Consider the following 57,110-nt stretch of genomic DNA (forward strand, 5'->3'; position numbering starts at 1 on the left):
GCAGCCCTCACCTGCTACAAGAGACTCGCGAAGCTCACCACGTGAGACATCCTCTAAAGCGCAGCCCAACTATAGGGAAGGAATCCCAACCAAAGCCGCTCCGCCAGCCTCTCGCTACGAAGTTTCGGATTCGCCAAGGAGCGGCTTTTGTAGCGCTTTTTCAGCGCTCTGCATGAATAGATGATGCTCGTCTTGGAAGGCGGAAATCTCGATCTTAAGTTGAGTAAGATGCCTCTCCGGAAATTCTCTTGATGACGCTATTGAATCCATTATGTCGCGCGCTGCCAATAGGTGTAGCCAGGCATCTCCTGAATGTTTTGCGACAGAGCTGGGTCCCGCCAGGTCAACCCTGCTGACTGCTTGGAACATGGCATGCTGCACGTCCTGCGGCTCGCGAGATACTCGGGAGATAAGTTCCCAGTCGAATCCTTCTGAATCTGCGTTCGGGACATCCTGCAGGGATGTGCAATTTATCGGGTTAAATTGCATTAGAAGAAGCTCCAATTGTTCAGTAGTGGAAATGTATGAGAGGTAGGATTCACGTCGCTCCTCCCGTAGTCGAGTCGCATGTGATAGTGCAGCTCCATCCGTTATCTGCCTCCGGGAGGCCTGATATCCCAACCATGCAGATCCAAGCGTCCCTGAGACGCCAACTACCGCTCCGAGGAGTGCCGCGATTCCGCCATCCATAAGGCCATGCTGTCATGAGCCCTAACCTTTCTATGGCGCAATTTATAAATGGTCACCTGGTGCCCGTATGATCCAGCTTTAGCCAATCTGTCTAGCCGCATCAGCAGGAAGGTCGTAGAGCTGTCCTGCACGACAGCGGTGGTGCCCAGGGGCGCTCCGAGGCGCAAGCCGAACCGGTGGGAGTAAGAGGCCGCTCGCTGGATGGCCATGCGGCGTGGCGCACGATCAAGCCTGAGTCGTCCGCTTCGGGCCGTCGGCCATACAGCAGCGGAGTACAGCAACCGGCGTCAACCGATGGCGTCCGTTCAGGGCGATTGCCTAGCTGGTGTGACCGTCAATGACCAAGTCTGCATAGAGCTACGGATCAGAAGGTGGCCGTGCCCCAACCGTGCCCGATCGAGCGGGGAACCACGTGGAACAGCGGGCAGCCACAGCGCGCGGACCCGAGAACAGCCCCCGACCGAAGCATCCAGGGCAGGGGCTATTCTCGCTGCTCACAGTGCGGAGGCGGTGGAATTTGAACCCACGGTGACATCGCTGCCATGACGGTTTTCCGGCCAGTTTGGCCGACGTGGCGACGGCTACTGAGCGGCCGGCCGTCCGGGCGAGCCGCTAGGCCTCGGTGAGTCATGTCTACTGTGCCCTTGGAAATAGGCCTCACGAGGTGGCCGGTCAGGGAGCCAGGGCCACTCTGTCGACCGACGGCCGAGCGTCGCGTCCTTGAGCGTTGCGGAAACACCGAGTTCGACGCGCATGGCGTTCTTCAGCACCTCCACCAGGTCTTGGGCCTGGAACCAGGATGGGTAGTACTCCGTAAACGCACGTCGAGTCTCGACATAGCTAGTCAATTCCAGGAGCGCGCCCGACACCCTGCCCGCAAGATCTGCCACCCCCGGGGTTGCCAGCAGTTCCACCTCTCCCAACGCTGGCTGAAGAGCCTCGTCCCACTTCACAAGGTAGTCAGCCAACCCCTCGACGATCAACTCCTCGTTGTCGTCGGCGATCGGCTGCTCGCCGTCGTACGACAAGAAGGCCGCCACACTGTCGATCTCCTTCAACATCGACTCGGCAAGCCCAAGAAAGCTTGAGTAGCTCGCCCGCCGATCAGTCAGCCAGCGACGCTCGTCTTCTGCCGCCAGACGTCTCTCATCCGCGCGTCGAGCAAGGCTTCCGCTGATGAGCACGCCTCCGAAACTGCCCACAAGGGCAAATCCGCCAGCGAGAAGCGCCCCGGTCGTTTGAGGGTCCACTGTCAGCTCCCGTGTGGCTCGCGCCCGATGAGTTGATGCCTCTCGTGCAACCTCTTCGGATCGTCCCATGGTCGCCGATAGTGCTGGGCGGAGGCCGCCATTCGCCGTATCTGCTGCTCTTCAGCGCTTGATCGATCCGGAGGCTCGCTGTCGCAACCGCAGCGTCCGATACCCGTGCCACAACCGTGCCAGATCGTGCGAGGAACCACGGGGAACCGAGGGGACCAAGCCGGCGGTCAGGCAAGCCGCTTCGCCACTTCGCCACAGCTCAGTGCAGCAACTCCCGCCAGAACGGCCACTGCCTCGCACTTCACTCCCGGTCCCGTCCCCCTCAGGCTCACTGCCGAGAGTTGCACTCCCTCAGCGATCAATCGGGACCAAACACGAGCTTTCTGCTTATTGACGTAGCCAATCGGTCCGTTGCCCCGGTTGGGGTAGACCGCTACAGCGTAGGCGTCGTGGGGGTTGTCAGGCTCAGGCGCCAAGCGCAACGGCTGGCCTGGGCGTAGATCAGGCTGCTTTGCCGCCGCCTGGTAGTACGCAACACCACGTAGGTTCGTAACGTAGAGTCCGGCGCGCTGGAGTCGCCGGTCAGCTTAGGCCCTTCTGCTCTCCCGCCCCATCGCAACTCTCGGCCAAAGTCTCTCCGCACCGGCCGCGCGGTACCGTCTCTGTCCCGAGGGGATAGCGATGACCAGCGACGTTGTCCCTGGACCCAGCTCATGAGTACTGTCCACGGAAGAGCTCCTTCGACGCTGTCGGTCTACAAAACTCCGATGACTTAAAGTGCTAGCGGCTCGCGCCTCCTTGCTCCCTCACCCTGGCTTGTATTGCCTCTATCCCCGGATAAGGTCGGGCATGACTCAGCGCCTCATCATCGTATTCTTCGCGAGTAAATCGATTCACGAATACCCCATCTCCTATGCGATGAGGAAGTATGCCTTCCTCGAATCTATATAGCGGGTCAATTTCGGATCGAACTGCGGTGCAGACGTAGTTGGTGGCCTTCGTGAGTTCCAACGACAGTTCGTACAGAACGTCGGTACGCCAATGAAAGTCCTTTAGGGCGGCGTCATACTCCGGCTGGCTCATATATCGGTGCTTGTATTCCCGATAAATCTCCCACACGCCTTCCCTTCCAATAATGGGCTCCATGGAGGATCGGATGTGGTTGACAACGTCGCTCAGAGCGTAAGCATAGTTATCAAACGCCCGTTTAACTTCGGGGTGCTGACCGGGGAAATATCGAGTAGCAACCCACTCAGCCAGCTCTGTGAGACGATCAATCTCGGTCTCTGAAAGCCTGGGAACGGGAGTGTTCAGCCTCCAAGTGAGTCCCTGCCAATCGTTCAACCCTGCCTTTTGGGCCCAGGTTTCAGTCAGAGCAAGTACCCGAAGTTCGATCTCTTCTCGGTGATGCTCCTGGACATCCTTAAGCCCGTACTGTGCCGCCTCGTGGTCGGCTTTCATGCGTCTGAGAGTTTCGACCGAATAACCCATACCATCCCTCTTGTCGATGAGACGATGGTGAGTTGGGCATAGCAAAATGAGGTTCTCGTAGGAATCTATATTATCTGCAGGGTACGCGCTATCGAATCTGGGACCATCCTTGCTGCCTGAAATTATGTGAGCCTCTTCCCCGAGTGGGATTCCGGCAGCCTCCAACACTTGTGAACCGTCATCATGGAGATTGACCGTGAGTCGCTGATTGCACCCCGAAAATGCGCACAGGTCAGATGAGCGTGCCCATAGAACTTTGCGTGCCGTATTACCTATTGCCATTCACGCCCTCCACTTGATCCACCGCAGTGGCATGCCACGTTACCGAGCAGCTTCAGCCCAAGTCTCGAACCGCCGGCCTTTTAGTGCCGCTAGCGATAGATCGCTAGAATATCCATCGTGAAAGCTGGGCCGCGTAGCGTTGTCTCGTCCGAATTTGAAGTCGGCTCACTTTCGGCCCGCCGCCTTTGGCTGCGATTCATCAGTGAGGCGCCTGGCAGCGCAAGAAGGTAATGGCTTTCCCCAACTCGCCACCTTCTTGCGATCTTGCCCACTACGCAAACTTCGCCCTCAAGGGTTTCGCCCACGTAGTCCTTGCTCAACTTTCCAGCTACCTTTGGACCATCTTCTTCTTGATCGCCTACGATGACCACGTCAGATTGAATTACGCCTGTCATGTCTCGCATGGCGCGCACTTCTTCCTGGCCCGGAAGGTCGTCTGCGGAATGCCCCATCACTGGGGCAATTGACCTGAAGGCTCCTAGCATATCGAGCATCTGACTCAACTGCTCGGGCTGACTCAGTAGCTGAATTGTTGGAGGCACCTCGATCTCGACAGTGACGCTGATCAGTTGCCCTACGGACAACGAATCGAATGATGCGGACAGGTCCGCCACGTCCACGTAGTTCCATCTCTCGGGATCGGCATCAAGTGCACGAATCAGGCGCGTAAATTGATGACTCGGCGTCTCGCGCACGATCATCTCACGCTCTTCGTTTACTGATCTCTCTTCCGACAGATCCGGGCCAACTCCTCTTCGTTCCTCCGTCTGCGATCTCCTCGTTGTTGATTGATCGGAGATTCCTCCCTCAACAACGGATAGGTAGTTGCTGAGTGATTTTTCGTCGAGGTATAGAAAGCGAGGAAGAGCGGGAACAGGCATATGGACTCCTTGCATCTACGCAACGGTCATGAGCTATGAATAAACTTGGCGGCTCGATCCCGTTCTCGCCGCCTCGCCTTTAAACGCCTGACCGTAGTTTCCCGAATGCGGCCTCAAGAGAGTCGCGCTCTTCTTGTGCCACCTCACGGGAAGAGTTGTCGTATGTGATGTACGAATCCGGATACCGGATGTGAGGGATGCGGAGCGTGAAATCAATAAGAGTTTGCCATCCTTCTTTATGTCCAACCTTCACTTCGACCCGCGCCACGTAATCGCGGACTTCTGGAATGAAGGCTGGAAAATCTGCGCCGAACTCTATGAAAACCTGCTCGGCCGCACGGCCAGAAATTGCGAAGGAGGATTTCATGTTTCGATCCTCGCCCTGCTTTGGGCGAAGCTGAGTGCAAGCAGCCTGCCATTGCAATGTCCCGACAGATTGCCCTCCGTCAGGAAAGGTCACTCTCAAATCGAGGATTACGATGGGCTTTGCTCCCGTGTTGTACAACACGAGAGGAAGTCGCAAGCGTGCCAGACTGCTTGTAATGGCGGCAGAAAACGACTGCGGTTCCCAGGACTTGAGATTGCCTTGATAGGCGTTGAGTAGCCAGAAGGTTACGACGGTAAAAACCAGAGCGCATCCAGCAACGATTGCCGCCGGAGTCATCGCCGTTAAGCTGCTCTGTTGATCCGCAGAAATGATCAATGTGTGCACCTGGCGAGTATCTCACTCAGGGCCGACATCGCACTGGCCTTTGGCGCACCTGAACCGTTTGCTCCGTTTGTGTGATATCCCCTAATTGATCCTGGTGTACTTCAGGCTCGTATCGCAGCGATGTACAGCAAGCGTGGTGGCCGACCACGCCATCCGTGGCGTCTCGGAACCTCCGCCTGGCCCAGTTTGGCCTTCAATGTCCACCCTGGTTTGAGCTTGTAATCAGAGGTCATCCTGAGTCTGGGCATCACCCGCATGGACAGCGAACGGCAGGGAAGGCGCGATTCGAGCAGGGGGTGATGCGATGGAAGACGGCCAACGTGTAGCGGTCGCGGTCGCGTTGCTGCTGCTCATCGGCGTTGTCCTGGTGCTCCGTGAATGGCTCGGCTTCTGATTGGCATTCGCGATCACGGCAACCCTGGTCATCGCCACGTTCTACGCCGCCCCGATGCTTCGCCGCGAGATTGCCGTACGTCGCTTCGCCCGGCGCCTGCGCCAGCGCTGAGAAGATCCCACCCCGTGGTTCACCCGTGCGTGTGCTGCACTAGAAATCGAACACATGCTTGAATCTGAGGCGTGGCGCACATGTTCCCCGACGGCCTCGTGGCGGGCCAGCGTGCCTGGTACGCCGTCTACCGACAGCTTGCGGACCGCATCGACGGACCGAGTCAGACCACGGTGCTCCGGCGACGGTTGCAGCGGCTGAGCGTGCAGGTCTCCACCCACCCGTACTGGACCACGCACGCCGGCCGGGCACCCGCGGCCCGCATGGCGCTGCCGGAACTAGCCCGACCCGATAAGGGGAGCCGAGCATGACCGCAAGCCCAGTCCCGCCGACCGCACGGCGAGCACAGATCCTGAAGTTCATCCGGCAGTACACACAAGAGCACGACACACCGCCGACCTTGCGAGAGATCACCGACGCGGTCGGCATGCGGAGCACCTCCGGCGTGCACTACCACCTCAAGCAGATGCACATGCAGGAGCTGCTCCGGCGCAACCGGTCCACGTCGCGCCGATAGCCGGCTCGCTGGCTCGGGTCGCTGCCCGTTGTCCACTTCCTTGTCCACTACACCCCCGGTCACCGAGGTTCGCTGCCATCCAGGTGCGCCGTCTTACATGCATGTGGATACGGCCACGAACAACGGCGGACCACCGTACGGACAGTTGGAAAGCGTGTTGGGGGCGTTGCCGTCAACGGTAGAAGAGCGCGGTCAGCTGCGGCAGGCGCCGTCGCATCTCGTCAACATCGTCAAAATCGAAGTCTTTCCCCATGTCGATCTGCGATTCACTGCTGTCCTGGCGCGCGGAATGATACCGGTCCCACGCTAGGTAAAAGTCCTCTACATCGCCTGTCTGCCGTGCAAAGGCATCGCTGGCCACGTAGTTGATCGCTTCAAGGAACACAGCCTCGTCACTTCCGCTGGCCGCGGCTTCGATCACCGCGGGGTGATCGGCAAGGCTGTCGGGAGCGGCCGCGGCTCGCTCGTACCAGTCGCGCCCCAGTCCGATGAGGGTGTCGGCGACGATTACCCCCGAGCGCTGATTGCTTGCGCGCGCCGACTCAACCAACTCCCAGAACTCGTTCATGTCCATGATCAGGCGCTGTGCCATGAAGGTCTGACACGTCACATGTGCGCATGATGACTCGCGCGCGATTGCCGGGGAGCGGTCGACTGGTCGACTCCTTCGCTACCCCAAACTGCGCTGTGATGCTTCGACCCAATCTTCATCGAACTCCCTGGAACCCACCTCATCATGATCACGATCTCGCGGGACATGCACGGGATGACCATTACGGCTAGAGATCTCGACAAGCGTCCGAACTGCGAGTATGCCAAGAACCGAACCGGACTCCGGAGCCGTGTGTGCAGGTTCGAATCCTGCCGGGGGCACAGACGCCGGAACGGCGAGATCAAGCCGCTGACCAGCAGAAGTGCCACACACAAAGAGCCGGACCCAGTCCCACTGGGTCCGGCTCTTTGTCGTTTCCTGCCTCGGCTGCCGCCGGTCAATGACCCACCCCTCTGTAGGAGGATGAGAAGTAGGATAGGGGGCATGAGCGAGCCTACCGGTAAGTACTCGATCACCATGCCGCGCGATGTCGCGGAAGCTGCCCGGAGGCGCAGTGGGCCCTCCGGGCTCTCCGCCTATGTTGCCGCGGCCGTTGCCCGGCAGATCGAGCGTGACAACCTCAACGAACTCATCGGCGTTGCCGAGGCCGAGCACGGGCCCATCGCCGACGATGAGGTCCAGGCGCTGCGCGACCAGCTCCACCAGGCCCGGCGGGGGCAGTCCCCCGGCGAGGCGGACGCCGCGTGACGCGTTCCCCCGCCGCCCCTGGTGGCACCCTCGTCCTCGACAGCGAGGGACTGGCCAAGGCCGTGCTGCGCGACCGTACGGTCACCGGCTGGCTCGCGCTGGCCCGCGCCGACGACCTCCGCGTCGTCACCTCCGCCGCCACCCTCGTCGAGGTGGTCCACCCCCGCATCAACCGGCCGGCTCTGGAATGGACCCTGTCCCGCCTCGTCGTCGAACCGGTCACTGAACCGATCGCCCGCCACGCGGCCGCACTCCTGGCCGACGCGGGACTGCACGGCCACAAGTGCGCCATCGACGCCATCCTCGCCGCCACCGCCCTCGCCGCCCCCGGCCCCGTCACGCTCCTCACCTCCGACCCCGAGGACCTCGCCGCGCTGTGCGGCCCGCGCGCCACCGCCATCAAGGTCTGAGCCCGGCGCCCACGTTGAGGCGGTGCACGGCGGGTCCGGGGGTGTCGCGCCGTGTTTCGCTCGGGCACACTGCACGCAGCCGTATGCAGGGGGAGCGTATGAGTGAGCGCGATGTCGAGGCCCGGGTCGAGGAGTTGGCCCGGGGGTTGCGGCGGGTGGCCGCTGGGCTGTTGGAGGCGGCGGCGGAGCACCCGGATGCCGCGCGGGTACGGGAGCTGTCGACGGCGGCCCGGGTGCTGGCGAACGACGTGCTGGCGCGCTTGGACGGGGAAGCCGTCGAGGAGTTCCCGGCCCACCAGGTCGACTCCCGCGAAGCTCTGGCGGCGCACGTCCTCGCTCTGCGCGACGACCTGCTCGCGCGAGGTGCCGAGTGGGAGAACGCCACGATCGAGTCGTACCTGGAAGCACTGGCCGCATGGATCAAGGATTCGCCGGGGTGGTACCGCAACGTCGGGCTGGAGATGCCGACTTGCGGTGACTGGACGTTCGTCGCACGGGCTATGAGCGCAGCTGTCGGCTATGAGTGAGCCTCTTTCGTCCTGGACAGCCGCAGGTCGAGAAGAAGTGCGCTGCGTGGGCGGCGGCGCCGATGCGGGGGAACGGCGCCGCCGCCCTGGCAGGTGTGGTCGAGCGGGGAGAGCGCATCAAGGAGTCGCCAGGGCCTCCGTCGGGGAGAGGCGGGCGGCGCGGACCGCGGGGTAGAGGCCCGCCAGGGCGCCTATTGCCAGGGTGGTGGCGAGGCCGCCCGCCATTGCCCAGGGTGGGATGGTCGTGGGCCAGTTCTGGTAGAGCGTGTACGTGGTCGTCGCGCCGGCTCCCAGGAGTGCGCCTCCCAGGCCGCCGAGGGCTGAGAGCAGGAGGGATTCGGCCAGGAACTGGGTGCGGATCTGGCCACGGGTGGCGCCCAGGGAGCGGCGCAGGCCGATCTCCGCGCGGCGTTCGAGGACCGAGATGACCATGGTGTTGGCGACGCCGACGCCGCCGACCAGCAGTGCCACCGCGCCCAGGCCCAGGAGCAGGCCGGTGAAGGCCTTGCTCGCGGCCTGCTTCGCGGCGAGCGCGTCGGAGGGGCGGGAGACCTTGACCTCGCTGGGGCTCCGCGGGTTCGCGGTGGCGCCCAGGACGGACTGGACGTCCGTGACGTCGGCGTCGTCGCTGCGGGTGTAGATGGTGGTGGGGTGGCCGTCGAAGCCGAGTTCGGCCCGGGCGGCGGACCAGCCGACGAGGGCGGCGGTGTCCAGTTCGGGGGCGAGCGGGGCCGGGCGCAGGATGCCGATGACGGTGAAGTAGCGGCCGGCGATGAGGACTTGGGTGTCGGGGTCCAGATGGCCGATGCCCAGGCGGTCGGCGGCGTCGGCGCCGAGCACCACCGCCGGGTAGCGGCTGGTGGCGGTGTTGAGCCAGGTGCCGCTGCGCAGTACGGCGCCGGTGGTGGCACGCAGGTCGGTGCGGGCGGCGTAGGCGGCGAGGCCCCCGCTGTCGGTCCTGGGGATCCTCTCGCTGCGGTAGACGTCCGCGCCGCTGACCTTGCCGAGTGCGGAGGTGGAGGTGACCGGTTTGATCCGGGCGACCATCTCCTCGGCGGTGACGGGCAGTTTCGCGCTGTCGCCGGCCATCGTGCTGCCGGGGCTGACGGTGAGCAGGTTGGTGCCCAGGGAGGCCAGGGTGCGGTCGAGGTCGGCGCGGGAGGAGGTGGAGATGCCGATGACGGCGACCATGGCGGCGATGCCGATGGCGATGCCCAGCGCGGACAGAAAGGCCCGCAACGGCCGGGTGCGCAGGCCCACGGCGCCGATCCTGACCACGTCGGCGGGGTGCAGTCGCGCCGGACGCAGGATGGCGGCGGCCATCAGCGCACCCCCGCGGAGGAGGTCGCGGCGCCCCGGGCGGCGTCGGCGATGACACGTCCGTCGCGCATCCGCACCTGCCGGGGCAGGCCCGCGGCGATCTCCCGCTCGTGCGTGATGACCACGACGGTGGTGCCGGCGGAGTGCAGTTCACGCAGCAGCCGCATGACGCCGGCCCCGGAGGCGGAGTCCAGGGCTCCGGTGGGTTCGTCGGCCAGCAGCAGCGCGGGCCGGCCGGCGACGGCGCGGGCGATGGCCACGCGCTGGCGCTCGCCTCCGGACAGTTCGTGCGGTTCGTGCTCCAGGCGGTGGCCGAGGCCCACGCGGTGCAGGACGGCCGTTGCCCGGCGGCGGCGCTCGCCGGCGCGCAGTCCGGTGTAGACGAGCCCGTCGGCGACGTTGTCCAGCGCCGGGGTGTTGGCCGCCAGGTGGAAGTGCTGGAAGACGAAGCCGATGTGCCGGGCCCGCAGGGCGGAGAGTTCGGCGTCGGAGAGCGCCGCGGTGTCGTGGCCGTCGATGCGTACGGTGCCGGTGGTGGGACGGTCCAGGGTGCCGAGCAGGTGGAGCATGGTGGACTTGCCGGAGCCGGAGGGGCCGATGATGCCCACCAGTTCGCCGCGGCCGATGGACAGGGTCACGCCGGCCAGCGCGGTGACACCGCCGGGATAGGACTTGGTGGCATCCGTCAGGGTGATCACTTGGGTACCCCCACTCTGGTGCCCTCGGTGATGCCGTCGCCGGCTATCTCCACCCGGCCGCCCGCGAACAGGCCGGTGGTGACGGGTACGTACACGGCTTCGCGGCCCCGTACGACCTCCACGCCGAAGCCGCCCTCGGCGAGCGCGAGCAGGGCCGCCACCGGCACGGTGAGTACGTTCGCGCGCTCACCGGAGGTGAAGTCCACGTGCACGCCCGCCTGCCCGTAGGCGCCGGCGGCCTTGCGGGCCTTCGCGTCCGCCGGGGCGACGACCACGGCGAGGACGGTCTTCGCCTCCTGCCCCTGCTCGGCGGGCTTCAGGACGGTCGTGGCCTCGGTGACCCTCCCGTTGACGGTACTGCTGTCGGGGAGCCGGACGCCGACCTTGCGGCCCTTCGCGGCCAGGTGCTGGTCGTCGGTGCCCAGTTCCAGGGTGACGGCCTTGCCGGTGCTGGTGTAGGCCAGCACCTTCTGGCCGGGCGCCGCCTCGTCGCCCGCGGCGGCCTCGACGCCGTCGATACGGACGGCGCCGGCGGTGAAGACCACCCGGCCGAGTTCCACGGTGCCCGTCTCCGGCAGCCCCAGGTCCTCCTGCCAGCGTTCGACGGCCCGGGCGGTGTAGCCGCTGTACTCCTCGTCGACGGTGAACCCGGTGTAGCCGAGGGCGGCGAGGTTGGCCTCCAACTGCTTCACGTCCGGGCCCTCGACGCCCTCCCTCAGCAGGCGGTAGGCGGGCAGCGTGCCGTACATCAGCACCACCGGCCGGTTGTCCACCGTGTAGAGCGCCTGCCCGCGGGAGACCTCCGTACCGGCCTTCGGCAGCCTGGTGAACGTGCCGGGCAGCCGGCCCGACAGGGAGACGGCCGTTCCGTAGCCGAGCTTGCCGTCCTCGCTGCGGATGTCCTTGAGCGTCTGCCGCCGCACCTCGGCGGTGCGGGGCGGCAGGTCCCCAGCCCCCGGACCGTCGTCGCCGCCGCCCGGATCGAGGGTGGCGACGGCGGCCGTACCGGCTGCGACCAGGACGAACACGGTGATGGTGATCTTCCTGACGCGGCGCTCGCGCCGACGGCCGCGACGCTCGCCGGGCGGTGCCTGCGCGTCCTGCGCGTCCTGGACGTCCAGGACCTGCTCCCCGCTGCTCACTGTCCCACCGTGCTGCTCTTGGTGTCCCCGGTCCCGCCGCACTTCTTCTCGGCCGCCTTGAGGTCCGGGTCCTGTGCCTGCTCCGGTCCGAGGTCGACGCCCTCGCCCGGCTTGGGGTCCTTGAAGGACTCCACCCCGTTCTCGCGCATGCAGCGGGCGAACGTGAGCATCTGCTCGCGCTCCTTGGCGTTGTCCTCGTCCGAGGGCGCCGGGGGCTCGAAGGCGCGGCACGCCTCCATGGCCGTGTCGACCTTCGCCTGCCCGCCGCCGTCGACGGGCACTGCCAGCCCCTCGCCGGGCTTGGGGTCCTCGACATCCACCCCGTGTTCGCGCAGGCACTGCGCGAGCTTCACGAGCATCTCGTCCCGGCTCAGGCCGGGCGAGGCGGCGGCCTTGGGGTCCTTCCGGCCGTCGCCGGCCGAGGCGACCCCGTCGTCCCCGCCGCCGTCGGAGCCGCAGCCGGCCAGCGCCAGCGTGAGGGCCACGGGCAGTGCCGCCAGGGCGGCGCGCGTACGGATACGCATCACGTCATCTCCTCGTGTGCCGCCGGTCCGATGCCGGCGCCTGAGGAGGGATGCAACCGGCCCGCGTGTTAACCCACCGTTACCCGCCTCCTCCGGTCGTACGGAAGGAGGCGAACAGGCCCGGGAGTCCGGCTGATGCGTGACCATTAACGAAAAGGAACACGCGTGTCACCGATCATCGCCCCGGGCCCCTTCCGTCGTTTGGCCGGGGAGGGCCGTGCGGACGGAGGGGAGCACGGGAATGCGGGTGCTGGTGGTGGAGGACGAGCCGCTGCTCGCCGACACGATCGCGGAATGGCTGCGCGACGAGGCGCACGCGGTCGACGTCGCCTACGACGGGGCCGCCGCCCTGGAGCGGGCGTGGGTCAACTCCTACGACGTCGTCGTACTGGACCGCGACCTGCCCCTGGTGCACGGCGATGACGTCTGCCGCCGACTCGTCGAGGACGGATCGCCGGCCCGGGTGCTGATGCTCACCGCCGCCGCGGACCTCCGCGACCGGGTGGCCGGGCTCTCCCTGGGCGCCGACGACTACCTCACCAAGCCCTTCGCCCTCCCCGAGCTGGCCGCCCGGGTCCTCGCCCTGGGCCGTCGTACGCGGGCCAGCTCGTCGCCCGTCCTCAGCCGCGCCGGCATCACCCTCGACCCCACCCTGCGCGGGGTGACCCGCGACGGGCGGCCCGTCGGGCTGGCGAAGAAGGAGTTCGCGGTGCTGGCCGAGCTGCTGCAGGCGCAGGGCGCCCCCGTCTCCGCCGAGCACCTGCTGGAGAAGGCATGGGACGAGCACACCGACCCGTTCACCGGAGTGGTCCGGGTGACCGTCCTCAAACTGCGCCGCAAGCTCGGCGATCCGCCCGTCATCGAGACCGTCACCGGAGTGGGGTACCGCATCCCGTGACAGCCGCCGCCCCCCGGCGCCCGCGCGCCCTCCCGACCCGGCTGCGCCCGCGCCGCCTCACCCTGCGCCTTCGGCTCACCCTGGTCTACGGCGGCCTGTTCCTGGCCTCCGGCGTGGTGCTGCTCGGCGCCACCTACGCGTTGTTCAACCAGCAGCTCACCCGCGGGGACAGCGGCCTCAGCGTGCACGGCGAAGGCACCGGTACGCCGCCGCCGGCGCGCGACGGGCAGCGGCCCCCCGAGCAGTCGACGTTCGAGCAGTCGACGTTCGAGGAGCAGGAGCAGAACCGGATCAACGACGCCGCCCTCACCACCCTGCTCACCCAGGGCTTCATCGCGCTGGGCGTCGTCGGCGCCGCCGCGGGCGGCCTGGGCTGGCTCCTCGCCGGCCGGGTCCTGGCCCCGCTGCACCAGGTCACCGCCACCGCGCGCCGGATCGCCTCCGCCCCCAGCGCCGACCGCGGCCTGCACGAGCGCATCGCCCTCGGCGGGGCCGGCGCCGCCGACGACGAGGTCAAGGACCTCGCCACCAGCTTCGACACCATGCTCGAACGCCTCGACGCCTCCTTCGACGGCCAGCGCCGCTTCGTCGCCAACGCCTCCCACGAGCTGCGCACCCCGCTGACGCTCAACCGCTCCCTGGTCGAGATGGCCATGCACCGCAAGACCGCCTCCGACGACGTCAAACAGCTCGGCGAACACCTCCTGGAGATCAACTCCCGGCACGAGCGGCTCATCACCGGACTGCTGCTCCTCGCCAGTACGGAGAACCACGTCCCCGAGCTGACCCCCGTCGACCTCGCCGACGTCGTCACCCATGTGGTCGGCCAGACCGGCGCCGAGGCCCACCGGCGCGGAGTGACCGTGGACGGGGAGGCAGGCCATGCCCCCACCTCGGGGGATCCCCTGCTGCTTGAGCGGCTCGTCCACAACCTGGTGGAGAACGGCATCCGCCACAACACCGGCGAGGACGGCCGGGTCCGCGTGGTCAGCCGCGTCCGGGACCGCGGCCACGTCGAGATCGAGGTCACCAACACCGGCCCCGAGATCCCCCCGTACGAGATCCCCACGCTGTTCGAGCCCTTCCGCCGCCTGGGGACGGAACGGCTCGTCACCGCCAAGGGCGCGGGCCTGGGCCTGTCCATCGCCCGGGCCGTCGCCCGCGCCCACGGCGGCGACATCGCCGCCCGCCCCGGCGGGTCCGGCGGACTGACCGTCACCGTCACGCTGCCCCGCGGGCCGACGCGATCCGCCCACGAGCGCCCGCCCGGACCGGCCCTGCCATAGCCCGGCGCCTCAGACCCCCTCCAGCGCCCGCCGCGCCGCCGCCGCGCCCGCCGGATCCCAGCCGCGGTGGGGGACGGAGTCCAGGAGGAGGCGGGTGTAGGGGTGGGCGGGGGTGGTGAGGACCTGCGGGGTGGGGCCCTGCTCCACCGCCCGGCCCGACTTCAGGACCAGCAGGGCGTCCGTCGTGTGGCGGGCCACCGCCAGGTCGTGGGTGACGAAGAGGAAGCCGATGCCCTCGCGGGTGCGGATCGTGTTCAGCAGCTCCAGGACCTGGGCCTGGATGGAGACGTCCAGTGCCGCCACCGCCTCGTCCAGGATCAGGAAGCGCGGGCGGGCCGCCAACGCGCGGGCTATGGCCACCCGTTGGCGCTGGCCGCCCGAGAGGCGGGCCGGGAGGGCGGCGGCCTCGTGGTCGCCCAGGCCGACCTGGGCGAGCAGCTCGGTGACGCGGGCGCGGTGGTCGCTCAGGCGCGGGAAGTGCAGGCGCAGGACCTCCGCCACGCAGCGGCCCACCGGCACCCGGGGGTCCAGGGAGAGGTAGGGGTCCTGGAAGACCATCTGCACCTCGCGGGCCCGCGCCAGGCGCTCGGCCCGCCCCCGGGCCGGTGTCGAGCGGTCGCGCGCGCCGATACGGACCGTGCCGCCGTCGGGGCGCTCCAGGCCGGCCAGCATCCGTACCGTCGTCGTCTTGCCGCTGCCGGACTCCCCGACCAGGCCCAGCGAGGCGCCGGGCGCGACCGTGAACGACACGTCGTCCACGGCGGGATGACCGCCGTAGCGCTTGCTCAGCCCCTCGACCACGAGGCTCTCGGACCGCGTCGTCACAGCGTGATCCCTTCGTCCGCGCGGTGGCAGGCGACCAGTGCCCCGCCGTGCGCTTCCAGTACGGGGCTCTCCCGCGTGCAGCGCTCCTGGGCGTACGCGCAGCGCGCCGCGAAGGCGCAGCCGGGCGGCGCCTCGGAGAGCGGGACGGGGCGGCCCGGGATGGGGCGCGGGGGCGGGGCGCCGGCCTCGATACGCGGGGTGCTGGCCAGCAGGCCGGCCGTGTACGGGTGGCGCGGGGTGTCGAACAGCTCGCCGGTGGCCGCCGTCTCCACGATCCGGCCCGCGTACATCACGTACACCCGGTCGCAGATCGCCGCCGCCAGCTCCAGGTCGTGCGTGACGAAGAGCAGTCCCGTGCCGCGCTCGTCCTTCAGCCGGGTGAGGATCGCGATGACCTCCGCCTGGGTGGTGACGTCCAGCGCGGTGGTCGGCTCGTCCGCCACCAGCAGCTCGGGCTCGCCGGCCAGCGCGGCGGCGATGACGACGCGCTGGAGCATGCCGCCGGAGAACTGGTGCGGGTAGCGGCGCAGCGCCCCCTCGGGGTCGCGGATGCCGACCGACTCCAGGAGTTCCAGGGCGCGTTGGCGGGCCGCGGCGGCCGAGGCGCCGGTGGCGCGCAGCCCCTCGGTGAGGAAGTCGCCGACGCGGCGCAGCGGGTTCACCGAGGCGCGCGGGTCCTGGTAGACCATGGCGACCTGCCGGGCGCGGGTACGGGCCAACTCGGCGCGGTCCATGGCCAGTACGTCCCGGCCGCCCACCCGCACCTCGCCGGAGGCCGCCGCGCCGCCGGGCAGCAGCCCGAGCACGCTGCGGCACGCCACCGACTTGCCCGAGCCCGACTCGCCGACCAGCCCGACCGTCTCCCCGGCCGCGACCCGCAGCGAGACCCCGTCCAGGATGGGCCGCGCGGCCCGCCCCTCGGACAGGCGTACGTCCAGTCCCTCGATCTCCAGTACCGCAGTCGTCATCACCGCTCCCGCCTCGCGATCCGGTCGGCGAGGCCCTCGCCGACGATGCCGAAGGCCACGACCGCCAGCACGATGCACACCGAGGGCGCCAGCGCGGGCAGCATCGCGCCCTGCTGGAGCGCCGGTTGGCCCTCGTTGATCATGGCTCCCCAGTCGGCCGCGGGCGGCTGCGCCCCGAAGCCGAGGAAGGAGAGCGCGGCCAGGTCCATCAGCGCGTACCCGAAGTTCATCGCGGACTGCGCGAAGACCGTCGGGACGATGTTGGGCAGCAGGTGGCGCAGGCAGATCGTCCAGCCCGACCAGCCCTGCACCCGGTAGGACTCGATGTACGGGCGCGCCTTCTCCTGCCGGGCGATGCCCCGGACCAGCCGCCCGACGTACGGCGTGTAGGCCACCGCCATCGCGATGACCGGCGGGGTCAGGCCCGGACCCAGCACGGCGACCAGCATGATCGCCAGGAGCAGGCCGGGGATCGCGAAGGCCAGGTCCATCGAGCGCGAGAGCAGCGCGTCCGCCCAGCCGCCGCGCCAGGCGGCGACCGTGCCGATCAGGGTGCCGGCGAGGGTGGAGACGGCCACCACCAGCAGCGGTCCGAGCAGTCCGGTACGGGCGCCGTGGACCAGCCGGGAGAGCACGTCGCGGCCCGACTGGTCGGTGCCCAGCAGGTGTTCGCCGCTGCTGCCGGCCAGGCTGGCGGAGAGGTCTACCGCCTCCGGGTCGTACGGGGCCGCCAGCGGCGCGAGCACGGCGAGCAGGACGAGCACGCCCAGCACGCCGACGGCGACGGTGAACAGCGGCCCCTGGCCCAGGGCGCGCAGCCGGCCCAGTCCGGGGCGGCGGGAGAGCGCGGCCGGCACGGGGGCCGGGGTCGCGCCGGGGGGAAGGGCGGTGGTCATCGGGAAGCCTCCCCGTCGAGGGACAGCCGGGGGTCGATCAGCGGGACCAGGAGGTCCACGAGCAGGTTGACGAGGACGAACGCCGCCACGCTGAGCAGCGTGATCGCCTGGACGACGGCGAAGTCCTTGGCGGACACCGACTGCACCAGCAGGGAGCCGACCCCGGAGACGTTGAAGGCGGTCTCCACGATCGAGGTGCTGATCAGCAGGCCGGCGATCATGGTGCCGGCCACGGTGGCGATGGGGCCCAGGGAGTTGCGCAGCACATGGCGGCGCACCACCGCGCCGGGGGCGGCGCCGCGTGCCCGCGCCACCTCCACGTGCTCGCGGCCGAGTTGGTCGAGCATCGCCGAGCGGGTGACGCGGGCGAGCAGCCCGGCGAAGGCGACCGCCAGCGCGACGGCCGGCAGCGTGAGGTGGTAGAGCCGGTCGCCCAGCCCCTCGGCCGTACCGCCGGGGCCGGGGAACCAGCCCAGCTGCACGGAGAAGAGCGAGACCAGGGCGATGGCGCTGACGAACGGCGGCGTCGCCGTGGCCACGCCCGTGGCCACGAGGACCGCGCGGTCCACCCAGCCCGGCCGCAGCGCGGCGGCGATGCCCGCCGCCACGCCGAGGCCGGCGACCAGGAGGGCCGCGTATCCGACGAGCAGGCCGGTCCCGGGCAGCCGGGAGGCCAGCAGCGAGGTGACGCTCTGGTGGTACTGCGCCGAGACGCCGAAGTCCCCGTGCAGGACGGCGCCGAGCCACTTTCCGTACTGCACCGCCAGCGGGTCGTCCAGGTGGTACTGCTCGCGCAGCGCCGCCACCGTCTGCGGTGTCGCCGGGCGGCCGTGGAGGAGGAAGGTCACCGGGTCGCCGGGCGCGAGGTGCACCGTGGAGAAGACCACGAGGGAGGTGACGAGCAGCACCGCGGCCAGGCCCAGCAGCCTGCCTGCCAGATAGCGGGTCATTACTTCGCGGCCCCGATCGAGGCGGCCCACGGGTAGTAGAGCTGCGCGATGCCGGTGGGGGCGCCGGTGACGCCGCTGCCGAGGAACATCGGGTACGGGGCCTCGTACAGCGGGATGATCGGCAGCTCGCGCACCGCGATCTTCTGCAGCTGCGCGGTCAGTTCGGTGCGCTTGGCCGGGTCGGTCTCGGCGTTCGCCCGGTCGAAGACGGCGTCGTACTCGGCGTTCGACCAGCCGCCGTAGTTGCCGAAGTCGCCGGTGCGCAGGTACTGGTAGAACTCCAGCGGGTCGGGGGTGTTGTCGTACCCGTTGGTGATCACCAGGTCGAGTCCCTCGCGGGCCGAGGGGTCGACGAAGATGCTGCTGTACGCCTCGGGGGCGACCGGCTTGAGCGTGACGTCCAGGCCGATCTGGCGGCCCGCCGCCTGGACGGCGTTGGCGACGACGCTGATCTCCGGCGCCAGCGAGCTGGTGGCGACGGTGATCTTCCTGCCGGTGGCGCCGGCCTCGGTGACCAGCTTCTTCGCGGCGGCCGGGTCGTACGTCAGCTCGGGCAGCCCGTCGAAGACCGCATCGGTCCTCTCGGGCGTGAGCGCCCAGGCGCCCCGGGCGGTCGGGGCCTTCGCGGGGATGCCGATCCCGCCCGCGGCGGCCTTGACGATGCCCTTGCGGTCCAGGGCCATGGACAGGGCGCGGCGGACCGTGAGGTCGCCGAGGGCGCCCTTGAGGTTGAGGACGGAGAGGTCGGCGGCGGCGGTGTTGGGGCCGAAGTAGAGCGTGCCCTTGGGGGTGTCGCGCAGCTGGGGGAAGGAGGAGGACGGCAGCAGGTAGCCGCCGTCCGCGTCGCCGGACAGCAGGGCGTTGACGCGGGCCGCCGGGTCCTCGACGAAGGTGAAGACGACCCCGTCGTTCTTGGGGACGAGCGCCTTGTCCCAGTACCGCGGGTACGTCTTGAGGGTGACGCTCTCGCCCTGGGTCCACGTGTCCAGGGCGTACGGGCCGGTGCAGTTCACCGTGCCCTGGGGGGTGCCGTAGTCCTTGCCCTCGGCGGCCAGGGTGGCGGCGGACTCGATGGTGCCGGGGGAGGCGGCCATCAGCTCGTTGAGGAGGACGTCGGGCTTGGTGAGCCTGATCGTCACCTCCAGCGGGCCGGACGCGGTGATGGAGTCGACGTTCTTGAACGTCGTCCCCCAGGGCGAGCCGGTCTTCGGGTCCATCTGCCGCTTGAGGGAGGCGACCACGTCGTCGGCCGTCAGCGGGGAGCCGTCGTGGAAGGTGACGCCCGAACGCAGCGTGTACACCCACGTCCTGGGGTCCGGGTTGGTGAACTTCTCGGCGAGGCCCGGCTCGATCCTCAGGTCCGGGGTGACGCGCAGCAGCTGCTCGCAGACGTTGGCGAGGACCGTGTTGGGCGGGTAGTCGTAGGCCAGGGCGTAGTCGAGCGTGTAGGGCTCGGCGTACAGCGACCAGGTCACCGTGCCGGTCGGGCCCTTCGCCGCCGGGGAGCTCGGTGTGACCTCGTAGGCGGGGGCGGCGGTCCTGTCCTTCGGCTTGTCCGCGCCGGAGCAGCCGGCGGCTGCGACGGCGGTGGCGCAGAGGATCAGTGCGAGGACTCTGGGCGTACGCATGAAACCACCCCTTCACGGGATTCGGCAGGGAACTGTCGGGTGGTGCGGCGGTGCGGGACGGCGGTGGAGCGGTACGGGCCTGAGCGGCCGGAGTTCAGCCCCCGTACACGAGGGAGCCGCCGACGTAGGTGCGCAGCACCCGCGCCTCGGCGATCTCCTCCGCCGGGGCGGTGAGGATGTCGCGGTCCAGGACGACCAGGTCGGCCAGGTGGCCCGCGCGCAGGCTGCCGGTGTCGTCCCGGCCGCTGACGTGCGCGGAGCCCGCGGTGTAGGCGGCGAGGGCGGTGGTCAGGTCCAGGCGCTGCTCCGGCAGGAAGACGCGCTCGTCCCGGCTGCCGGGCTCGCGCCGGTTGACCGCCACGTGCAGGCCGGCGATCGGGTCGGGGCTGCTGACCGGCCAGTCGCTGCCGGCCGCCAGGGTCGCCCCGGCGCGCAGCAGCGAGCCGAAGGGGTACTGCCGCCGGGCGCGCTCGGGGCCCAGGAAGGGGATGGTCAGCTCGTCCATCTGCGGCTCGTGGGCGGCCCACAGCGGCTGGATGTTGGCGATGGCGCCCAGGTGCGCGAAGCGCGCCAGGTCGTCGGGGTGGACGACCTGGAGGTGGGCGAGATGGTGGCGGTTGCCGCGCCGACCGTTGGCCGCCACCGCCGCCTCCAGCGCGTCCAGCGCCTCGCGTACCGCGCGGTCGCCCAGGGCGTGGAAGTGCACCTGGAAGTCGGCCGCGTCGAGCTGGGTGACGTACGAGCGCAGGGCCACCGGGTCGACGAAGCTGAGGCCGGAGTTGCCGGTGGGGCAGCCGCAGGCGTCGAGGTAGGGCTCGGTGAGGGCGGCGGTGAAGTTCTCCGCCACACCGTCCTGCATGATTTTCACCGCGCGGGCCAGGAAGCGGCCGTGGCTGAGCGTCTCGCGCGCGGCGCGCAGCTCGTCGATCTGCTCGGCGCCGCGCTCGCGGTCCCACCACAGCGCGCCGGTGACGCGGGCGGTGAGCTGCCCGGAGCGGGCGGCGGCCAGGTAGGCGTCGGCCGGGTCGGGGCGGCCGGAGAAGGTGCCGATCAGGGCGTCCTGCCAGCCGGTGATGCCCAGGGAGTGCAGCAGCTCCTGGGCGCGCAGCAGGCCGGCCAGGCGCTCCTGGTGGGTGCTGGGCGGGAGGATCGCGGTGATCATCCCGATGGCGCCCTCCTGGAGGGTGCCGTTGGGGGTGCCGTCCGCCTCGCGCTCGATGCGGCCGTCGGCGGGGTCGGGGGTGGCGGCGGTGATGCCGGCCAGCTCCAGGGCGCGGGTGTTGACCCAGGCGCCGTGGTGGTCGCGGTTGGACAGGCACACCGGGCGGTCAGGGACCACCGCGTCCAGCAGCCGGCGGGTGGGTACGCCGCCCTCGAAGCTCTCCATGGACCAGCCGCCACCGGTGATCCACTCGCGCTCCGGGTGCGCGTCGGCGTACTCCCGTACGAGGCGCAGGTAGTCCTCGACGCCGACCGTCTCGGTCAGGTCGCACTCGGCCAGCTCCATGCCGCCGAAGACCGCGTGCACGTGCGAGTCCTGGAAGCCGGGGAGGAGCAGCCGGCCGGTCAGGTCCACGACCTCGGTGTCCGGGCCGATCAGCCCGCGCACCTCGTCGTGGCCGACGGCGGTGATCCGCTCCCCGGTCACGGCCAGGGTGGTGGCCCGGCTGCGGGCGGGGTCGCCGGTGTGGACGGGGCCGCGGGTGAAGACCAGATCGGCCTTGGTCATGTGGTGCTCCAGGACGTGAAGGAGAGGTGGCGAGGGGGGAACGCGCCGACGGCCGGACGGGGTGGGCGCTGGGCGGTCATGCAACTGCCCCGGGCCGGTGTATGTCAATGCTGTTGTCATAAGACGCGGGGCCTGGGATCGTGGCTTCCCGGGGGCGGGCGGACACAAGGAGGCGGAGCATGGCCGAGCGGGTGGTTCCGGAGGAGCGGCGGCGCAGGCACCGGCCGACCAAGCAGGGCGCGGTGCTCTCGCAGCGGCTGATCATCGACACGGCGCTGCGGCTGGTCGCCCAGCACGGCGCGCAGGCCCTGTCGGTACGGCGGCTGGGGGCGGCGCTGGGCTGCGACCCCAGTTCGCTCTACCGTTACTTCCGCAACGCCGACGACCTGCTGCTGGCGCTGGCCGACGAGCTGATCGGCCGGGCGCAGGAGGGCTGGGAGGCCACCGGGGACTGGCGGGCGGACCTGCGCGGGATCGGGCGGCGCATCCACGCCGCGTACCTGTCCAATCCGCAGGCCGCGCTGCTGTCCGCGCACCGGACGACCGGGCGGGCGCACGAGACGGTGGCGGTGGACCGCATCCTGGGCGTGCTGCGCGGGGCGGGCTTCCCGGACCGGGAGGCGGTGCGGATCTACCACGCCTTCGTCGACCAGGCGCTGGCCTTCTCCTCCCAGGACGCCGCCGCGGCAGCCCTGCCCGCGGACGCCCGCGCGGCCGACGAGGAGGTCTGGCAGGCGGCGTACGGCGAACTGCCGGCCGACACCCACCCGCACGTGGCCGCGACGCTGCCGCTGCTCGCGGCGGAGATGGAGGGGAGCGGCTATCCCTTCGCGCTGGAACTGCTGCTGGACGCGGTGGCGCTGCGGCTGCCGGGTGGGGCGGCGGGCCCAGGGGTTGGCTAGCCCCCCTTCCACCTCACCCGCGTACCGGTGCGGTGAACCCCCGCCCCGCACCCGGTAAGTGATCTCCCCGGGACCGCTCGGTAGGGTCCGGGGATGACGACGGACGGATACCGGGGCTGGGACTCGGAGAAGAGGTTCCAGCGCCTGCTCGATCAGTTGACGCCGCTCGACATGGGCGGCTGGCGCCTGCCGGAGGTGCGGGCCGCGCTCGACACCCTGGGCTGGCGCCTCCTCCCCGTCGCGCCGGGGGAGCACCCGCCGGACCTGGCCAGAGGGCGGCGCCCGGAGGTGGCGTGGACCGTGGCCGGCCATCCCGAGGGACCCCGCCAGGGCATCGGGGTGCTGACGGTGGCGCCCGAGGACCCCGAACAGGTGCTCGGCCTGGAGGTCAACCTCTCCTACGGCATCGCCTACGACGACGACCACAACGACGAGTGGCACTTCGCCCAGACCGCCCGCGAGGTCACCGCCCGCACCCTCGGCGCAGCGCCCACCCGGCTGTCGGGCCCGGGCCCCCGCGCGGTGTGGCACCGCCCCGGCAGCAGCGTGGCCGTCCTGCTGGACGAGGGCTGCGTCGTCCTCCAACTGCTCAGCACCGACGCGGGCGCCGGGTTCCGCCCCGGCCGGCCGGACCTGTGGCGCGGCCCGGTCACCACGCACCTGTGCGCACCCGGGCCCGAGCGGCCGGTGGCGGACTGGGCGGACGTACGGACGCGGCTGGGCGCCGTACTGGCCTCCCTCTGCGCCGGAGTGCCCCCCTTCCTCGGCAGGTTCATCCTGCACCTGTCCTGCGCCCGCGACCCGCTGCGCTTCGTCAGCGCCTGGAACGAGCAGGAGGACCTCCGGATCGAGGCGTTCACGAACTACGCGGAGCTGGCCGACCCCGAGCGGCTCACCGGCCTCGGCTGGCGCCCCCACGGCGGCCTCTGGCAGCGCCGCTTCCCCCGCGTGCCGCTCCGGCCCGAGCAGGCCGACGAGGCCGCGGCCCTGCTCGTGGACGCGCTCACCACCCTGGGAGCGGACGCCCGCGACCTGCTCTACTCCGGCGAACTGACCACCCCCGGCGGCCGCCGGCACCTGGAGCTGCCGCAGCTCGGCGTCCCCCGTGAGACGGACGGGGTGGAGGCGTAGGGGCCGTCCGGTGACTCCTTTCGGTACGCTCCCACGCGAGAGGAGTCACCGGACGTGAGCAGCTGGGCGATGCGGACGGGGAGCGCGATCGGGCGTTTCCTCTTCGTCGTCGTGCTCGCCGCCGGGATCGTGGCGATGCACAGCACCGGCCACCCCGACGGGACCTCCGCACACGCCGCGCCGCGGCACTCGGCCTCCTTCTCCCCGCCGCCGGTGATGGACCACGCGTCCGCAGACCACACGTCCGCAGACCACGCGTCCGCCACCGCCGCGTCCCCTTCCCCGGTCGCGCACGGCACCGGCTCCGGGATGGACATGACCTCCGTCTGCCTCGCCGTCCTGGGTACCTGGGCCTTCGCACGCCTGCTGCGGGCCGCGCGGGCCCGCAGCGGACTGCCCCCCGACCCGGCGGCGGCGCTGCGACTGCGGCACACCCGCCCGGACCCACCGCCGGACCCGCCCGACCTCACCCGCCTCTCCGTCCTACGGATATAGGCCGCCGCGCCCGCCGCGCCGCCGCTCCACGAGCAAGCGGTGCGGCCCGCCGCGCTTGCGTCCACCCCTTCCGTACGTACAACAGGCAAGAGGCCACCCAGAGATGAAGCACACCACCCGCACCGCCCTGCCCGCACTCGCGGTCGCCGCCGCCCTCCTCCTCGCCGGCTGCGGCGGCGGGGATTCCGAAACCTCCGGGCACGGCGCCTCCCACGGCGCGTCGAAGAGCTCCGCCGCCCCCGCCCGAACCGCCTTCAACGACGCCGACGTCGCCTTCGCGCAGGGCATGATCCCCCACCACCGGCAGGCGCTGGAGATGGCGGACCTGGTCGCGGGCCGCTCCTCCGACGCCGAGGTGAAGACCCTCGCCGAGCAGATCCGCCGGGCGCAGGACCCGGAGATCGCGACCCTGACCCGCTGGCTGGGGGAGTGGCAGCAGCCCGTACCGGGCGCTCACGTCGGCCACGGCGGCGGCGACGACGGCAACGGCGGCCACACGATGAGCGGCATGATGACCGAGGCCCAGCTGACGGACCTGAAGGCGGCGAAGGGCCCGGCCTTCGACAAGGCGTTCGCCGAGCTGATGATCGAGCACCACGAGGGCGCGCTCACCATGGCGAGGGACGTCCTGGCGAAGGGCGAGGCCCCCGGGGTACGCACGCTCGCCGAGGCCGTGGTCAAGGGCCAGTCCGCCGAGATCGCCCAGCTGCGCACGATCATCGCCCGCCTCTGACGCGCCCGGGGTGCCCCACCGGAGCTGTCCGGTGGGGCACCCCGCACACAGCCGGCCTCAGCAACCAGCCTCAGTCCGCCCCCACCGCACACACCGGCGCCCGCTCCCCCTCCCGATCCAGCCTCGGATACAGCCCCCGCACCGCCACCGCGCACCCCACGCCCAGCACCGCCAGCGCCACCCACGGCAGCCGGGCCCCGTACCCGGAACCGGCGAACGAGCGGGCCGCGTCCATCGCCGCACCGGTGGCCAGGGTGCCGAGGGTGATGCCCACCCCGCAGACGGTCTGGTAGAGCCCGTAGTACGTGGCCACCAGCCGCCCGCCCGCCAGCCGCACCACGGTGTCCATCTCGAACGGATACGCCGTCATCGTCCCCAGCGCCAGCAGCAGCGCGGCCGGCGCGGTGGCCGCGACGGCACTCACCCAGCCCGGCCAGCCCACCGGCCACGGCAGCATCGGCGGCGTGAAGGCCACCCCCATCAGCAGCAGCCCGGCACCCAACGCCCCCCGAGTGCCCAGCCGTTCCCGGCACCACGCCGTCACCCGCGTCTGGCAGACGATCGTCGCCAGCCCGGAGACCGCGAAGAGCCCCGCCACCGCCGCCTCCCCGGCCCGCCCGTCGCCCGCCAGGCGCCGTACCTCAAGCGGCAGGGCCAGATACACCTGGAAGGTCAGCACGTACGAGCCGGACATGGCCAGCGAGAAGAGCAGGAACGGCCGGTTGGACAGCACCGTCCGCCACTGGACGAGCAGCCCCGCCCGCGCCTCGCCCCGCCGCGCGGGCAGCGCCCGCACCTGCACCGCCGACAGCACCGCGAAGACCCCCGCGGCCACCGCGCAGGTCAGCCGGAAGTCCACGCCCGTCAGCGCCAGCCCGACCAGCGGACCCAGCAGGATGCCGGCCTGGTAGTAGACGTGGAACAGGGCGAACGCCTCCACCCGGCGCTCCTCCCCGGCGTCCGCCGCCAGGTAGGCCCGTACGGCGGGGTTGAAGAGCGCCCCCGCCAGCCCCGCGGCCACCGTGGCGGCCAGCAGCGCCGGCAGCGAGGTGGCGAAGGCGAGCAGCGCGAACCCGCCCGTACGCAGCAGGCAGCCGGCGACGATCAGCGGCTTGTACCCGAAGCGGTCGGCCAGCGCACCGCCCAGCAGGAAGAGCCCCTGCTGACTGAAGTTCCGCATGCCCAGCACCAGTCCGGTCAGCCAGGCGGCCAGCCCGAGCGTGCCCGACAGATGCTGGGCGAGATAGGGCATCAGCATGTAGAAGCCGAGGTTGATGAAGAACTGATTGACCATCAGCAGCCGCACGCTCTTCTCGTACGACCCCAGCGCGCGGATCGCCCCGCCCGCCCTCACGGCAGCACCGCCCCCGCCGGAGCGGCCACCGTGGTGCAGCGCGTCCACCTCCGCACCTCGCGCTCGTCCGGCCGCTCGATCTCCTGCGGCCCGACCGGCGCCCCGCCGAGCAGACCGTGAACCCCGCAGTAGCCGTCGTCGTAGACCGTCTCCAGATAGCGCTGCGGGCCGTCGGGGAAGACCGCGACGACGACGGCGTCCGCCGGCAGCCGCCCCGCCAGCCAGCCCGCGACCAGCGCCACCGCGCCGACGCTCCAACCGCCCGTCGCGTAGTGCGAGTCGGCGAGGCGGCGGCAGGCCCAGACGGCCTCGGCCGGGGCGATCCAGTGCACTTCGTCGAAGAGTTCGTGGGCGACGTTGCGCGGATGGATGCTGGAGCCCAGCCCGCGCATCAGCCGGGGACGCGCGGGCTGCCCGAAGATGGTGGAGCCGACGGCGTCGACGCCCGCGAGGAGCAGCCCCGGACACAGCTCGCGCAGCACGCGGGCGATGCCCGCCGAGTGCCCGCCGGTGCCGACGCTGCACACCAGGGCGTCGATCGGGCCCAGCTCACCGGCGAGTTCGCGGGCGAGGGGGGCGTAGGCGGCGACGTTGTCGGGGTTGTGGTACTGGTCCGGGCACCAGGCGCCGGGGTCGGCGTCGAGCAGCCGGCGCACCCGCTCGCGGCGGGCCTGCTGCCAGCCGCCGACCGCATGGGGTACGTCGACGGTCTCGACCACCGCGCCGTACGCGGCCAGCAGCCGCCCCATCGCCGGCTCCAGCCCCGGATCGGTGACCAGGGTGACGGGGTGCCCGTACACCTGCCCGGCCAGCGCGAGCCCGAGGCCGAGGGTGCCGCTGGTGGACTCCACGATGCGCCCGCCGGGCCGCAACGCACCGCGTGCACGCGCCCGTTCGACCATGTGCAGGGCGGCGCGGTCCTTGATGCCGCCGGGGTTGAAGCCTTCGAGCTTGGCCCAGAAACCGCGCCCCGCGGGCGCCAGCGGCGCGGAGATCCGCAGCAGCGGCGTACGCCCGACAAGCGAGGCGACGGAACGGACGTCACGGGGCTCGGAGGGCCGGACGAGGGATTCGATGTCGTACATGGAAAAGCGCTCTCGTTCGATGACGGACATACGGCAGGAGTCATCCCGCCGGCGACCGGAAGACCACCGGCGAACGGAAACGCTCAGATCCGCCAGACACAGGCAGCGGTACGAAGATCACGCCGCGCTATCGGCACCCCCGCAACGGGACCCACCCCACCCACACGCCCCTCGAACACCCGCATGACGACAGCGAATACGAGCAGCAGCAGCAGCGGCCCCCCGAAGGACCGCTCGACCAAAAGCCCCTCGACCACAGGACAGTCGCCCACCGGATGCGAGAAGGCCGAGGCCGCGTGCACATGCGCGGCGGGAGTCCCCGAATGTGAGGGCCCCACGTGCCAGACGGCGCACAACGCGAGAAGCACAACGGCGAAGCACAGAAACAGAAACGCGAACCCCCGCCCCCATGACGACCCGATCGCGCGCACCAAGCGATCGTAGCGTGACGAACCATGACCAAAAGGTCGATCCACCCCCCTCCCCACCCGCCCGGAAGTGCGCAAAAGCCAGACGTGACAGAACTTACGCACCTACGCTTTCGATGTGCCTGGCGTGTCGGGCCGGGTCCTTGTCGTGGACGACAACAAGGTGATCCGGCAGCTGATCAGGGTCAATCTCGAGCTGGAGGGCTTCGAGGTGGTGACCGCTGCCGACGGTGCCGAGTGCCTGGAGATCATCCACAGCGTCCGCCCCGACGTCGTCACCCTCGACCTGGTGATGCCACGCCTGGACGGCCTGCGCACAGCCGCCCTGCTCAGAGCGGACCCCCGCACCCGCACCCTCCCCATAGCCATGGTCAGCGCCTGCACACCGCAGGAAGTGGAACTGGCCCGCGCGGTACGCATAGACGCCTTCCTGGCCAAGCCCTTCGAACCCACAGCACTGGTCACCCTGGTCCACGGCCTGGCCCGCCGAGCAGCCCCCCAACCCCCCACCCGCCGCAAGAAGCACCCCCCGGCGGACGACGCGGAACCAGCCACGCTGACCCACCACTGACCCCGAGCGCACCAGGAACCCACCCGCCCGTGTGAGGGGCCCGGAGCGACGACTCCGAAAAGACGCACCGCAACGCAGGCCCCCGACAGAGCAGCAAATCGACCGATGGCAAGTAAATCCCTATGGCTTTTCGGAGTTGTCGCGGAGAGGCCCCGCCCCCAACGCGAAGAGCCCCCACCCGAGACATACGCTGACATCGTGACCCCCGCCCAGCTCACCCGCACCATCCTCCGCACGGTGCAGGAAGCCGTATCCGCCGGCGAGCTGAACGAAGCAGTCCTCCACAACCTCACCCCCGACAGCATCCCCCTGATCCGCCCCCGCAAAGGCAGCCAGGGCGACTGGTCCACCCCCACCCCCCTACGCCTCGCCACCCCCGCCGCCCTCGCCGCGCTGCAGATCGCCACCCTCCTAGCCCGCCGCCTGGCACGCGACCCGGCCCTGGCCGAGGTGACAGTGACCGGCCCCGGCTTCCTCAACCTCACCCTCACCCCCCAGGCCCGCCCCGACCCCGTACAGGAAGCCCTGGCGAACCCCGCCGACTACGGCCGAAGCGAAGCCCTCACCCCCCTGCGCTACCACCTCCCACCCCCCACCACCCCCCGGGCCGCCCGCTGGACCGCAGCCCTGGACCGCATCCTGCGCGCGACCGGCGCCCACCCCGACCCGGCGGGCGAGCAGTTCACCCCCCACCTGGCCCCCCTCCCCGCCCACGACCCGGCCGCCTACACCGAGGACGCCCTGACCTGGGCATCCCTGCGCCCAGCAGCCCAGGACCACCCGCGCCTGACCCCCGGACTCCTGGTCCAGCGCGAGGACAACCCCCTCTTCCTAGTCCGCTACGCCCACGCCCGCGCCACCGCCCTGCGCCGCGCCGCCCGCGTACTGGACATCCCCGTGGAGCCACCCCCGGATATCCCGGTGGAGCCACCGCCCGCAGTCCCGTACCGTTCGTCCCCGGAGGCCCACCCACCTCCCCCCGGCGATCCCACCGACCGCCTGGCGCAGCTCCCCGCCGTAGTGGAGTCCGCCGCCCGCCACCGCGCCCCCGACCGGGTAGCGCGCTACGCGGAGTCCCTGGCCGACGACCTGCTGGCGTACCTCACCCGTACGCCCTGCCTCCCGATCGGCGACGAGGACGTAGGCCCGCACCACAGCGAGCGCCTGCGTACGGCGGAAGCGGCCCGCATCACCCTGGCCAACGCCCTGCACCTGCTCGGCGTCACCACCCCCGAACACCTCTGACCCGCAGACCCGCCCCCGCAGACCCGCCCCCGCAGGCCCGCCCCCCGCAAACCCCCAGCCCGACCCCCGTCGGCCCCGCACCACGAGGAGAACGAGACCGTGAGCCGCTCCGCCCACCCCGCAGGCCCCCGACACGGCGAGGTGTTCCCCGAGGGCCACTACACGCCCCCGCCGAAGGACCTCAACGCCCTCGACCCGCGCGTGTGGGCCCGTACGGTCGGGCGTGGCGGCGACGGCGCGGCGACGGTCGCCGGCCTGGCGGTGACGGACCTCGCGGAGGAGTTCGGCACCCCCGCGTACATCCTCGACGAGGACGACTTCCGCGCCCGCTGCCGCGCCTGGTCCGACGCCTTCTCCGGCGCGGACGTCTTCTACGCGGGCAAGGCGTTCCTCTCCCGCGCCGTCGTGCGCTGGCTGCGCGAGGAGGGCCTCAACCTGGACGTCTGCTCCGGTACGGAACTCGCCGTCGCCCTGGACGCCGGGATGCCCGCCGAGCGGATCGCCTTCCATGGCAACAACAAGACGGCCGAGGAGATCGAACGGGCCGTCGAGGCCGGCGTCGGCAGGATCGTGCTGGACTCCTTCCAGGAGATCGCCCGCGTCGCACACGCCGCCCAGCGCGCCGGGGTGCGCCAGCGGGTGCAGATCCGGGTGACGGTCGGCGTCGAGGCGCACACCCACGAGTTCATCGCCACCGCGCACGAGGACCAGAAGTTCGGCCTCGCCCTCCAGGGCGGCCAGGCCGCCGAGGCCGTGCGCCGCGTCCTGAACCTCCCCAGCCTCGAACTGGCCGGAATCCACAGCCACATCGGCTCGCAGATCTTCGACATGGCCGGCTTCGAGGTCTCCGCCCGCCGCGTGGTGGGCCTGCTGCGCGACATCCGCGACGAGCACGGCGTGGAGCTGCCCGAGATCGACCTCGGCGGCGGCCTGGGCATCGCCTACACCTCCGAGGACGACCCCTGCGAGCCGCACGAGATCGCCAAGTCGCTGGCCGAGATCGTCACCCGCGAGTGCGCCGCCGCCGACCTCACCGTGCCGCGGCTCTCCGTCGAGCCGGGCCGCGCGATCGTCGGCCCGACCGCGTTCACGCTCTACACCGTGGGCACGGTCAAGGAGCTGCCGGGGCTGCGCACGTACGTCTCGGTGGACGGCGGCATGTCCGACAACATCCGCACCGCGCTCTACGACGCGGACTACTCCGTCGCCCTGGTCTCGCGCACCTCGAACGCCGAGCCGATGCTCACCCGCGTGGTCGGCAAGCACTGCGAGTCCGGCGACATCGTGGTGCGCGACGCGTACCTGCCCGCCGACCTGGCCCCCGGCGACCTGATCGCGGTCCCGGCGACCGGCGCGTACTGCCGCGCCATGGCCAGCAACTACAACCACGCCCTGCGCCCGCCGGTCGTCGCGGTCAGGGACGGCGAGGCCCGCGTCATCGTCCGCCGCGAGACGGAGGACGACCTGCTGCGACTGGACGTCGGTTAGCCACCACGGGCAGGGACGCGCCTGATCCCGCCCTCCCCGCCCGTGGTCTCATCATCCGGACAGGGGGGTCGATACGGGCCGTCCCTGCGTGAAACTAGAGCATCCCGCCGGTGGACCACCGAGGGGGACGTGTCGCCGAGAAACGAAGCGAGGGTCGTCATGGACACCGGGCGCAAGCTCAAAGTGGCGCTGCTGGGCTGCGGATCCGTCGGCTCCGAGGTCGCCCGCATGATGACGACGCACGCCGAGGACCTCGCCGCCCGCATCGGCGCCCCGGTCGAGCTGGTCGGCGTGGCGGTACGCCGGGCCGGCCGCCCCCGTCCGGGCATCCCCGAGGAGCTGCTCACCACGGACGCGACGGCCCTGGTCAAACGCGGCGACCTCGACATCGTCATCGAGCTCATCGGCGGCATCGAGCCCGCCCGCACCCTGATCACCACCGCCTTCGAGCACGGCGCCTCGGTCGTCACCGGCAACAAGGCCCTCCTCGCCGAGGACGGCCCCGGCCTCTACGCCGCCGCCGCGCAGCACGGCGCGGACCTCTACTACGAGGCCGCCGTCGCGGGCGCCATCCCGCTGGTGCGCCCGCTGCGCGAGTCCCTCGCCGGCGACCGCGTCGAGCGGGTGCTGGGCATCGTCAACGGCACCACCAACTTCATCCTCGACAAGATGGACACCTCCGGCGCCGGCTACGCGGACGCCCTGGACGAGGCCACCGCGCTGGGCTACGCCGAGGCCGACCCCACCGCCGACGTCGAGGGCTTCGACGCCGCCGCGAAGGCCGCGATCCTCGCCGGCCTCGCCTTCCACACCCGCGTGGGGCTCGACGACGTCCACCGCGAGGGCATCACCGAGGTCACCGCCGCCGACCTGGCCTCCGCCCAGCGCATGGGCTGCACGGTCAAACTCCTCGCCATCTGCGAGCGCTCCGCCGACGGCGCCTCGGTCACCGCCCGCGTCCACCCGGCGATGATCCCGCTCAGCCACCCGCTGGCCTCGGTGCGCGGCGCGTACAACGCGGTCTTCGTCAAGGCCGCCGCCGCCGGGCAGTTGATGTTCTACGGCGCCGGCGCCGGCGGCGCCCCCACGGCCAGCGCGGTCCTGGGCGACCTCGTCGCCGTCGCCCGCCACCGGCTCGGCGAGTCCAACGGGCCCGGCGAGTCGGCCTACGCGCGCCTGCGGGTGGCGCCGATGGGCGACGTCGTCACGCGCTACCACATCAGCCTGGACGTGGCCGACAAGCCCGGCGTACTGGCCCATGTGGCCACGGTCTTCGCCCGGCACGACGTGTCGATCGACACCGTGCGCCAGCAGGGCAAGGATGGGGAGGCGTCCCTCGTCGTGGTCACCCACCGCGCCCCCGACTCCGCCCTGCAGGCCGTCGTGGCCGAGCTGCGCGAGCTGGACACCGTGCGTGATGTCGCGAGCATCATGCGCGTCGAAGGTGAATGAGGGCCGTACCGGAGCGGGCCCGACCGTGCCCGACCGCGCCGGAGCAGGCCCGACTACGGGAGACCAGGGGAAGACCCCTGAGCCACAAGGGGAGTTGACGTCATGAACGCGATCACCGACGAGCCTCGGATGTCCGCCGTGCGCCAGTGGCGGGGCATCATCGAGGAGTACCGCGACCGGCTGCCGGTGAGCGCCACGACCGAGGTCGTCACGCTGGGCGAGGGCGGCACCCCGCTGGTGAAGGCCCTCACGCTCTCCGAGCGCACCGGCTGCGACGTCTACCTCAAGGTCGAGGGCGCGAACCCCACCGGCTCCTTCAAGGACCGCGGGATGACGATGGCCATCACCGCCGCCAAGGAGGCCGGCGCCCAGGCCGTCATCTGCGCCTCCACCGGCAACACCTCGGCCTCGGCGGCCGCTTACGCCGGACGCGCGGGCATGGTCAGCGCGGTACTCGTCCCCCGGGGCAAGATCGCGCTGGGCAAGATGGGGCAGGCGCTGGTGCACGGCGCGCGCATCCTGGAGGTCGACGGCAACTTCGACGACTGCCTCACCCTGGCCCGCGACCTCTCCGCCACCTACCCGGTGGCTCTGGTCAACTCCGTCAACCCGGTCCGTATCGAGGGCCAGAAGACCGCCGCCTTCGAGATCGTCGACGCCCTCGGCGACGCCCCCGACATCCACGTCCTGCCGGTCGGCAACGCCGGCAACATCACGGCGTACTGGAAGGGCTACGGGGAGTACGCCGCCGACGGACTCGCCACGCACACCCCGAGGATGTGGGGCTACCAGGCGGCCGGCGCCGCCCCGATCGTGCGCGGCGAGCCGGTGCCCCACCCCTCCACGCTGGCCACCGCGATCCGCATCGGCAACCCGGCGTCCTGGAAGCTCGCCGAGGCCGCCCGCGACGAGTCCGGCGGCCACATCGAGTCGGTGACGGACCGCCAGATCCTGCGCGCCTACAAGCTGCTCGCCGCCCGCGAGGGCGTCTTCGTCGAGCCGGCCTCCGCGGCCTCGGTGGCGGGCCTGCTGCAGGCGGCCGAGCAGGGCAGGGTGGCGGCCGGGCAGCGGATCGTCTGCACGGTCACGGGCAACGGCCTGAAGGACCCCGACTGGGCGGTCGCCGGCGCCCCGCAGCCGGTCACGGTCGCCATCGACGCCGACGCCGCGGCCGAGAAGCTCGGCCTCGCGTAAGGACGTTCGAACCAACGACGGCACCGGGCGCACGATCGGGCAACCGCCACCCACCGTGCGCCTCCCGTGCGCCCTGTGTCGCCGCAGAACCCTCCTTCGATAAACTGGTGTTGGACCACCCGTGAACCGCGCCCCGACGGCGCTGCCGGGTGGCCGCACGGGGGCCGCGCCCCCGCCGTACTCCCACCGCACCGCATCCCGGTCGCCGCACCGCCTGCTGTTCCGCCGTACGACGAGGAGAGTCACCCCACCGATGGCCGGTCCCGCCTTCCGCGTCGCCCCCGTCCGCGTCCGCGTCCCCGCGACCAGCGCCAACCTCGGCCCCGGCTTCGACGCCCTCGGCCTGGCCCTGGGCCTCTACGACGACGTGGTCGTCCGCGTCGCCGAGTCCGGACTGGCCGTCGACATCGCCGGCGAGGGCGCGCAGACGCTGCCCCGCGACGAGTCGCACCTGCTGGTACGGGCCATGCACGCGACCTTCGACCTGCTCGGCGGCCGCCCCCGCGGCCTCGAACTGGTCTGCGCCAACCGCATCCCGCACGGCCGCGGCCTGGGCTCCTCCTCCGCCGCCATCTGCGCCGGAATCCTGGCCGCCCGCGCGGTGACCACGGGCGGCACGGAGAAGCTCGACGACGAGGGTGTGCTGGACCTGGCAGCCGAGTTGGAGGGCCACCCGGACAACGTGGCGGCCTGCCTGCTCGGCGGTTTCACCATCGCCTGGACCGACGCCGGACGGGCCCGCGCCCTGCGGCTCGACCCGGACGAATCCCTCGTTCCGGTGGTCTTCGTCCCCGGCCGCCCGGTGCTCACCGAGGAGGCGCGCGGACTGCTCCCGCGGACCGTGCCGCACGGCGACGCCGCGGCCAACGCGGGCCGCGCCGCGCTGCTGGTCGAGGCGCTGACCCGGCGCCCCGACCTGCTGCTGGCGGCCACCGAGGACCGGCTGCACCAGGACTACCGCTCCCCGGCGATGCCTGAGAGCATCGCGCTGGTCAACAGGCTGCGCGCGGACGGAGTCGCGGCCGTCGTCTCCGGTGCGGGACCCACCGTGCTGGCCCTCGTCCGGGAGGACGGCGCGGAGAAGGCGGAGAAGGCCGCCGCGTCGGCGGGGGAGGGCTGGGCGGCCAACCGGCTGGCCCTCGACACCGGCGGCGCGGGCATCCTGCCGCTGGGGGGCTGACCGCCCCGATGCGGGCGCCGCGTCAGCGGACACAACAGCGGCCACAACAGCGGCCACAACAGCGGACACAACAGCGGACACAGCAGCGATACCGGGCGATAAACGGGCGATACACAGGGGTGCCAGGGGTGACGGACACGGGGAAAGGGGGAATGTTTGTTGGAGCCGATAGTGTTAACCTCAAGGCAGCACCAGCACGACCAGCCGGTTGCGGCGGCAGCGTAAAGCTCCGTCACGACAGCGCTGACCTGCTGTGTCGCGTGCCGTGGTCCCACGGGGGTGAGCCCCAGAGGGGACCGCCCCTCTTCCGGGAGCTTCCCTTACTGGTCTCACTGCCTGTGCAGCCTGCGCTGTGCAGTGATGCTCCCGATCGGCGCGGACGGCCTTCGCCAGACCGGCCGCCCCGCACGCCGAACCCCGCACAGACCTCGCCGCCATCCGGCGGAACACCGCCCCGGCCGATCCAGTGACAGCGCTGATCGCCGCCGGAGAAGCACAACCGGTCGCCGAGCCAGACAGGCCGACGCCCGCTCCAGGGAAGGACCCTTCGTGAGCGACACCACCGATCTGATGGGCGTGACTGCCGAGGGCGCAGCCAGCCCCGACTCCGCCTCCGCCGGAGACGCCCCCGCGCCTGCCAGGCGCCGGCGCGGCACGGGGCTTGAGGGCATGGTCCTCGCCGAGCTCCAGCAGGTCGCCTCCGGCCTCGGGATCAAGGGCACCGCACGGATGCGCAAGAGCCAGCTGATCGACGTCATCAAGGAGCGCCAGGCCGCCGGAGGCTCGTCTCCGAGCGCCGCGCCCGCCGCCGACTCCGGTGAGAGCAAGCCCAAGCGCCGCGCCGCCACCCGTGTCCGTACGGACGAGAGCGGCGCCGAGAGCGCCTCGAAGGGCGAGCAGGCCGCCGAGGGCTCCCAGCAGCTCGGCATTCCGGGCCAGCCGAAGGCCGAGGCCGGCGGCGAGGCGCAGAAGTCCGACGAGGGCCGGCAGGCCGCCGAGAGCGCCGCCGACACCGCCGAGGGCCGCACCGAGGGCCGGGGCCGCGAGCGTCAGCGCCGCGACCGGCGCGACCGCGAGCGCGGCAACCAGGGCGGTGGCAACCAGGGCGGCGGCGGCCAGAACCAGCGCGGCGCCAAGGACGAGGGCGGCCAGCAGACCCAGGGCGGCGGCGGACGCGACCGCGACCGGGACCGCGGCAACCAGGGCAGTGGCAACCAGGGCGGCGGCAACCGCGACAACCGCCGCGACGACAACCGCCGTGACGACGAGTTCGACGAGGACGGCCGGCGAGGCCGCCGGGGCCGCTACCGCGACCGCCGGGGACGGCGCGGCGGCCGCGAGGAGTTCGGCGGCACCGAGGTGCCCGTCTCCGACGACGACGTGCTGATCCCCGTCGCGGGCATCCTGGACATCCTCGACAACTACGCCTTCGTGCGCACCTCGGGCTACCTGCCCGGCCCCAACGACGTCTACGTCTCCCTCGCCCAGGTCCGCAAGAACGGCCTGCGCAAGGGCGACCACGTCACCGGCGCGGTGCGCCAGCCCAAGGACGGCGAGCGGCGCGAGAAGTTCAACGCGCTGGTGCGCCTGGACTCCGTCAACGGCCAGTCGCCCGAACAGGGCCGCGGCCGACCGGAGTTCGGCAAGCTGACGCCGCTGTACCCGCAGGAGCGCATGCGCCTGGAGAACGAGTCCAGCCAGCTCACCCCGCGGATCATCGACCTGGTCGCGCCCATCGGCAAGGGCCAGCGCGGGCTCATCGTCGCGCCGCCCAAGACCGGCAAGACGATGATCCTGCAGTCGATCGCCAACGCGATCACGCACAACAACCCCGAGTGCCACCTGATGGTCGTCCTGGTCGACGAGCGGCCCGAAGAGGTCACCGACATGCAGCGCTCGGTCAAGGGCGAGGTCATCTCCTCGACCTTCGACCGCCCGGCCGAGGACCACACCACGGTCGCGGAGCTGTCCATCGAGCGTGCCAAGCGCCTGGTGGAGCTGGGCCACGACGTCGTCGTGCTGCTCGACTCCATCACCCGCCTGGGCCGTGCCTACAACCTGGCCGCCCCCGCCTCGGGCCGCATCCTCTCCGGTGGTGTGGACTCCACCGCGCTCTACCCGCCGAAGAAGTTCTTCGGCGCCGCGCGCAACATCGAGGACGGCGGCTCGCTGACCATCCTGGCCACCGCGCTGGTCGAGACCGGCTCGCGGATGGACGAGGTGATCTTCGAGGAGTTCAAGGGCACCGGCAACATGGAGCTGCGCCTGGACCGCAAGCTCTCGGACAAGCGGATCTTCCCGGCGGTGGACGTGGACGCGTCCAGCACCCGCAAGGAGGAGATCCTCATGAACCCCGAGGAGCTGGCGATCGTCTGGAAGCTGCGCCGGGTGCTGCACGCGCTCGACTCGCAGCAGGCGGTGGAGCTGCTGCTGGACAAGCTCAAGCAGTCCAAGTCCAACGCCGAGTTCCTGATGCAGATCCAGAAGACGACCCCGACGCCCAGCGGCGACTGAGCACCGCACCGCACCGCTCACCACGCGATCCCCCGCCACCCCTACGGCGGGGGATCGCGTGCGTATAGGCTTTCGATCCTGCCGAAGGCGGGGGGCCTGTGCCGGATCCGAGAAGGCCGACCCCCGAGGGGCGCCACGGACTTCACCGCACGCCGCTCTCCTGTCCGAAGCACTCACGTCCTCGACCCAAGGAGACCCGGGTGCGATTCCCGATACGCGGCGCGCGCCACCGGCGGCGCCCCGGCCGCCGCATAGCCGTCGCCGCGACGGTGCTGGCCCTGCTCGGCGGCGGCACCATAGCCGCCACGTCCTTCGCCAACGAGGACCAGGGGCGGCCGAAGCTGGTACTGCCGGCCGGGACCACGATGGTGGACACGGAGGAGCCGACCGCCTCGACCTACCTGGTCGGCGGTTCGGACACCTCCATCTCCGAAGCGCCGTTCATGGTCCAGCTCTTCTTCGACTTCGACCACGCCGGCGAGACCTACAGCTTCACCTGCGGCGGCACCCTGGTGGCGCCCAACAAGGTGCTCACCGCCGCCCACTGCATGTACGACAACGGCGTACGCCAGGACTGGGCGGCCTACGGCGCCGTCCTGGCCGGCACGGACAAGCTCGCCGGCGGCCCGGACAACTCCGCGGGCCACTTCATCGACGTCGTCCGCTCCTATGTGCGCGGCGGATACGACGACGACAACATCCAGCACGACGCCGCCGTGCTGACCCTCGCCAAGCCGGTGCCCGGCGCCAGCACGCTGGCCATGGCCAACACCGAGGACAGCCGGCTCTACGCCACGGACACCCCCGCCGTCACGTACGGCTGGGGCCTGACCACCTCCGAGAAGGACGGCACCGCGCGGCTGGCCTCCACCCTGCAGAAGGTCAGCATGCCGCTGCACACCGACGCGGAGTGCGCGTCGGTCTTCGACCCGGTGCTGGGCGCGGGGATGTACAAGCCCGGCGACATGCTCTGCGCCGGACTGCCCGGTACGGGCGACGACGCCACCGGGGAGGCGACCTGCCCGGGTGACTCCGGCGGTCCGCTGGTGAAGTCCGGCCACGTCATCGGCATCACCTCCTGGGGCGTGAGCACCGGCTCGCAGTACTGCAACGTCGAGGGCACGGTGGACGCCTTCACCAAGGTCGCCACCCACGAGCGCTCCATCCGGCCGCGGGTGGACGACACCGACCTCAACCGCAACGGGCGCGCCGACCTCTACCTGCGGTACAAGGACGGCACGGGCTACCAGAAGCTCTCCACCGGCACCGGCTTCGCCGCGCGCACCAAGCTCGCCGGCTCCTGGAGCGCGTACAACATCACCCTGCAGACCGACCTGAATCGCGACGGCTACCAGGACTTCATCCTGCGCCGCAGCTCGGACGGCGCGGTCTACTGGCGCCACCGCACGGCCTCCAGCCCGACCTGGATCGACACCCGGGTGGCCACCGGCTGGGCGACGCGTAAGTTCGTCGCGGCGCCCGGCGACATCACCGGCGACCGCTACCCGGACCTGCTCTCGGTGGCCTCCGACGGCACGCTCTACGTCTACCCGGGCAAGGGCAACGGCACCTTCGCCGCCCGCGTCACCGCGGGCAGCGGCTACCAGGGCTACAACTCCTTCCGGGGCCACGGCGACCTCACCGTCGACGGCAAGGCGGACGTCCTCGCCCGCCGGTCGAGCGACGGCGCCATGGTGCTGCTGAGGGGTACGGGCAAGGCGGCGGCGCCCTTCGCGGCGCCGGTCAAGGTGCGCAGCTGGCCGACGTACACCGGCTTCGCGGCGCCGGGTGACGTGACGGGCGACGGCATCGCCGACTTCGTGACGCGCGGCGGCACGGGCAACCTGTACCTCTACGCCGGTACGGGCAAGGCGACGTCCGAGATCTTCGCCCCGGCGATCAAGATCGGCACGGGCTACCAGGATTACGGACAGCTCGGCTAAACCCCAGCTCAGAGGGTGTATGACAGCGAGCCCCCCGGTCTTCGGACCGGGGGGCTCTTTGCCGATTCAAACTGGTGCATGTAACCCTTTCGGGTAACTTCACCAGATTGCGAGCATATGACGCACACCTCCCGCCCGGACCCCACCGGGCCCGGCGCACCCGGCCGCGGCCCGGCCGGCAGGGGTGCCCCGGGCCGCCGCAAGCGCAGCCGCGCGCGCACCGCGCTGCTGGTGTGCGCCTGCGTGCTGGCGGTGGCGCTGCTCGCCGGGGGAGGGCTGGCCGCCTTCGCGTACATCAAGCTCAGCGGCAACCTCTCCAGCGTCGACCTCGACGCCAAGCTCGGCACCGACCGTCCCGCTGACGCCGACAACGGCTCGCTGGACATCCTGGTGCTGGGCTCCGACTCGCGCTCCGGCGCGAACGCGAAGTACGGCCGGGAAGGGGGAGCGCGCTCGGACACCGCGATGGTGGTCCACCTCTACCAGGACCGCACGAAGGCGTCCGTGGTCTCCATACCCCGCGACACCCTCGTCAGCCGCCCCTCCTGCGCGGGCGAGGACGGCACGGCGGTGCCCGCGGCGACCCGGGTGATGTTCAACTCCGCGTACGCCGTCGGCGGCCCCGCCTGCGCGGTCAAGACCGTCGAGGCGATGACGGGGCTGCGGATGGACCACTTCGTGGAGGTCGACTTCACCGGCTTCAAGAAGCTCGTCGACGGACTGGGCGGCGTGGAGGTCACCACCACCGAGGCGATCCACGACCGCGACTCCCACCTCGACCTCGCCGCGGGCACCCACACCCTGGACGGCGAGCAGGCGCTCGGCCTGGTCCGCACCCGCCACGGCATCGGCGACGGCAGCGACCTGGGCCGCATAGGACTCCAGCAGACCTTCGTCAAGGCGCTCCTGGACCAGGTCCGCGACCTCGGCCTCCTCTCCAGCCCCACGAAGCTCTACGGCCTCGCGGACACGGCCACCTCCGCCCTCACCACGGACAAGGGCCTGGCCTCGATCCCGGAGCTGATGGGCCTGGCGACCAGCCTGAAGTCCCTCTCCGCCGGCAACCTGGCCATGGTGACCCTCCCGGTCACCGCGGACCCCGCGGACCCCAACCGCGTCGTCCCCCTCCCGGCGGAGTCGGCGCAGGTCTGGAAAGCCCTGAAAACGGACGCCCCCCTCCCCGCCTCGGCCACGGATCCCCCGACGCCCGCCCGCTAGCCGGCCACCGCCCGCCGGGGAATATCCCCGCCCCCGCGCTCGTTTTTGCCCACGCGGCCAGTGATGGCACACTGGTACGTCGGCCCCGGTTCACGCCCCGGCACCCCGCCGCAGCGACCCGGAGCCCTCCATCCAACCCAGGAGAATCCCTTGAAGCGCGACATCCACCCGGAGTACGTCGAGACCCAGGTCAGCTGCACCTGCGGGGCCTCGTTCACCACCCGTAGCACTCTGCCCTCCGGCTCCATCCGGGCCGAGGTCTGCTCCGAGTGCCACCCGTTCTACACCGGCAAGCAGAAGATCCTCGACACCGGTGGCCGCGTGGCCCGCTTCGAGGCCCGCTTCGGCAAGAAGGCCGCCGCGAAGTAGCGAGCCCGCAGGCGCCGGCTCCGCGTCCCCGTCCCACGACGGGCTCGCGGACCGGCGCCTTTTCGGTCCCGCCCCGCTTCCCGCCCGCGCTGTACGCGGCCCCCGCCGCCCCTCTCCCTGGAGCCCGCAGATGTTCGAGGCCGTCGAAGAGCTGACCGCCGAACACGCCGATCTCGAGCGCCGCCTCGCCGACCCCGCGGTCCACGGCGACCAGCGCGAGGCGATGCGCCTGAACAAGCGCTACGCCGAGCTGACGCCGATCGTGGGCACGTACCGCCACTGGAAGCAGACCGGCGAGGACATCGACACCGCCAGGGAGCTGTCCGCCGACGATCCGGAGTTCGCCGCCGAGGTCAAGGTGCTGGAGAAGCAGCGCGAGGTGCTGACGGAGAAGCTGCGCATGCTGCTCGTCCCGCGCGACCCCAACGACGACAAGGACGTCCTGCTGGAGATCAAGGCGGGCGCGGGCGGCGACGAGTCGGCCCTCTTCGCCGGCGACCTGCTGCGGATGTACCTGCGCTACGCCGAGCGCGTGGGCTGGAAGACCGAGCTGATCGACGCCACCGAGTCCGAGCTGGGCGGCTACAAGGACGTCCAGGTCGCCGTGAAGACCAAGGGCGGCCAGGGCGCGCTGGAGCCCGGCCAGGGCGTCTGGGCGCGGCTGAAGTACGAGGGCGGCGTGCACCGCGTCCAGCGGGTGCCGGCCACCGAGTCCCAGGGCCGGATCCACACCTCCGCCGCCGGCGTGCTCGTCACGCCCGAGGCCGAGGAGATCGACGTGGAGATCAACCCCAACGACCTGCGCATCGACGTCTACCGCTCCTCCGGCCCCGGCGGCCAGTCGGTCAACACCACCGACTCCGCGGTGCGCATCACGCACCTGCCCACCGGCGTCGTGGCCTCCTGCCAGAACGAGAAGAGCCAGCTGCAGAACAAGGAGCAGGCGATGCGTATCCTTCGCTCCAGGCTGCTCGCCGCCGCGCAGGAGGCCGCGGAGCAGGAGGCGGCCGACGCCCGCCGCAGCCAGGTCCGCACGGTGGACCGCTCGGAGAAGATCCGGACGTACAACTACCCGGAGAACCGCATCTCCGACCACCGGGTCGGCTTCAAGGCGTACAACCTCGACCAGGTCCTCGACGGGGACCTGGACCCGATGATCCAGGCGTGCGTGGACGCGGACGCGGCGGCCAAGCTCGCCTCCGCCCAGTGACGCGTACGGTCAGGAACGACGGAGGGCTCGACAGTGCCGCTTGAGACCGGGGGCCGCCCCGCCGGGGCCCGCAGCGTGCTGCTCGCCGAGGTGGCGCAGGCCACCCAGCGGCTGGCCGACGCCGGAGTGCCCTCGCCGCGCCACGACGCGGAGGAGCTGGCCGCCTGGGTGCACGGGGTCAAGCGCGGCCAGCTGCACCAGGTGGCCGACAGCGAGTTCGACGCCCGCTACTGGGAGGCCGTCGCCCGGCGCGAGGCCCGCGAGCCGCTCCAGCACATCACGGGCCTGGCCTACTTCCGCTACCTGGAGCTGCACGTCGGCCCCGGCGTCTTCGTGCCCCGCCCCGAGACGGAGTCCGTGGTCGGCTGGGCGATAGACGCCGTGCGCGCCATGGACGTGGTCGAGCCGCTCATCGTCGACCTGTGCTCCGGCTCCGGCGCCATCGCCCTGGCCCTGGCCCAGGAGGTGCCGCGCTCGCGCGTGCACGCGGTCGAGCTGGACGAGGGCGCCCTGAAGTGGACCCGCAGGAACGTCGAGGGCAGCCGGGTGCGGCTGCACGCCGGCGACGCGCACACCGCGCTGCCCGAGCTCAACGGCCAGGTCGACCTGGTCGTCAGCAACCCGCCGTACATCCCGCTGACCGAATGGGAGTACGTCGCCCCCGAGGCCCGCGACCACGACCCGCAGCTCGCGCTCTTCTCCGGCGAGGACGGCCTGGACTGCATCCGCGGCATCGAGCGCACCGCCAACCGGCTGCTGCGCCCCGGCGGGGTCGTGGTGGTCGAGCACGCGGACACCCAGGGCGGCCAGGTCCCGTGGATCTTCACCGAGGAGCGCGGCTGGGCCGACGCGGCGGACCACCCGGACCTCAACAACAGACCCAGGTTCGCCACCGCCCGCCGCGTGGCACGCTGAGCGCACCCCCGCCGTCCCGCGCGGGCGGCGGCCGAAGCACCCGGTAGAACCCCGGCAGAACCCACCAGATACCCCAGCACACACGGGCAGCAAGAACCACAGCCCCCACCGCAACGCACCGCACGAGGAGGTTTTCGTCCATGGCACGGCGCTACGACTGCGGCGATCCCACCGACCGCAAGACCGGGCTGCGCGAGGCCGCGTCCGCCGTCCGCCGCGGCGAACTGGTCGTCCTGCCCACCGACACGGTGTACGGCATCGGCGCCGACGCCTTCAGCATCGAGGGCGTCGCCTCCCTGCTGGAGGCCAAGGGCCGCGGGCGGTCCATGCCCACGCCGGTGCTGGTCGGCTCCCCGAACACCCTGCACGGCCTGGTCACCGACCTCTCCGAGGCGGCCTGGGAGCTGGTCGACGCCTTCTGGCCCGGCCCGCTCACCATCGTCGCCAGGCACCAGCCGTCCCTCACCTGGGACCTGGGCGACACCCGCGGCACGGTCGCGATCCGGATGCCCCTGCACCCGGTGGCCATCGAACTGCTCACCGAGGTCGGCCCGATGGGCGTCTCCAGCGCCAACCTCACCGGCCACCCGGCGCCGCAGGACTGCGACGAGGCGCTCGACATGCTCGGCGACTCCGTCTCCGTCTACCTCGACGGCGGCCGCACCCCCCGCAACATCCCCTCCTCCATCGTGGACGTCACCGGCAGGACGCCCGTGCTGCTGCGCGCCGGAGCGCTCAGCGCCGAGCAGCTGCGCGAGGTCGTCCCCGATCTCGAGGTGGCCCCGTGACGAGCCCCCGCTGCCCCCGCCGCCCCCACCGCGCCCGTACTCCCGCCCACCCGTCCGCACCCGACACCGCCGCGCAAGGAACGACTCGTTGACCTCCCCCTACGGGCGTGGCGACGGCTCCTTCCGCATCCTCCACGTCAGCACGGGCAACGTCTGCCGCTCACCGATCACCGAGCGGCTGACCCGCCATGCCCTGGACGTGCGGCTGGGCGCCGCGGCAGCGGACCTCCTCGTGGAGTCCGCGGGGACCTGGGGCCACGAGGGCGCGCGGATGGAGGCCCACGCGGCGACCGTCCTGGCGGAGCTGGGCGCCGAGCCGGCCGGCTTCACCGGCCGTGAGCTGCGCGACGAGCACGTGATCGAGGCCGACCTCGTGCTCACCGCCACCCGCGACCACCGGGCCCAGGTGATCTCCATGGGCCACTCCGCCGGACTGCGCACCTTCACGCTGAAGGAGTTCGCCCGGCTGGTACGGGCGATAGACGCCGCCACCCTGCCCCCGCCGCAGGAGGGCGCCGTGGCCCGCGCCGCCGCCCTGGTACGGGCCGCCGCCGCGCTGCGCGGCTGGCTGCTGGCGCCGAGTGTGGAGGCGGACGAGGTGGGGGACCCGTACGGAGCGCCCCTCAGCTACTTCCGCGCCGTCGGCGAGGAGATCCACCTGGCCCTGGACCCGGTGGTGACGGCGCTGACCGGCGTCCCCGCGCACACCGTCGGCTAGCCGCGCGCCCGCGTGGGGGCGGCGTGTGCAACCAGGAGGCGCCCGCACGGGTCTTCACAGGTGGGGAACAGTCGCACCCCGGGCGGGAGAGCCCCCCGGGGCGAGCGGCTAAGGTGTGGGGCTGGATCGGCTATCGGAACCCGTGGGGCACCCTGTGCGTGAATTTCTGCTGACGCTGTTCATCGCGGCCGCCGTCACGTATCTCCTGACGGGCCCGGTGCGGAAGTTCGCCATCGCGGCCGGTGCCATGCCCGAGATCCGCGACCGCGACGTCCACCGCGAGCCCACCCCCCGCCTCGGCGGCATCGCGATGTTCGGCGGGATGTGCGCGGCGCTGCTGGTCGCCTCCAGGCTGGACGCCTTCAAGTTCGTCTTCGAGCTGAACGAGCCCCGCGCCCTGCTCTCCGGTGCCGCCATCATCTGGATCCTCGGCGTGCTGGACGACAAATGGGGCGTGGACGCCCTGGTCAAGCTGGGCGTGCAGATGGTCGCCGCCGGTGTGATGGTGCTGCAGGGCCTGACGGTCCTGTGGCTGCCGATCCCGACCGTGGGCAACGTCATCCTCACGCCCATGCAGGGCACGCTGCTGACCGTCGCCCTGGTCGTCATCTCGATCAACGCCGTGAACTTCGTCGACGGCCTCGACGGCCTCGCGGCCGGCATGATCGCCATCGCCGCCGCGGCCTTCTTCCTCTACGCCTACCGGATCTGGTACGGCTACGGCATCGAGGCCGCCGCCCCCGCCGCCCTGTTCTCCGCGATCCTGCTGGGCATGTGCCTGGGCTTCCTGCCGCACAACATGCACCCGGCCCGGATCTTCATGGGCGACTCCGGCTCGATGCTGCTGGGCCTCACCCTGGCCGCGGGCGCGATCTCCATCACGGGGCAGGTCGATCCGGACGCCATCGGGATCTTCTTCGACGGCAGCGAGAAGGAGACGGTCAAGGCCACGGTGCCGGTGTTCATCCCGCTGGTGCTCCCGCTGACGATCCTGATGGTCCCGATCGCGGACCTGGTGCTGGCCGTGGTCCGGCGGACCTGGAAGGGCCAGTCCCCGTTCGCCGCCGACCGGGGCCATCTGCACCACCGGCTGCTGGAGATGGGCCACTCCTACATGCGGGCCGTGCTGCTCATGTACTTCGGGGCGGCGCTGGTGGCCTTCGGCATGGTGGCCTTCTCCGTGCAGTTCGACCAGGTGTGGATCCTCTCGGTCGTCGTCGGGCTGAGCGCGGCCGGGATGCTGGTGCTGCTGCTGCCCAACTACCGCCCCCGCGTGCCCGCGTGGGCCCAGCGCTTCGTCCCGCCGAGGTACCGCCGCCCCGCCCCCCGCGCGACCCTCCGGCAGCCCGCCGTACGGGCCGAGGAGGGCGAGCGGGTGCTGGTCGGCGCCACCGCGGTGGGCGAGCGCGGCCGGTGGCGCCGGCCCGGGTCCTGACCCGCCCGCGCCCCGATAGCACGGTTTCGCGCCCATCACCCGCCTACGACACGCCTCTTACTGCGCCCGTGTGACGGCTACCACACTCATTGGGTAAAGCTAGGGTCAAAGACTTTGTGATACCGTTCACGAGAACCCGGTGATGAGCCGAAGGACCGTAGTGCGACGGTTCTCCGACGCTCTGGCCGCACACGCGGCGGCTACGCCCCGGGGATACGCTCGTCAACGACGACCAGTTACTCCCGACTCCCCGCCGGAGATTGCTACATGCAGGTCAACGACGCCCGGATGCTCCGCGGCGCCGCCATCCCGACCGCCCTCGCGGGCCTCGTCGCCGTGATCATCAGTTCACTGGCAGCGGGCGGCAAGGGCGCGATCGGCGCCGCGGCGGCCACGCTGGTGGTGCTGTTCTTCTTCGGGCTCGGCCTGTACGTACTCCAGCGCATCACGCGCAAGCACCCCGAGCTCATCATGGGCGTGGGCATGGTCACCTACGTGCTCCAGCTGCTCCTGCTCGGCGTCGTACTGGCCGTGTTCAAGGACACCGACCTCTTCGACACCAGGGCCTTCGGGCTCACCGTGCTCGGCACGTCCCTGGTGTGGATCGCGGCCATGGGCCGCGGCTACCTCAAGGCGAAGATCCTCTACGTCGAGCCGGAGAGCAGCACGCCCCCCCTCGCCGGCTCCGCCGACCCCTCCTCCGAGAGCCCCTCCGCGAAGGGCGCCGACCGGGGGAACAAGCAGACGGGAGCGCACTGATGAGGGCCGGTGCGAAGACCCGCCCCCGGGACTGCTATCGTCCCGATGCCACGCTGATGTTCGGAGAGGGCTTGAGAGCAGTCCCCAAGCCCGCCGGACGCGTCGCGCAGAGCGCGACCTCCGGTCAGCTGTCCAGTCAGCAGTTCAAGCCCAGTCCAGTGCCGACCCGCGGCCCCGCGCCGCGCCGACACCTTGAGGATGCCGTACAGATGCGCCAGACCGAAGGAGCTCGCCGGTGAGTGCCGACTCCACCACGCTCGCTTTTGACACGAGCTGCAAGATCTTCGTCGACGGCGGTTGCGGATTCCAGGCCCCGGGCCTGCACTCCTTCATCTTCAAGCCGATCTTCTCCGTCGGCGGCTTCGACTTCAACAAGCCGATGCTGCTGGCGATCATCACCACCCTGATCGTGTGCGGCTTCTTCTGGGCGGCGTTCGCCAAGCCGAAGATCGTCCCGGGCAAGGTCCAGATGATCGGCGAGGCCGGCTACGACTTCGTCCGCAAGGGCATCGTCTACGAGACGATGGGCAAGAAGGAGGGCCAGAAGTACGTCCCCTTCATGGTGGCGCTCTTCTTCTTCGTCTGGGTGATGAACCTCTGGTCGATCATCCCGCTCGCCCAGTTCCCGGTGACCTCGATCATCGCCTTCCCCGCCGGCCTCGCGCTCATGGTCTACGTGACCTGGATGAGCCTGACCTTCAAGCGCCACGGCTTCGTCGGCGGCCTGAAGAACCTCACGGGCTACAACAAGGAACTCGGCGCGGTCCTCCCGCTGGTCATGGTCATCGAGTTCTTCTCGAACGTCCTGGTGCGCCCCTTCACCCACGCGGTCCGGCTCTTCGCCAACATGTTCGCCGGCCACCTGCTGCTGGTCATGTTCACCGTGGCCACCTACTTCTTCCTGAACGGCCTGGGCTTCGTCTACGCGCCCGTCTCGTTCATCCTGGTCTGCGTGATGATCGCCTTCGAGCTGTTCATCCAGGCGGTCCAGGCCTACGTCTTCGTGGTGCTCTCCGCCACGTACATCTCCGGTGCCCTCGAAGAGTCGCACTGATCCCCTGAGCGCACAGCTCACCTCTGCCCCACACGCGTCCGGTGGCCAACCCCCACCGGTGAAGATGAAGAGAAGGAAGATCCCAATGGCTGCCATGGAGACCCTCGCCGCCGTCGAAGGCAACATCGGTGCGATCGGCTACGGCCTCGCCGCGATCGGCCCCGGCGTCGGCATCGGCTACATCTTCGGTAACGGCGTCCAGGCCATGGCCCGTCAGCCTGAGGCCGTCGGCCTGATCCGCACCAACATGATCCTGGGCTTCGCCTTCTGTGAGGCGCTCGCCCTTATCGGCATCGTGATGCCGTTCGTCTACTGATACTGCCTCTTCCGACGAAAGGCACAGACGTGCTGAACCTCCAGTACCTGGCGAGCGAGGAGAAGATGAACCCCCTCGTTCCGCCGATGCCGGAACTCGTCATTGGCCTGATCGCCTTCCTCATCGTCTTCGGCCTGCTGGCCAAGAAGCTGCTGCCGAACATCAACAAGGTGCTCGACGAGCGGCACGCCGCCATCGAAGGCGGGATGGAGAAGGCCGAGGCGGCCCAGATCGAGGCCGAGGAGACGCTGCGGCAGTACAAGGAGCAGCTCGCCGAGGCCCAGCGTGAGGCCAACCGGATCCGTGAGAAGGCGCGCGAGGAGGGCGAGCTCATCAAGACCGAGCTGCGCTCCGAGGGCGTCCGCCAGCGCGACGAGATCATCGCCGCCGGGCACACCCAGATCACGGCCGACCAGCGGGCCGCCTCCCTGGCCCTGCGCCAGGACGTGGGCCAGCTCGCGGTGACCCTGGCCGGCAAGCTGGTCGGGGAGTCCCTGGAGGACTACTCCCGCCAGTCCCGCGTCATCGACCGCTTCCTGGACGACCTTGAGGCGAAGGCCGTCGCCGGCGCCGAGAGCGAGACCGGGGCCGCGCGATGAACGGAGCGAGCCGCGAGGCACTGGCCGCCGCCCGGGAGCGACTCGACGCACTGACCGACAACACGTCGGTCGACGCGGCGAAGCTCGCCGACGAGCTGGCCGCCGTCACCGCGCTGCTCGACCGCGAGGTGTCGCTGCGACGGGTCCTCACCGACCCGGCGCAGCCCGGCGAGGCCAAGGCCGAGCTGGTCACCCGCGTGCTGGGCAGCCAGATCGGCGGCGAGGCACTCGACCTCGTCTCCGGCATGGTCCGCTCGCGCTGGTCCGCCTCGCGTGACCTCGTCGACGGGCTCGAAGAGCTCGCCGACACCGCTGACCTGACCGCCGCCCAGCGGGCGGGCAAGCTCGACGAGGTCGAGGACGAGCTGTTCCGGTTCGGCCGGATCGTCGCCGACAACAAGGGCCTGCGCGCCGCGCTGACCGACCGCGCCGGCTCCCCGGCGGCCAAGTCCCAGCTGATCAGGAAGCTGCTGGACGGCAAGGCCGACCCGGTGACCGAGCGGCTGATCGCCCGTCTGGTGAGCGCCCCGCGCGGCCGCGGCCTGGAGGCGGGCCTGGAGTCCCTCTCCAAGCTGGCCGCCGAGCGCCGCAACCGGATGGTCGCGGTCGTCGTCTCCGCGGTGCCGCTGAGCGACACCCAGAAGGAGCGCCTGAGCGCGCTGCTGACCCGGGTGTACGGACGCGGTATGCACCTCAACCTGGACGTGGACCCCGCTGTGATCGGCGGGATCGAGGTCCGGGTCGGTGACGAGGTCATCAACGGCTCCGTCGCCGAGCGCCTGGAAGACGCGGCACGGCGGATGGCCGGCTGACACCGGCCTCGGCCGGCGGTCGGGACGACCTGAAGACCAGAAGAAGAGGTACGGCCCTGGTGGGGCCGACTGCCTGAATTGGGGGGCGACCCCCAGCCCCCCAAAGACAGACTTACGGGCCCAACAAGGAGAGCAGGGAACCCAGATGGCGGAGCTCACGATCCGGCCGGAGGAGATCCGGGACGCGCTGGAGAGCCATGTCCAGGCGTACAAGCCGGACGCGGCCTCGCGCGAGGAGGTCGGCAAGGTCTCGCAGGCGATGGACGGCATCGCGAAGGTCGAGGGTCTTCCCTCGGTCATGGCCAACGAGCTGCTGAAGTTCGAGGACGGGACCCTCGGTCTCGCCCTGAACCTCGAGGAGCGCGAGATCGGTGCGGTCGTCCTCGGCGAGTTCAGCGGCATCGAGGAGGGCCAGCCGGTCACCCGCACCGGAGAGGTCCTCTCCGTGCCGGTCGGCGAGGGCTACCTGGGCCGGGTCGTCGACCCGCTCGGCACCCCGATCGACGGCCTCGGCGAGATCACCGGCATCGAGGGCCGCCGCGCCCTCGAACTGCAGGCCCCCACGGTCATGCAGCGCAAGTCGGTGCACGAGCCGATGGCCACCGGTTACAAGGCCGTCGACTCCATGACGCCGATCGGCCGCGGCCAGCGTCAGCTGATCATCGGCGACCGCCAGACGGGCAAGACCGCCCTGGCGATCGACACGATCATCAACCAGAAGGACAACTGGCGCTCCGGTGACCCGGAGAAGCAGGTCCGCTGCATCTACGTCGCGATCGGCCAGAAGGGCTCCACCATCGCCGGTGTGCGCCAGGCCCTCGCCGACAACGACGCGCTGGAGTACACGACCATCGTCGCCGCCCCGGCGTCGGACCCGGCGGGCTTCAAGTACCTGGCCCCGTACACCGGTTCCGCCATCGGCCAGCAGTGGATGTACCAGGGCAAGCACGTCCTGATCATCTTCGACGACCTGTCCAAGCAGGCCGAGGCCTACCGCTCCGTCTCCCTGCTGCTGCGCCGCCCGCCGGGGCGCGAGGCCTACCCGGGTGACGTCTTCTACCTGCACTCCCGCCTGCTGGAGCGCTGCGCGAAGCTCTCCGACGAGCTGGGCGGCGGCTCGATGACCGGTCTGCCGATCATCGAGACCAAGGCCAACGACGTCTCGGCGTACATCCCGACCAACGTCATCTCCATCACCGACGGCCAGTGCTTCCTGGAGTCCGACCTGTTCAACTCGGGCCAGCGCCCGGCGCTGAACGTCGGTATCTCGGTCTCCCGTGTCGGTGGCGCGGCCCAGCACCCGGCGATGAAGCAGGTCGCCGGCCCGCTGAAGCTGAACCTCGCGCAGTTCCGCGAGCTGGAGGCGTTCGCCGCCTTCGGCTCCGACCTCGACGCGGCCTCCAAGGCCCAGCTCGAGCGCGGTCAGCGCATGATGGAGCTGATGAAGCAGCCGCAGTACGACCCCTACCCGGTCGAGGACGAGGTCGTCTCCGTGTGGGCCGGCACGAACGGCAAGATGGACGACGTCCCCGTTGCCGACATCCGCCGCTTCGAGCGCGAGCTGCTGGACTACCTGCACCGCGACCACAAGGGCCTGATGACCACGATCGTCGAGGGCGGCAAGATGAAGCCCGAGACGCTCCAGGCCATGGAAGAGGCCGTGGACGCCTTCAAGCCCCAGTTCGAGACCTCGGACGGCAAGCTGCTGGGCGAGGGCTGAGCATGGGAGCCCAGCTTCGGGTCTACAAGCGGCGGATCCGCTCCGTCACTGCGACCAAGAAGATCACCAAGGCGATGGAGATGATCGCCGCCTCCCGCGTCATCAAGGCGCAGCGGCAGGTGGCGGCCTCCACCCCCTACGCGACCGAGCTCACCCACGCGGTGGCAGCGGTGGCTTCGGGCTCTGACACCAAGCACCCGCTGACCACCGAAGCCGACCAGCCCGTCCGCGCCGCGGTCCTGCTCATCACGAGCGACCGCGGCCTGGCCGGGGGGTACTCCTCCAACGCCATCAAGCAGGCGGAGCGCCTTTCCGCCAAGCTGACCGGCGAGGGCAAGGCCGTCGAGAACTACATCGTCGGCCGCAAGGGTGTCTCGTACTACAACTTCCGCGAGAAGCCGATCGCGCAGTCGTGGACGGGGTTCTCCGACAGCCCGACCTACGCGGACGCGAAGAAGATCGCCGCACCGCTGATCGAGGCCCTCTCCAAGGAGACCTCGGAGGGCGGCGTCGACGAGATCCACATCGTCTTCACCGAGTTCCACTCGATGATGACGCAGACCGCCGTGGACAAGCGCCTGCTGCCGCTCTCCCTCGACAAGAACGCCGAGGACGCGGAGGTCTTCGAGCAGGCCAAGGAGGGGCAGTACCACGCCCTCTACGACTTCGAGCCCTCCACGGAGGCGGTGCTCGACGCGCTGCTCCCGCGGTACGTCGAGAGCCGGATCTACAACGCGATGCTGCAGTCCGCCGCTTCCGAGCACGCGGCCCGCCGCCGGGCGATGAAGTCGGCGACCGACAACGCGGAGGACCTCATCAAGTCGCTCACGCGGCTTGCCAACGCGGCCCGCCAGGCCGAAATCACCCAGGAAATCAGCGAGATCGTCGGAGGCGCCAACGCCCTGGCCGACGCAACCGCGGGGAGTGACCGCTAATCATGACCACTGCCACGAAGCCCAAGCCCGCCGAGGCCGCCGCGGCGACCGGCCGGGTCGCGCGGGTCATCGGCCCGGTTGTCGACGTGGAGTTCCCCGTCGACGCGATGCCGGAGATCTACAACGCGCTCAAGACCGAGGTCGCCGACCCGACCGAGGACGGCAAGACCAAGACCCTGACGCTCGAGGTCGCACAGCACCTCGGTGAGGGTCTGGTCCGCGCCATCTCGATGCAGCCCACCGACGGTCTGGTCCGCCAGAACCCGGTGCGCGACACCGGCGAGGGCATCACCGTGCCCGTCGGCGACGTCACCAAGGGCCGGGTCTTCAACACCCTCGGCGAGATCCTCAACGACGACGTCGCGGACTCCGAGATCAAGGAGCGCTGGCCGATCCACCGCAAGGCTCCCGCGTTCAAGGACCTGGAGCCCCGGACCGAGATGTTCGAGACGGGCCTGAAGGTCGTCGACCTTCTCACCCCGTACGTCAAGGGCGGAAAGATCGGTCTGTTCGGTGGTGCCGGTGTCGGCAAGACCGTGCTGATCCAGGAAATGATCATGCGTGTGGCGAAGCTGCACGAGGGTGTGTCGGTCTTCGCCGGCGTCGGTGAGCGTACCCGTGAGGGCAACGACCTCATCGCGGAGATGACCGAGTCGGGCGTGCTGCCGCAGACCGCCCTGGTCTTCGGTCAGATGGACGAGCCGCCGGGCACCCGTCTGCGGGTCGCGCTGGCCGGTCTGACCATGGCGGAGTACTTCCGCGATGTGCAGAAGCAGGACGTGCTGTTCTTCATCGACAACATCTTCCGCTTCACCCAGGCCGGTTCCGAGGTCTCCACGCTGCTCGGCCGGATGCCCTCCGCGGTGGGCTACCAGCCCAACCTGGCCGACGAGATGGGTCTCCTCCAGGAGCGCATCACCTCGACCCGCGGTCACTCCATCACCTCGATGCAGGCGATCTACGTCCCCGCGGACGACCTGACCGACCCGGCTCCGGCGACCACCTTCGCGCACCTCGACGCGACGACGGTGCTCTCCCGGCCGATCTCGGAGAAGGGCATCTACCCCGCGGTGGACCCGCTGGACTCCACCTCGCGAGTCCTGGACCCGCGCTACATCTCGCAGGAGCACTACGACTGCGCGATCCGCGTCAAGGGGATCCTGCAGAAGTACAAGGACCTGCAGGACATCATCGCGATCCTGGGTATCGACGAGCTGTCCGAGGAGGACAAGCTGGTCGTCTCCCGCGCCCGCCGCATCGAGCGCTTCCTGTCGCAGAACACCCACGCTGCCAAGCAGTTCACGGGTGTCGACGGCTCGGACGTGCCGCTGGACGAGACCATCACGGCGTTCAACGCGATCGCCAACGGTGACTACGACCACTTCCCCGAGCAGGCGTTCTTCATGTGCGGTGGCCTGGACGACCTCAAGAAGAAGGCCAAGGAGCTGGGCGTCAGCTGACGCCCCGGCCCCTCCCGGCGGCGGCAGGCAGGAACCACAAGTCTGCCGCCACCGGGGACGCCAACCAGATATTCTCTGTGAAATCCCAGTTGAGGAGCCATCGTGGCTGAGCTGCACGTCGAGTTGGTCGCCGCGGACCGCAAGGTCTGGTCCGGTCAGGCCTCCTTGGTCGTCGCGCGCACCCCGTCCGGTGACATCGGCATCATGCCGGGGCACCAGCCGCTGCTCGGCGTGCTGGAGTCCGGCCCGGTGACGATCCGCACCACGGGCGAGAGCGGGTCGGGAACGGTCGTGGCCGCCGCGCACGGCGGCTTCGTCTCCTTCGCCGACAACAAGCTCTCGCTGCTGGCGGAGATCGCCGAGCTTTCCGACGAGGTCGACGTCGACCGCGCACAGCGGGCGCTGGAGCGGGCGAAGGCGGACGACGACGCGCACGCGCAGCGGCGCGCCGAGGTCCGGCTCGCCGCTGTGGCGGGTGACCGGTAGTCGCTGCGCGGTGCGGGGGCTCGCCCCTGTGACGCGGTAGCGGTAGAAGTACGGCCCTCAGCCGCGGGCCGCTCCTGCTCGACTTTCGTCGGTGGGAGCGGCCCGCGGCTGAGGCGATGCAAGGGCAGGTTCGGACAGCGGGCCCCGCTGTCCGTGTTCGTGTTCGTGTTCGCGGTGCGGGAGAGGCGAGGAGGTCGATGGACATGGTCCTCGCTCTGGTGCTGATCGGATGTCTGGTGGTGCTCGCGCTGGCCGGGCTGTTCGCCTTCGGGCTGCGGCGGCGGTTGATCCAGCGGGCGGGCGGCACGTTCGACTGCAGCCTGCGGGTCGCCCCCGAGCCTGCGGAGGGGGGCGAGTCGCGGGGGGCGGTCGTCAAGGAGGAGGACGGCAAGGGGTGGGCCTACGGGGTCGCCCGCTACTCCGGGGACGCGATCGAGTGGTTCCGGGTCTTCTCCTACTCGCCCCGGCCCCGGCGGGTGCTGGCGCGCGACGCGATCGAGGTGCTGGCGCGGCGGGCTCCCGAGGGGGAGGAGGAGCTTGCGCTCCTGTCCGACGCGGTGGTGCTGGTGTGTCGCTGCGGGGGGGAGCGGCTCGAACTGGCGATGTCGGAGGATGCGCTCACCGGGTTTCTGGCGTGGTTGGAGGCGGCACCTCCCGGCCAGCGGGTGAACGTGGCCTGATCGACCGGGGGTTGCTTTCCTCCACCGCGGGTCACCTCCCGCTCCGGGGGCTCCGCCCCCGACCCCCCGAATCGGCGCTCCGCGCCTCTGGCCTCAAACGCCGGCCGGGCTCCATCGGCGCTGCGCGCCTCGTGCTCAAACGCCGCACGGGCTTTGTCGGCGCTTCGCGCCTCGGCCTCAAACGCCGGCCGGGCTCTATCGGCGCTTCGCGCCTTGTGCTCAAACGCCGCACGGGCTTTGTCGGCGCTTCGCGCCTCGGCCTCAAACGCCGGCCGGGCTCTATCGGCGCTGCGCGCCTTGTGCTCAAACGCCGCACGGGCTTTGGTGGTGCTGCGTGGTTTGGCCTCGACGTCGGTTCGGGTGGGGGTGGGCTTGGGTCTACTCCAAGCCCGGCCGGCGTTTGAGGCCATGGCGCGTAGCGCCATTCCAGCCTGGCCGGCGTTTGAGGCCGAGGTGCGTAGCACCGATGACAGCCTGGCCGGCGTTTGAGGCCAGAGGCGCGGAGCGCCGATTCGGGGGGTCGGGGGCGGAGCCCCCGGAGCGGGGAGTGACCGGTGGTACGGGGGCCCGGCGCCGCGGGGGCGACGCCGGGGAGCCGGGCCCCCGTCAGGGCGTCAGCCCAGGCCCGCGCGGATCGCGGACGCGAGTTCGCCGCCAGGCGTGTCGCCGCTGAACTCCCAGAAGAACGCCCCGCCGAGCCCCTGCGAGCGGGCGTAGGACATCTTGCCCGCGATCGTGGCCGGGGTGTCGTAACTCCACCAGTTCGACCCGCACTTGGCGTACGCCGTCCCCGCCGCCGTGCCCGTCGCGGGACACGTGGACCGCAGGACCTTGTAGTCCTCGATGCCCTGCTCGTACGTCCCGGGCGCCGGCCCCGTCGCCGAGCCGCCGGGGGCGGACTGGGTGACGCCGGTCCAGCCGCGGCCGTAGAAGCCGATGCCCAGCAGGAGCTTGGCCGCGGGGACGCCCTTGCCCTTGAGCTTCTGGATCGCCGCGTCGGAGTGGAAGCCCGCGATCGGGATGCCCGGGTAGGAGGTCAGCGGGGAGTGGGGGGCGGTGGGGCCGGTGTTCGCCCAGGCGCCGAAGTAGTCGTACGTCATCACGTTGTACCAGTCCACGGACGCCGCCGCGCCGCCGTAGTCCGCTGCGTCGATCTTGCCGCCCGAGGTGCCGTCCGCCGTGATCGCCGCGGTGACGAGCTTGCCGGCGAACTTCGAACGCAGCGCCTGCATCAGCGACTTGAAGGAGGAGAAGCCGGAGCTGTCGCAGCTCAGACCGCAGGCGTTGGGGTACTCCCAGTCGATGTCGATGCCGTCGAACAGGCCCGCCCACTTGGGGTTGAAGACCACGTCGTGGCAGGACTGGGCGAAGGCCGCCGGGTTGGCCGCCGCCTGGCCGAAGCCGCCGGAGTAGGTCCAGCCGCCGAAGGAGTACAGGATCTTGATGTGCGGGTACGCCCGCTTCAGCTTCAGCAGCTGGTTGAAGTTGCCGCGCAGCGGCTGGTCCCAGGTGTCCGCGACGCCGTCCACGCTCTGGTCGGCGGTGTACGCCTTGTCGGTGGCGGCGTAGGCGTCGTCCAGCACGCACTGGCCGTTCTTCACGTTGCCGAAGGCGTAGTTGATGTGCGTGATCTTCGCCGCGGAGCCGGAGGTCACCAGGTTCTTGACGTGGTAGTTGCGCCCGTAGACGCCCCACTCGGTGAAGTAGCCCAGGCTGGTCTTGCCGGCCCCGCCGGGCGGCGGCTCCCCGCCGCCCCCGCCGGTGGTGGTCACCGAGCGCGCGCCGCTGGGCGGGCCGAGCTGGTCGGCGGTGTCGCGGGCGCGGACCGTGTAGCTGTAGGTGCTGCCGGCGCTCAGGCCGGTGCTGGTGTGGGAGGTGCCGGTGACGGTGGCGACAACGGCGCCGTCGCGGAGCACGTCGTAGTTCCGCACGCCGTGGTCGTCGGTGGCCGCCGTCCAGTTCAGCGTCACCGAGGTGTCGGTCACGTTCGAGGCGGCCGGGGTGCCGGGGGCGGTGGGCGGGTTGTCGCCGGGCTGGCCGCCGCCGCTGCCGTCGCAGGCCGCGCCGTTGACCGTACAGCCCGAAGGGGAGCCGGGGCCCGCGCCGTTGAAGCCGAAGCTGACCGAGGCGCCGGGGGACAGGGTGCCGTTCCAGGACTTGTTGCGGGCCGTCCAGGTGGTGCCCGAGCCGGTCACGTCCGCGTCCCAGGCGGAGGCCACCGAGGTGCCCGCGGGGAAGGTCCAGGACACGGTCCAGCTGCTGATGCCCGTGGTGCCGGTGTTCTTCACCGTCCACTTGCCCTCGAAGCCGGTGCCCCAGTCCTGGACCTTGGTGTAGGTCGCGGTGGCGCCGGCCGCCTGCGCGGCGGGCGCGAGGACGACCAGGGCCGTGAGGGGGAGCAGGAGGGCCGCGAGCAGGGCGCCGATACGGCCGCCGCGGAGGAAGGGGCGGAAGGGGCGGAAGGGGCGGAAGGGTCTCTTGGT

53 protein-coding genes and 1 pseudogene (1 of these 54 running past the window's edge) are annotated in these 57,110 nt (G+C 70.6%); 35 read left to right on the forward strand and 19 right to left on the reverse strand.

The window, feature by feature from the left end:
* Positions 1 to 1,271 precede the first annotated feature (1,271 nt).
* From ACFQLX_RS20465 to ACFQLX_RS20485, 5 genes and pseudogenes are all read right to left on the reverse strand, one after another.
* Positions 1,272 to 1,940, reverse strand: a complete 669-nt coding sequence (locus ACFQLX_RS20465; protein ID WP_386417235.1) for a hypothetical protein — start codon at positions 1,938 to 1,940, stop codon at positions 1,272 to 1,274.
* Between the two features lie 236 nt (positions 1,941 to 2,176).
* Positions 2,177 to 2,500: pseudogene (locus ACFQLX_RS20470) on the reverse strand (HIRAN domain-containing protein); the annotation flags it as partial.
* A 229-nt stretch (positions 2,501 to 2,729) separates the two neighbouring features.
* Entirely contained in the window at positions 2,730 to 3,722 is a 993-nt protein-coding gene (locus tag ACFQLX_RS20475) for an HNH endonuclease signature motif containing protein (protein WP_386417237.1), read from the reverse strand.
* An 89-nt stretch (positions 3,723 to 3,811) separates the two neighbouring features.
* Positions 3,812 to 4,603: a DUF6414 family protein gene (locus ACFQLX_RS20480; protein ID WP_386417238.1), complete on the reverse strand. Its 792-nt coding sequence runs from the start codon at positions 4,601 to 4,603 to the stop codon at positions 3,812 to 3,814.
* Positions 4,604 to 4,682: 79 nt separating this feature from the next.
* Entirely contained in the window at positions 4,683 to 5,315 is a 633-nt protein-coding gene (locus ACFQLX_RS20485) for a hypothetical protein (RefSeq protein WP_386417240.1), read from the reverse strand.
* A gap of 812 nt (positions 5,316 to 6,127) precedes the next feature.
* On the opposite strand from ACFQLX_RS20485, the gene ACFQLX_RS20490 reads away from it, so the two are divergent.
* Entirely contained in the window at positions 6,128 to 6,337 is a 210-nt protein-coding gene (locus ACFQLX_RS20490; protein WP_386417241.1) for a LexA family protein, read from the forward strand.
* Between the two features lie 172 nt (positions 6,338 to 6,509).
* Here the strand turns inward: ACFQLX_RS20490 and ACFQLX_RS20495 are convergent, their stop codons facing one another.
* Positions 6,510 to 6,947: a DUF4240 domain-containing protein gene (locus tag ACFQLX_RS20495; protein WP_386417242.1), complete on the reverse strand. Its 438-nt coding sequence runs from the start codon at positions 6,945 to 6,947 to the stop codon at positions 6,510 to 6,512.
* 426 nt (positions 6,948 to 7,373) lie between these two features.
* Here ACFQLX_RS20495 and ACFQLX_RS20500 point away from each other — a divergent pair, with 426 nt between their 5' ends.
* From ACFQLX_RS20500 to ACFQLX_RS20510, 3 genes are all read left to right on the forward strand, one after another.
* Entirely contained in the window at positions 7,374 to 7,637 is a 264-nt protein-coding gene (locus tag ACFQLX_RS20500; RefSeq protein WP_386417244.1) for a CopG family transcriptional regulator, read from the forward strand.
* A complete protein-coding gene (locus ACFQLX_RS20505; protein ID WP_386417246.1) occupies positions 7,634 to 8,047 on the forward strand; it encodes a PIN domain-containing protein in 414 nt (137 codons plus the stop codon). The genes ACFQLX_RS20500 and ACFQLX_RS20505 overlap by 4 nt, the downstream gene beginning before the upstream one ends.
* A gap of 98 nt (positions 8,048 to 8,145) precedes the next feature.
* Positions 8,146 to 8,574, forward strand: coding sequence for a DUF7660 family protein (locus tag ACFQLX_RS20510; RefSeq protein WP_386417247.1), 429 nt, complete (start codon positions 8,146 to 8,148; stop codon positions 8,572 to 8,574).
* A gap of 117 nt (positions 8,575 to 8,691) precedes the next feature.
* Here ACFQLX_RS20510 and ACFQLX_RS20515 read toward each other — a convergent pair whose 3' ends face one another.
* Genes ACFQLX_RS20515 through ACFQLX_RS20530 form a run of 4 tightly spaced genes read right to left on the reverse strand, consistent with a single transcriptional unit; the run spans position 8,692 to position 12,258 of the window.
* Positions 8,692 to 9,897, reverse strand: a complete 1,206-nt coding sequence (locus ACFQLX_RS20515; RefSeq protein WP_386417249.1) for an ABC transporter permease — start codon at positions 9,895 to 9,897, stop codon at positions 8,692 to 8,694.
* A complete protein-coding gene (locus ACFQLX_RS20520; protein ID WP_386417251.1) occupies positions 9,897 to 10,592 on the reverse strand; it encodes an ABC transporter ATP-binding protein in 696 nt (231 codons plus the stop codon). Before ACFQLX_RS20520 ends, ACFQLX_RS20515 begins: the two co-directional genes overlap by 1 nt.
* A complete protein-coding gene (locus ACFQLX_RS20525; protein ID WP_386417253.1) occupies positions 10,589 to 11,734 on the reverse strand; it encodes a peptidoglycan-binding protein in 1,146 nt (381 codons plus the stop codon). Before ACFQLX_RS20525 ends, ACFQLX_RS20520 begins: the two co-directional genes overlap by 4 nt.
* Positions 11,731 to 12,258 carry a hypothetical protein gene (locus tag ACFQLX_RS20530; protein ID WP_386417255.1) on the reverse strand — a complete coding sequence of 176 codons (528 nt, stop codon included), beginning with the start codon at positions 12,256 to 12,258 and terminating at the stop codon, positions 11,731 to 11,733. Before ACFQLX_RS20530 ends, ACFQLX_RS20525 begins: the two co-directional genes overlap by 4 nt.
* A gap of 241 nt (positions 12,259 to 12,499) precedes the next feature.
* Between ACFQLX_RS20530 and ACFQLX_RS20535 the strand changes: the two genes are divergently transcribed.
* Positions 12,500 to 13,156: a response regulator transcription factor gene (locus ACFQLX_RS20535; protein WP_386417257.1), complete on the forward strand. Its 657-nt coding sequence runs from the start codon at positions 12,500 to 12,502 to the stop codon at positions 13,154 to 13,156.
* Entirely contained in the window at positions 13,153 to 14,442 is a 1,290-nt protein-coding gene (locus ACFQLX_RS20540) for a sensor histidine kinase (protein ID WP_386417259.1), read from the forward strand. Before ACFQLX_RS20535 ends, ACFQLX_RS20540 begins: the two co-directional genes overlap by 4 nt.
* Before the next feature lie 9 nt (positions 14,443 to 14,451).
* Here ACFQLX_RS20540 and ACFQLX_RS20545 read toward each other — a convergent pair whose 3' ends face one another.
* The 6 genes from ACFQLX_RS20545 to ACFQLX_RS20570 form a co-directional block, all read right to left on the reverse strand.
* A complete protein-coding gene (locus ACFQLX_RS20545) occupies positions 14,452 to 15,267 on the reverse strand; it encodes an ABC transporter ATP-binding protein (protein WP_386417260.1) in 816 nt (271 codons plus the stop codon).
* Positions 15,264 to 16,235: an ABC transporter ATP-binding protein gene (locus tag ACFQLX_RS20550; RefSeq protein WP_386417262.1), complete on the reverse strand. Its 972-nt coding sequence runs from the start codon at positions 16,233 to 16,235 to the stop codon at positions 15,264 to 15,266. Before ACFQLX_RS20550 ends, ACFQLX_RS20545 begins: the two co-directional genes overlap by 4 nt.
* A complete protein-coding gene (locus ACFQLX_RS20555; protein ID WP_386417264.1) occupies positions 16,235 to 17,131 on the reverse strand; it encodes an ABC transporter permease in 897 nt (298 codons plus the stop codon). Before ACFQLX_RS20555 ends, ACFQLX_RS20550 begins: the two co-directional genes overlap by 1 nt.
* Positions 17,128 to 18,081 (reverse strand): ABC transporter permease, encoded by a 954-nt coding sequence (locus ACFQLX_RS20560; protein ID WP_386417266.1) that lies wholly within the window; start codon positions 18,079 to 18,081, stop codon positions 17,128 to 17,130. Before ACFQLX_RS20560 ends, ACFQLX_RS20555 begins: the two co-directional genes overlap by 4 nt.
* Positions 18,081 to 19,709 carry an ABC transporter substrate-binding protein gene (locus tag ACFQLX_RS20565; protein WP_386417267.1) on the reverse strand — a complete coding sequence of 543 codons (1,629 nt, stop codon included), beginning with the start codon at positions 19,707 to 19,709 and terminating at the stop codon, positions 18,081 to 18,083. Before ACFQLX_RS20565 ends, ACFQLX_RS20560 begins: the two co-directional genes overlap by 1 nt.
* Before the next feature lie 94 nt (positions 19,710 to 19,803).
* Positions 19,804 to 21,438 carry an amidohydrolase gene (locus tag ACFQLX_RS20570; RefSeq protein WP_386417268.1) on the reverse strand — a complete coding sequence of 545 codons (1,635 nt, stop codon included), beginning with the start codon at positions 21,436 to 21,438 and terminating at the stop codon, positions 19,804 to 19,806.
* A gap of 179 nt (positions 21,439 to 21,617) precedes the next feature.
* Between ACFQLX_RS20570 and ACFQLX_RS20575 the strand changes: the two genes are divergently transcribed.
* The 4 genes from ACFQLX_RS20575 (at position 21,618) to ACFQLX_RS20590 (ending at position 24,699) form a co-directional block, all read left to right on the forward strand.
* Positions 21,618 to 22,340, forward strand: a complete 723-nt coding sequence (locus ACFQLX_RS20575) for a TetR/AcrR family transcriptional regulator (RefSeq protein WP_386417269.1) — start codon at positions 21,618 to 21,620, stop codon at positions 22,338 to 22,340.
* Between the two features lie 93 nt (positions 22,341 to 22,433).
* Complete coding sequence (locus tag ACFQLX_RS20580; RefSeq protein WP_386417271.1) at positions 22,434 to 23,471, forward strand: TY-Chap domain-containing protein; 1,038 nt, start codon at positions 22,434 to 22,436, stop codon at positions 23,469 to 23,471.
* A 54-nt stretch (positions 23,472 to 23,525) separates the two neighbouring features.
* Positions 23,526 to 23,966, forward strand: coding sequence for a DUF6153 family protein (locus tag ACFQLX_RS20585; protein ID WP_386417273.1), 441 nt, complete (start codon positions 23,526 to 23,528; stop codon positions 23,964 to 23,966).
* A gap of 103 nt (positions 23,967 to 24,069) precedes the next feature.
* Positions 24,070 to 24,699: a DUF305 domain-containing protein gene (locus ACFQLX_RS20590; RefSeq protein ID WP_386417275.1), complete on the forward strand. Its 630-nt coding sequence runs from the start codon at positions 24,070 to 24,072 to the stop codon at positions 24,697 to 24,699.
* Positions 24,700 to 24,769: 70 nt separating this feature from the next.
* Here ACFQLX_RS20590 and ACFQLX_RS20595 read toward each other — a convergent pair whose 3' ends face one another.
* Together ACFQLX_RS20595 and ACFQLX_RS20600 are read right to left on the reverse strand one after the other, a co-directional pair.
* Entirely contained in the window at positions 24,770 to 25,993 is a 1,224-nt protein-coding gene (locus ACFQLX_RS20595; RefSeq protein ID WP_386417320.1) for an MFS transporter, read from the reverse strand.
* Between the two features lie 56 nt (positions 25,994 to 26,049).
* Positions 26,050 to 27,138 (reverse strand): PLP-dependent cysteine synthase family protein, encoded by a 1,089-nt coding sequence (locus ACFQLX_RS20600; protein ID WP_386417277.1) that lies wholly within the window; start codon positions 27,136 to 27,138, stop codon positions 26,050 to 26,052.
* Between the two features lie 546 nt (positions 27,139 to 27,684).
* Between ACFQLX_RS20600 and ACFQLX_RS20605 the strand changes: the two genes are divergently transcribed.
* From ACFQLX_RS20605 to ACFQLX_RS20725, 25 genes are all read left to right on the forward strand, one after another.
* Complete coding sequence (locus ACFQLX_RS20605; protein ID WP_386417279.1) at positions 27,685 to 28,137, forward strand: response regulator; 453 nt, start codon at positions 27,685 to 27,687, stop codon at positions 28,135 to 28,137.
* A 198-nt stretch (positions 28,138 to 28,335) separates the two neighbouring features.
* Positions 28,336 to 29,382, forward strand: a complete 1,047-nt coding sequence (locus tag ACFQLX_RS20610; RefSeq protein WP_386417280.1) for a DALR anticodon-binding domain-containing protein — start codon at positions 28,336 to 28,338, stop codon at positions 29,380 to 29,382.
* A 99-nt stretch (positions 29,383 to 29,481) separates the two neighbouring features.
* The gene (lysA, locus tag ACFQLX_RS20615; protein WP_386417281.1) at positions 29,482 to 30,870 is read left to right on the forward strand and encodes a diaminopimelate decarboxylase; all 1,389 of its coding nucleotides are present in this window, start codon (positions 29,482 to 29,484) and stop codon (positions 30,868 to 30,870) included.
* Positions 30,871 to 31,029: 159 nt separating this feature from the next.
* Entirely contained in the window at positions 31,030 to 32,322 is a 1,293-nt protein-coding gene (locus ACFQLX_RS20620) for a homoserine dehydrogenase (RefSeq protein WP_386417283.1), read from the forward strand.
* 129 nt (positions 32,323 to 32,451) lie between these two features.
* Positions 32,452 to 33,516 (forward strand): threonine synthase, encoded by a 1,065-nt coding sequence (thrC, locus tag ACFQLX_RS20625; protein WP_386417321.1) that lies wholly within the window; start codon positions 32,452 to 32,454, stop codon positions 33,514 to 33,516.
* Between the two features lie 253 nt (positions 33,517 to 33,769).
* The gene (gene thrB / locus ACFQLX_RS20630; protein WP_386417285.1) at positions 33,770 to 34,696 is read left to right on the forward strand and encodes a homoserine kinase; all 927 of its coding nucleotides are present in this window, start codon (positions 33,770 to 33,772) and stop codon (positions 34,694 to 34,696) included.
* A gap of 549 nt (positions 34,697 to 35,245) precedes the next feature.
* On the forward strand, positions 35,246 to 37,210 hold the full coding sequence (rho, locus tag ACFQLX_RS20635) for a transcription termination factor Rho (RefSeq protein WP_386417286.1): 1,965 nt from the start codon (positions 35,246 to 35,248) through the stop codon (positions 37,208 to 37,210).
* Between the two features lie 200 nt (positions 37,211 to 37,410).
* Entirely contained in the window at positions 37,411 to 39,153 is a 1,743-nt protein-coding gene (locus ACFQLX_RS20640; RefSeq protein ID WP_386417288.1) for a trypsin-like serine protease, read from the forward strand.
* Positions 39,154 to 39,270: 117 nt separating this feature from the next.
* On the forward strand, positions 39,271 to 40,371 hold the full coding sequence (locus tag ACFQLX_RS20645; RefSeq protein ID WP_386417289.1) for an LCP family protein: 1,101 nt from the start codon (positions 39,271 to 39,273) through the stop codon (positions 40,369 to 40,371).
* A gap of 150 nt (positions 40,372 to 40,521) precedes the next feature.
* Positions 40,522 to 40,740, forward strand: coding sequence for a 50S ribosomal protein L31 (gene rpmE, locus ACFQLX_RS20650; RefSeq protein WP_386417290.1), 219 nt, complete (start codon positions 40,522 to 40,524; stop codon positions 40,738 to 40,740).
* 130 nt (positions 40,741 to 40,870) lie between these two features.
* Entirely contained in the window at positions 40,871 to 41,950 is a 1,080-nt protein-coding gene (gene prfA, locus ACFQLX_RS20655) for a peptide chain release factor 1 (RefSeq protein ID WP_386417292.1), read from the forward strand.
* 33 nt (positions 41,951 to 41,983) lie between these two features.
* On the forward strand, positions 41,984 to 42,865 hold the full coding sequence (gene prmC / locus ACFQLX_RS20660; protein WP_386417294.1) for a peptide chain release factor N(5)-glutamine methyltransferase: 882 nt from the start codon (positions 41,984 to 41,986) through the stop codon (positions 42,863 to 42,865).
* Between the two features lie 140 nt (positions 42,866 to 43,005).
* On the forward strand, positions 43,006 to 43,653 hold the full coding sequence (locus ACFQLX_RS20665; protein WP_386417296.1) for an L-threonylcarbamoyladenylate synthase: 648 nt from the start codon (positions 43,006 to 43,008) through the stop codon (positions 43,651 to 43,653).
* Between the two features lie 88 nt (positions 43,654 to 43,741).
* Complete coding sequence (locus tag ACFQLX_RS20670) at positions 43,742 to 44,371, forward strand: arsenate reductase/protein-tyrosine-phosphatase family protein (protein WP_386417298.1); 630 nt, start codon at positions 43,742 to 43,744, stop codon at positions 44,369 to 44,371.
* 154 nt (positions 44,372 to 44,525) lie between these two features.
* On the forward strand, positions 44,526 to 45,806 hold the full coding sequence (locus ACFQLX_RS20675) for an MraY family glycosyltransferase (protein WP_386417300.1): 1,281 nt from the start codon (positions 44,526 to 44,528) through the stop codon (positions 45,804 to 45,806).
* A gap of 267 nt (positions 45,807 to 46,073) precedes the next feature.
* Positions 46,074 to 46,565, forward strand: coding sequence for a hypothetical protein (locus ACFQLX_RS20680; protein WP_386417302.1), 492 nt, complete (start codon positions 46,074 to 46,076; stop codon positions 46,563 to 46,565).
* A gap of 235 nt (positions 46,566 to 46,800) precedes the next feature.
* Complete coding sequence (atpB, locus tag ACFQLX_RS20685; RefSeq protein WP_386417304.1) at positions 46,801 to 47,619, forward strand: F0F1 ATP synthase subunit A; 819 nt, start codon at positions 46,801 to 46,803, stop codon at positions 47,617 to 47,619.
* A gap of 85 nt (positions 47,620 to 47,704) precedes the next feature.
* The gene (gene atpE / locus ACFQLX_RS20690; protein ID WP_386417306.1) at positions 47,705 to 47,935 is read left to right on the forward strand and encodes an ATP synthase F0 subunit C; all 231 of its coding nucleotides are present in this window, start codon (positions 47,705 to 47,707) and stop codon (positions 47,933 to 47,935) included.
* 32 nt (positions 47,936 to 47,967) lie between these two features.
* Positions 47,968 to 48,534, forward strand: a complete 567-nt coding sequence (locus ACFQLX_RS20695) for a F0F1 ATP synthase subunit B (protein ID WP_386417323.1) — start codon at positions 47,968 to 47,970, stop codon at positions 48,532 to 48,534.
* On the forward strand, positions 48,531 to 49,346 hold the full coding sequence (locus tag ACFQLX_RS20700) for a F0F1 ATP synthase subunit delta (protein WP_386417307.1): 816 nt from the start codon (positions 48,531 to 48,533) through the stop codon (positions 49,344 to 49,346). Before ACFQLX_RS20695 ends, ACFQLX_RS20700 begins: the two co-directional genes overlap by 4 nt.
* A gap of 145 nt (positions 49,347 to 49,491) precedes the next feature.
* A complete protein-coding gene (gene atpA / locus ACFQLX_RS20705) occupies positions 49,492 to 51,066 on the forward strand; it encodes a F0F1 ATP synthase subunit alpha (RefSeq protein ID WP_386417309.1) in 1,575 nt (524 codons plus the stop codon).
* Between the two features lie 2 nt (positions 51,067 to 51,068).
* Entirely contained in the window at positions 51,069 to 52,001 is a 933-nt protein-coding gene (locus ACFQLX_RS20710) for a F0F1 ATP synthase subunit gamma (protein WP_386417311.1), read from the forward strand.
* A gap of 2 nt (positions 52,002 to 52,003) precedes the next feature.
* A complete protein-coding gene (atpD, locus tag ACFQLX_RS20715) occupies positions 52,004 to 53,461 on the forward strand; it encodes a F0F1 ATP synthase subunit beta (RefSeq protein WP_386417312.1) in 1,458 nt (485 codons plus the stop codon).
* Between the two features lie 102 nt (positions 53,462 to 53,563).
* The gene (locus tag ACFQLX_RS20720) at positions 53,564 to 53,947 is read left to right on the forward strand and encodes a F0F1 ATP synthase subunit epsilon (protein WP_386417314.1); all 384 of its coding nucleotides are present in this window, start codon (positions 53,564 to 53,566) and stop codon (positions 53,945 to 53,947) included.
* 203 nt (positions 53,948 to 54,150) lie between these two features.
* Positions 54,151 to 54,627, forward strand: coding sequence for a DUF2550 domain-containing protein (locus ACFQLX_RS20725; protein WP_386417316.1), 477 nt, complete (start codon positions 54,151 to 54,153; stop codon positions 54,625 to 54,627).
* A gap of 614 nt (positions 54,628 to 55,241) precedes the next feature.
* On the opposite strand, the gene ACFQLX_RS20730 is transcribed toward ACFQLX_RS20725, so the two are convergent.
* Positions 55,242 to 57,110: the 3' portion of a glycoside hydrolase family 18 chitinase gene (locus ACFQLX_RS20730; RefSeq protein WP_386417325.1), read on the reverse strand. The gene runs 96 nt beyond the window's last position; the window shows 1,869 of its 1,965 coding nt (coding positions 97–1,965); the start codon falls outside the window, past its right edge; it ends in the stop codon at positions 55,242 to 55,244.

It is taken from the genome of Streptomyces polyrhachis (assembly GCF_042663125.1).
In the GTDB taxonomy this organism is placed as follows: domain Bacteria; phylum Actinomycetota; class Actinomycetes; order Streptomycetales; family Streptomycetaceae; genus Streptomyces; species Streptomyces polyrhachii.

Bases quoted from the DNA above. Each gene is read 5' to 3' on its own strand.
- ACFQLX_RS20475 (WP_386417237.1), bottom strand. From the start codon at position 3,722: ATGGCAATAGGTAATACGGCACGCAAAGTTCTATGGGCACGCTCATCT.
- ACFQLX_RS20480 (WP_386417238.1), bottom strand. From the start codon at position 4,603: ATGCCTGTTCCCGCTCTTCCTCGCTTTCTATACCTCGACGAAAAATCA.
- ACFQLX_RS20490 (WP_386417241.1), top strand. From the start codon at position 6,128: ATGACCGCAAGCCCAGTCCCGCCGACCGCACGGCGAGCACAGATCCTG.
- ACFQLX_RS20500 (WP_386417244.1), top strand. From the start codon at position 7,374: ATGAGCGAGCCTACCGGTAAGTACTCGATCACCATGCCGCGCGATGTC.
- ACFQLX_RS20510 (WP_386417247.1), top strand. From the start codon at position 8,146: ATGAGTGAGCGCGATGTCGAGGCCCGGGTCGAGGAGTTGGCCCGGGGG.
- ACFQLX_RS20515 (WP_386417249.1), bottom strand. From the start codon at position 9,897: ATGGCCGCCGCCATCCTGCGTCCGGCGCGACTGCACCCCGCCGACGTG.
- ACFQLX_RS20530 (WP_386417255.1), bottom strand. From the start codon at position 12,258: ATGCGTATCCGTACGCGCGCCGCCCTGGCGGCACTGCCCGTGGCCCTC.
- ACFQLX_RS20535 (WP_386417257.1), top strand. From the start codon at position 12,500: ATGCGGGTGCTGGTGGTGGAGGACGAGCCGCTGCTCGCCGACACGATC.
- ACFQLX_RS20550 (WP_386417262.1), bottom strand. From the start codon at position 16,235: ATGACGACTGCGGTACTGGAGATCGAGGGACTGGACGTACGCCTGTCC.
- ACFQLX_RS20555 (WP_386417264.1), bottom strand. From the start codon at position 17,131: ATGACCACCGCCCTTCCCCCCGGCGCGACCCCGGCCCCCGTGCCGGCC.
- ACFQLX_RS20560 (WP_386417266.1), bottom strand. From the start codon at position 18,081: ATGACCCGCTATCTGGCAGGCAGGCTGCTGGGCCTGGCCGCGGTGCTG.
- ACFQLX_RS20565 (WP_386417267.1), bottom strand. From the start codon at position 19,709: ATGCGTACGCCCAGAGTCCTCGCACTGATCCTCTGCGCCACCGCCGTC.
- ACFQLX_RS20570 (WP_386417268.1), bottom strand. From the start codon at position 21,438: ATGACCAAGGCCGATCTGGTCTTCACCCGCGGCCCCGTCCACACCGGC.
- ACFQLX_RS20575 (WP_386417269.1), top strand. From the start codon at position 21,618: ATGGCCGAGCGGGTGGTTCCGGAGGAGCGGCGGCGCAGGCACCGGCCG.
- ACFQLX_RS20580 (WP_386417271.1), top strand. From the start codon at position 22,434: ATGACGACGGACGGATACCGGGGCTGGGACTCGGAGAAGAGGTTCCAG.
- ACFQLX_RS20590 (WP_386417275.1), top strand. From the start codon at position 24,070: ATGAAGCACACCACCCGCACCGCCCTGCCCGCACTCGCGGTCGCCGCC.
- ACFQLX_RS20595 (WP_386417320.1), bottom strand. From the start codon at position 25,993: ATGGTCAATCAGTTCTTCATCAACCTCGGCTTCTACATGCTGATGCCC.
- ACFQLX_RS20600 (WP_386417277.1), bottom strand. From the start codon at position 27,138: ATGTACGACATCGAATCCCTCGTCCGGCCCTCCGAGCCCCGTGACGTC.
- ACFQLX_RS20620 (WP_386417283.1), top strand. From the start codon at position 31,030: ATGGACACCGGGCGCAAGCTCAAAGTGGCGCTGCTGGGCTGCGGATCC.
- thrC (WP_386417321.1), top strand. From the start codon at position 32,452: ATGTCCGCCGTGCGCCAGTGGCGGGGCATCATCGAGGAGTACCGCGAC.
- thrB (WP_386417285.1), top strand. From the start codon at position 33,770: ATGGCCGGTCCCGCCTTCCGCGTCGCCCCCGTCCGCGTCCGCGTCCCC.
- ACFQLX_RS20645 (WP_386417289.1), top strand. From the start codon at position 39,271: ATGACGCACACCTCCCGCCCGGACCCCACCGGGCCCGGCGCACCCGGC.
- prfA (WP_386417292.1), top strand. From the start codon at position 40,871: ATGTTCGAGGCCGTCGAAGAGCTGACCGCCGAACACGCCGATCTCGAG.
- ACFQLX_RS20665 (WP_386417296.1), top strand. From the start codon at position 43,006: ATGGCACGGCGCTACGACTGCGGCGATCCCACCGACCGCAAGACCGGG.
- ACFQLX_RS20680 (WP_386417302.1), top strand. From the start codon at position 46,074: ATGCAGGTCAACGACGCCCGGATGCTCCGCGGCGCCGCCATCCCGACC.
- atpE (WP_386417306.1), top strand. From the start codon at position 47,705: ATGGCTGCCATGGAGACCCTCGCCGCCGTCGAAGGCAACATCGGTGCG.
- ACFQLX_RS20700 (WP_386417307.1), top strand. From the start codon at position 48,531: ATGAACGGAGCGAGCCGCGAGGCACTGGCCGCCGCCCGGGAGCGACTC.
- atpA (WP_386417309.1), top strand. From the start codon at position 49,492: ATGGCGGAGCTCACGATCCGGCCGGAGGAGATCCGGGACGCGCTGGAG.
- ACFQLX_RS20710 (WP_386417311.1), top strand. From the start codon at position 51,069: ATGGGAGCCCAGCTTCGGGTCTACAAGCGGCGGATCCGCTCCGTCACT.
- atpD (WP_386417312.1), top strand. From the start codon at position 52,004: ATGACCACTGCCACGAAGCCCAAGCCCGCCGAGGCCGCCGCGGCGACC.
- ACFQLX_RS20725 (WP_386417316.1), top strand. From the start codon at position 54,151: ATGGTCCTCGCTCTGGTGCTGATCGGATGTCTGGTGGTGCTCGCGCTG.